Genomic DNA, 56,366 nt, shown 5'->3' with positions numbered 1-56,366 from the left:
GGCCCGTGCTTTGGCTTGCGCGAATTGCTCGCGCAGCGCTTGTTCATGGCGTTCGTTCTGTTGGAACTGTGACCATTCGCTATAGTCGTCTTTGCTCACGGCAACATCAGCGGCATCCGGGTCATCGGTGCGGCGTGTATAGACGGTCGAAACGTTTCGTTTGGAACGCCGATCCATGATTATCCACACAACCGCGCCGACCGCGAGCCCAGCGATCGCAAAGATTGCCGCGAAGAAAGACAGCGTCTGGACCAGTGTATATTCGGGTGCCGCACCACGAATGCCGACCCAAAAGAATGCGACAATGACGCCCAACAGGCCGCCACTGACTAAAAAGGGGGTGACTTTCGGGGCGCTGCGATACACCATCTGTTGGGGTGCAGGGGCGTTGGGGTTGCTGTCAGCCATAGTGTCCTCAGTCTAGCGCGTCTATCGGTGCCTGCTTACAGTTTCACCAACGGTAAGAGTTCAGACAAATCTGTTCGCTGCCCGGAAGCAACGACCTCGCCGGCCGTCACCGCATCGTCCCAGCTAAGCAGGCCGGTGACCAGTGCTAACCATGTTGCGGCGTTGGTTTCGACGACGGCCGGGGGAGTGCCCCTGGTATGCGTGGTTCCTTGGATGATTTGGGTGACCCCAAACGGCGGGACCCGCACTTCCACCGAACGTCCCGGTGCTAGCACAGCTAACTCTTCCAGCGAGTACCGCACCGCCGTCGCCCGAACACTGCGAGACGCTGTATCGGGGTCAGCAGCCCATTCGCGCACCGCGGCCACCCCGTCGGTAACCGATATTTTTCGTCGCGCCATGCGTTTCCTGCCCCCTTTCGTACTTCCATCGTGCTCCCCATCAGTTGAGCGGCTCAGTTGAGCAACCGTAATATTGCTGGTGCCAGCTTGATGCCCCCAACCCGTTGATTGCCACCGTAGATGGGTGGCACAATGCGTTCGATCACGTCACTCATGGCATCCAACTCGAGCGCTTCGGGCGCATATTGGGCCAGCAAGACCAGGGCCACAAGATGGGCAGCCCGGTGGGTGGAATCAATCATGGACACCGCGACCGAGGTGCCATCGGGAGCGGCCAGCGCTAGAATCCCATCGGCTCCGGTCTTGGAGATCAGCTCAAGGGATTCCAGTACTACGGTGTCGCTGCGGTTTTTGCCTTGCACAGCTTCCGGGTAGTCCAACATCGCCCGGGCCACCATCGCGGCGGGTAATTCTGCGTTGCGATCGTGTACCGCGAGACCAAGTTTGCTGAAACCGCGGGCTAACGCGGCCAGGGACATCACCGGGGTCGGCGCCCCACAGCCGTCGATGCCCCAATGGGTAATCGAGGTTTCACAGTACTGTTCCAACACATCCAGCACCTTGGTTTGCACCGGGGCATCGGGGCTAAGGTACGTGGCGGGGTCAGCTCCTACAGCAACCGTCGCCGCTAAGAAGCCGGCGTGTTTACCCGAGCAGTTATGCGCCAGCCGGGTACGTTCCAACGGGAGAGGCGCCATGGCTAATGCGGCATCGGCCACCTGTGATGCCGATGAGGCAAAGACCGCGGCGCACTGTACATCGTCGGCAGATAATCCCACCTGGGCCAACACGTGTGCTGCCGTTTCTTGGTGCCATGGTGAACCACTATGCGACCCAGCAGCCAGCGCCAACCCAGCACCAGACAGATCAGCACCGCAGCGTAACGACGCGATCGCCTGCAATGGTTTCAACGCAGACCGGGCATACACCCCGGCGCTTGGGTCACCGGCTGATCCAAGTATCGCACCCTGTGCATCGACGACAACGGCCGACCCAAAATACCGGTTCTCGACGAATCCGTTACGGGTCGCGGTGGCCAGCTGTTCGACGTCACCGGCTCGGATTGGTCCCGACATTGCTGTCTCCTATCGCTTTGACTTTCGCGCATAGATGGCCCAGGTCGTGACGGCTCCGGCAACCGCGCCGATCCCCAATGAGATCAGTGCCGGGACAAGGTCGCCACGGGTCGCATCGGCGAACGCGCGAAACCCAAGCCAGGCAACAAAGGATGCACCGAGCGAGACCATCAACCATAAATATCCGACGCGCAGCCACCGCGGCACCGAGGGCCCTTGACCGTAGGGGAGGTGGTTTCGGTTGTATGACATGGTTTCGATTCTACTGGACCTGCACCACCGCTCCCGGGGTTGGTCTTGTCCACAAAGTTCAGACACACCGACCAACACCGATGCCGAACCGACTACGCTAAGAGATGTGAAAACTTTAGTCTTGGGCCCCGGTGGCCGTGAACACGCAATAGTGCAAGCCCTCCGCGCCGATCCGCTGGTATCTGAGGTGCGCTGTGCACCAGGAAACGCTGGCATCGCCAAGGAAGTTCCCGTCTACCCGATCGACGTTTCCTCCCCGCAATTAGTGGTGGAACTGTGCCAGCAACTGCAACCGGATCTCGTGGTGGTTGGTCCAGAGGCACTCTTAGCCTCGGGTGTTGCTAATGCGCTCCACGCTGCCGGCTTCTCGGTGTTCGGTCCAACGCATCAGGCGGCCAAACTTGAGTCGTCGAAGGCCTTTGCCAAAGATGTCATGGGCGCCGCCGGTGTGCCAACCGGTGCTGCGCACACCGCAGTCAATGCGACCCAACTTGCGGCAGCACTCGATGATTTCGGTGCTCCGTATGTGGTCAAGGACGACGGACTGGCAGCGGGCAAGGGCGTCATCGTCACATCGGATCGGGATGCTGCGATCGCGCACGGTGAGGCCATTTTTGCCGACGGCGACCCGGTGTTAGTAGAAGAGTTCTTGGATGGCCCCGAGGTCTCGGTCTTCGTGATTGCCGACGGCAAAGACGGGGTTGCGATGTCGCCGGCGCAAGACTTCAAACGTGTCTATAACGATGACGAAGGGCCCAACACCGGCGGTATGGGCGCGTACACACCGCTGGAGTGGTTGCCCGAAAACTTTACCGATGATGTCATGGAACAGGTTGCCCGGCCCGTCCTGCAGGAAATGGCCGACCGCGGTACCCCATTTACCGGGGTGCTCTACTGCGGCCTCGCCGTCACCAAGAAAGGCATCCAGGTCATCGAATTCAACGCACGCTTCGGCGATCCAGAAACCCAGCCGGTGCTGGCACGGCTGCAGACCCCGCTTGGCCAACTCCTCAAAGCCGCGGCCGATGGCAAACTGCGCGCCACGTTCCCAACCATCAAGTTCGATCCGCAGGCCGCCGTTGGCGTGGTCATGGCCGCTGCAGGCTACCCCGACGCGCCACAGACCGGTGCCCAAATAACAGGTGTTGCCCAAGCCGCCCGGACCAAGGACATCTCCATCCTGCACGCCGGCACCACCGCAGGTACGACGGGTGAGTACACGGCATCCGGCGGACGGCTCTTGACCGTCGTGGCCACCGGTGACGACCTGGCAAGCGCACGCGATCACGCCTATGACGCGGTTGAACAGATCTCGATTCCCGACGGTCATTTCCGCACCGACATTGCCGCCAAAGCCATCGACGGCCAGATCACCATTCCGGAGGCCTAGCGCCATGACCGACACTGCAGTTCACGTCCCCGGCTGGCGTCACATCTATTCGGGCAAAGTCCGCAACCTCTATGAGCCCGAGTCCACTGCGCCGGGCGAGTCCGACACGCTGTTAGTGGTCGCCACAGATCGGATCTCGGCCTTTGACCATATTTTGTCTCCGGGCATCCCCGAAAAAGGCAAGATCCTGACGCAGCTGTCACTGTGGTGGTTTGATCGACTCTCTGATGAACTCGACGTCGCCAATCACGTGGTGTCCACGAACGTGCCGCCGGCGGTGGCTCAGCGGGCCATGATCGTCAAACGCTTGGATATGTTCCCCATTGAGGCCATCGCACGCGGTTATCTGACCGGATCCGGATTAGCCGAGTATCGTCAAAGCGGCCAGGTGACCGGCATTGACCTCCCCGGCGGGCTCGTTGACGGTTCCAAGCTTGAGCCGGCGATCTTTACCCCGTCTGCGAAGGCAGAAGTGGGCGAACATGATGAGAACATTTCGTATGCCGAGATGGTCCATCGGATTGGTCAGTTGGCCGCTGACGACATCCGCGAGAAAACGCTGCAACTGTATGCGACGGCCGAGCGTATCGCTCGTGACGCGGGCATTATTCTGGCCGACACCAAGGTTGAATATGGCGTTGATGAACACGGGACCATCACGCTGGGCGATGAGGTCTTAACCCCGGATTCTTCTCGGTTTTGGGATGCGGCGACGTATCAACCGGGGCGTGGACAGGATTCGTTTGATAAACAGTTTGTCCGTGACTGGTTGGCTTCGGACGCCTCGGGCTGGGAGCGGGCGGCAGATACCCCGCCGCCAGAGCTTGCCGATGACGTCGTCGAGAAAACCGCTGCACGGTACCGTGAGGCCTATCGTCGTTTGACGGGTCGCGCCTTCAATTAGTTGGCGGCCACCAGATCAACGACCACGGCTTCGGGCGGGCAAAATGTACGCAGTGGAACCGTGGGTGACGTGCCGATGCCGGCGGTGACATTGACCAGACCGGTTCTGCCGCCGGCACGCCAGGGAAATAGTGACGAGGCGAGTCCGGTCGGCAGATCACAGTTGGACACGATTGCACCATAGCGTGGCAGGGCGATTTGTCCGCCGTGCGTGTGCCCGGCAAATACGCAATCAGCACCATCGGCGATGGCAGTGTCCAGTACACGTCGATACGGAGCATGCGTGACGGCGATATTGAGTTGTGCTGGCGGATCAGTGTGGTCGAATCCCGGCCAGGCGTCAGCTTGCATGTGGGCATCGTGGGTACCGGAAAAATTGATTTTCAGGTCCTCACGGATCTGCAGTGTATGTGTTTGGTTTCCCACGCGGTGCCAATTACCGGTCTCCGTGAAGGTTCGAAACATCGTGGCCACGTCGATGGTTTCCCGAAGCTCCTCGGCGCTGTCCATGGCCGAGGGGGCGCGTAAATATCGCAGTGGGTTCATCGGGCGTGGACCATAGAAATCATTCGAACCGGGAACGAAGACCCCGGGGATGTGGAGCAGTGGCTCGAGGGCTTCAAGTACGGAATCGACGGCGTCGATCCCACCGGGGTTGTCGCCGGTATTGATGACCAGATCGGGTTCAAGTGCTGCGAGGCCGCGGACGAATTCGATTTTCTGACGATCATGGGCGACCAAGTGCATATCGCCCAGGTGCACAATGCGAAGCGGGGCGTGTCCGGCAGGAAGCAGCGACATGGTTTCGTATCGGATGCCGAACCGTCGGGCACTGATGGCTCCGAAAGCAATGGCTGCAGAGCCCGCCAAGATGGTGGTAGTGAAAAGGGTGGCCGCGCCGGATGCGATCCGACGCGGCCACCCTGAGGTTTCAGACACTAGTCATCGTCCCCAGATGAGTCGTCATCCTCGGAGTCCTCGTTGGAATCTGAGTCGTTGGAGTTGGAATCGTCATCGTTGTTATTTGACGAGTCGTTTCCACCATTGTTGTTCGATGAGCCCTGGCTGAGGCCCTCTGCGGCGGGATCACCGGTCGGGCCATCGAATGCTGGGAATTCTGCGGTCTCGTATTGTGGTCCGGCTTCTTGCATATAGTCCACCCACATTGGGCCAGCAATCCGGGCGCCCCACACGTCATTGTAGTAGCGTCCGTTGATGGTGGAGCCCGCAAGTGAGTCCAGGGAGGAGTACCGCCCTGCCCACGATGCGGTGGTGAGCTCGGAAGTGTATCCAATGAACCAGAGTGATGAAGAGGCGTTATTGGTACCCGTTTTGCCAGCGATAGGGAAGTCAATGTTGCCTTCGGCGATGCGTTCATCGGCAATGCCGGTCAGCGTATTATTGAGCTCTTTAATGTTCTCTGGGTTGAGGGCACCGGGATCACATTGCACCGGTGGCACAGTGTATTCTTCGCCTTCTGAATCAACGATGGATTCGAAAGCACGCGGCTCACAGTAGGTGCCGCCGGAACCAAGTGTCGAGTATCCTGCCGCCATGGTCAGTGGAGAAACTTGCGGCGACCCCAGGACCAGCGCGGGGTGTGCAGGGTTCAGAGGCTCGTTAGCGGCCGCAGTGGTGATACCTGCTGCCGTGGTGATATCGGTGATTGAACACAGATCGGTTTCGTAGGCGGCAGCAACGGTTGCGGAGTTGATCGACCAGTACAGGCCATAATCCATCCGCATGGGCTTGTACATATTGTCAAGCGCGTTACCTACTGGCCAGTCTTCACCAATGCTGGCCTTTCCGTCCTCAAGGCAATAGGCAGGGAAAGTCACGTCGCTGTTATATTGTCGGCGTGAGGCATCGATAGGGTCACGCATCGATTTGCCCTCGGCCATCCAGGCCATGGCGACGAACGGTTTGAGCGTCGAACCTGCCTGGAACCCATTGCCCCCGCCCCATTGGGAGTCCACGCTGAAGTTCATGGCTAAATCGCCCGGTTCTTCTTCGCCCACGGCATAGTGCGTGTTCTGGGCCATGGCCTTGATATTTCCGGTGTCCTGCTGAACGGTCACCAGTGCTGCACCGATACCTTCGTTTTCGTCAGCAGGAACGTGCTCTCTGGCGGTTTCAACTGCCGCGCGCTGCAGATCGGAATCTAGGGTGGTCGTAATTTCGAGGCCACCGCGATCCAGCATGCGTTGACGGGAGTCGCGATCTGGACCAAACGCTGGGTCAGCAAGTATCTGCTGCTGAGTGTAGTCGCAGAAATACTCGAAGCCTTCTTCGGCATTGAGACATCCGGTAGGCTCCGGACTCACATTGAGCTGGATCTCCGATTCGACGGCTTCGTTGTATTCCTCTTCGGTAATAAAGCCTTGATCGTACATATTGCCCAGTACAAAGTTGCGGCGGTTCGTCGCGCCCTCAGGGTTGTTTTCTGGGTTCAGTGCGTTTGGTGACTGCACTAGGCCGGCCAACATTGCCGACTCTCCAATATTGAGATCAGCTGCCGTCTTATCAAAGAAGTAGCCGGCTGCCGCTTCGACTCCGTAGGTACGGCCGGTGAATAAAACAATATTGAGGTAGCCCTCAAGGATTTCGTCTTTCGACATTTCCTTTTCAACGGCGACCGCAATCTTCATTTCGCGAAGTTTGTCTGGAATCTCTTTGGTGCCCGAAACAGTGGTGCGCAGGCCGTTGAGATTCTGATAGTTGACCAAAACGTTGTTGACGTACTGCTGCGTCAGCGTTGACGCACCTTGCTGAGTATCGGACGTCACGTTGTGCACCATCGCGCGCGCCAGACCCTCGCCATCGACTCCAGAGTGATCATAAAAACGCTCATCTTCAATTGCGATGACCGCGTTTTGCATGTGCTCTGAGATGTTCTCGAGCTCTACCGGGGTACGGTTTTCAGCATAGAACGTGGCGATCTCATTGCCGTCCTGATCCATGATTTTGGAAGGCGTGGATAGGGGTTCTTCGTTTAATTCTGCCGGCAGCTGATCTAGCATCTCTGTGCCGACCTGCGACGCTGCGCCGGTAAGCATACCTGCGGGTAGCATCATGCCCGCCCCGAGGGCGCCCAAGAGAGCGGATATCCCAAAAAAGGCGAGCAGTTTCGACAGTAGCGAGTTGCCTTTGAGCACACCAGTACCTGAGGAAGTCGTTTTGGCCATGCGGGGAGTCTACCGGATATAGCACAACCAGATCTGTTCGAAAGCTCTCGGCGCAAGATACGGTTAAGCCTATGAGCGATATACAAAAGTGGGAATACGCCACGATTCCATTGTTGATCCATGCGACCAAGCAGATTCTTGACCAGTGGGGTGACGACGGGTGGGAATTGATCACCGTCATTCCCGGACCGGACGGCAACGCACCGGTTGCTTATCTCAAGCGTCCAAAAGCTTAGCGAAGGAGCAACATGTCTGCTATTGAACAACGACTCGAAGAGGCAGGCTATACGCTGCCGGAAGTAGTCAAGCCCCTGGCTGCTTACGTGCCGACCATGCGTGATGGCGATAACGTCTATACCTCCGGTCAGCTGCCAGTTATCGAAGGCGCTCTTGCCGGTACCGGAAAAGTGGGCGACGAGGTCAGTGTGGCCGATGCCGCTGGTTACGCACGCATCTGTGTTTTGAATGGGCTGGCTGCGATCAAGGCTGAAATTGGTGATCTCGATAAGATCGCCCAAATTACCAAGGTCGTCGGTTTCGTTGCTTCTGGAGCCGACTTTGCCGAGCAGCACCTGGTGATCAACGGAGCCTCAGAATTCCTCGGCGAAGTGTTTGGTGACAAAGGCATTCATGCGCGCTCCGCTGTCGGCGTGGCGATGCTGCCAATGAATGCGCCTGTTGAAGTTGAAATGATGGTCAAGGTTCACGACTGACCCGCCTACGCATATGTGTAGGGGTTAAACGCATCGCGGGCTGAAGAACAATTCTTCAGCCCGCGATGCATTTCAGTCGTGGATGTGCCTAGCGTGCGCGCTGACGCAGACGCTGTAGATCCATTACGATGACGGCACGGTTTTCGAGTCGCAACCAGTCGCGTTGGACGAACTCGGCCAGTGCCTTGTTGACCGTTTCACGGGAGGCGCCAACCAGTTGGGCAAGCTCTTCCTGTGTGAGGTCGTGGGCGACGAGCAGGCCATCGGCGGTTGGACGGCCGAAACGGTCAGCCAGATCCAACAGGGCCTTCGCGACGCGACCTGGCACATCGGAAAATACAAGGTCAGCAAGCGATTCGTTCGTGCGTGACAGGCGGCGAGCCAAAGCGCCAAGTAGCTGCATCGAGACTTCTGGTGAAGAATAAATGACCTTGCGGAGGTTCTCGTGGCGCAGGCCGGCCAGGCTGGTAGCTGACACCGCGGTGGCAGAGGCTGAACGGGGTGCTGGGTTGAACAGAGCCATCTCGCCGAAGACCTCGCCGGGGCCGAGGATGGCCAGCAAGTTTTCGCGACCGTCTGGGGCTGTGCGGCCAAGCTTTATCTTTCCGGACAAAATGACGTAGAGCTGATCTCCGTCATCGCCTTCATGGAAAACCGAGGCGCCGCGAGAAAGCTCAACTTCGGTGAGCTCCGCGGTCAGGGCGCTGAACACCTCTTCGTCGAGGTGCGTGAAGAGCGGTGCATTGCGCAATACGTCTAGATCCATTGTGGTGAAGGTTTCCTTACTGGCCTTGTGGGCCGAACTCAAACTTTTGCCGGAACTTGGTCACTGGTTGTGGAGTGCCGATTGATTCAGGCACGTTCATGGTAGTGCGTTTCGACATGGGCTTCCAAGTGATTCTATCGAACGTAGAAGGGAATGTGGAAATCGTCACAACCAGCAGCGAAATCTCCCTCTACGATAGACCAAAACCTTGTGAAATTACTACGCTATCGGCACGGTGAATCATCGATCGTAGAAAAACCGGCTACGCTTGAACGACTGTAGCCACCCCAGGAGTCACGGTGAGGGGGACGGTGGATGATCATAGGGCTTTCCTTGCTTGATTGGGCCCTGGTGCTCGTACTGATCATCGTGATCATTATCGGCTTTCGCCGTGGGTTTTGGATCTCGATGGGTACTATTGCGGGCGCAATCTTGGGTGCCCTCGGTGGCCTTTTTCTCATGCCGCTTATTGTTCAACTCGTGGCGGCTGGCGTCATGCGCATCATCACGATGGTTGCGACCACCGCTGTCATGATCTGGTTCGGTATGTGGTTGGGACGGAAGATTGGCGGCCGCCTCCGTCTCCACATCAGTCACCCAGCCCTGCGTCTCGTTGACCGCTTTCTTGGCGCCATTGGCAACACCGTCATTGCGGGACTACTGATCTCGTTGATTGCTTTTTCAATTTCCTCGGTGGGTGTGCCCGGTATTACCAGTGCACTGAAGAATTCCAGCGTCGTGTCATTGGCGACCCAATGGACCCCGGAAGGTGCGCGGACGTGGATTGCGCAGGTGCGGGCGGACGTGTTGGATTCCTCGGAGCTACCCGAGCTGGATCTTGCGGCTGACGAGACGCCTCCTGAAGTTGAGGATGCACGCGTTGAGCCAACGGCCGCGGTAGAAGATGCCACAGTGTCTTCTGTTCGTATTACTGGCAGCGCTTACGAATGCGGTCAAAGCCAGACGGGCTCAGGCTTTGCAGTGGCTGGCGATCGGATCATCACCAATGCACACGTGGTGGCCGGGGTCGAATCGCCGCAAGTAGAAAGTCTCGACGGCCAACTGTTCACTGGCCAAGTGGTGGCATTTGACCCAGATGCCGACATCGCAGTGATAGCGTTACCCGATGCAGAATTGCCGACGGTAGAGTTTGGCGACGGTATGGAACCGGGAGAGCCTGCGTTTGTCCTCGGTTATCCATCGGGCGGTCCCCATCAGATCACCACAGCAGAGGTGCAAGCTCAAGGGCCTGCGACCGTTGCCAATATCTATGATGAAGCCCCCGAACAACGCGATGTGTATCAGATTTCAGCTGACGTTCGTCAAGGCAACTCGGGCGGGGCGCTCGTGGATGATGAAGGTGCGGTAGCAGGCGTGATTTTTGCCAGGGCGTCAGGGGCTGAAGTTGGGTACGCACTCACGCTGGATGAGATCTCTGGTGTCGTTGATGACGCCCCGCATTTGTCTGAGCCAGTATCAACCGGTCAGTGTCTCCGATAAATAGTAATTCCAGGTCAATGCTGCCTTCGCCCTGCGAGGTTATTGTTCTACCGCCCCGTAAGGCGTAATCTTAGTGTCATAAGTCACGCTGACTTGTATTCACATCACACGTAAAAGGGGTAAACATGTCCTCTCAAATGACGTCGGCGCCAGCCGCGTCCACGCGTCGTGAAGCGTTTGGTGGTCGTTGGATTTTCATCCTGGCTGCCATGGGCTCTGCGGTCGGGTTGGGCAACATTTGGCGCATTCCGTATATCGCCTACGAAAACGGCGGTGGAGCATTCATCATCCCGTATCTGGTCGCGTTGTTATCGGCGGGTATTCCGCTGCTGTTCTTCGACTACGCGCTCGGGCACCGCTTCAAAGGCTCGCCCCCATTAGCGTTTCGGCGGCTCGCCAAATGGACCGAAACCATTGGTTGGTGGAAGGCTATGATCTGTGTGGTCATCGGCCTGTACTACGCGGCCATCCTTGGCTGGGCGGCAAGCTATATTTTCTTCTCGGCGACTGAAGCCTGGGGCGACGACCCCGACGCATTCTTCTTCGAAAACTACCTGCAAATGTCTGAAACACCGGGCGTAGAGTTGACGATTGTCCCAGGAGTGTTTTGGCCAATGCTCGCCATCTGGGTGGCAGTGTTGGTCGTGCTTGCACTCGGGGTTCGACGTGGTATCGGTATGGCCTCAGCCATTGGTATACCAATCCTGGTCCTGATGTTTCTGGTCTTAGTCGGTATCGCACTGACGCTACCGGGCGCTATCAGCGGTCTGGATTCTCTGTTCACACCAAACTGGGCGGCACTGCTGGATCCCGGTGTATGGATCGCCGCCTACGGACAAATCTTCTTCTCCTTGTCCGTTGGCTTCGGCATCATGATCACCTATTCGTCCTACCTGAAAAAACGCACCAACCTCACCGGCTCCGGCCTGGTGGTTGGTTTCTCCAACTCCGGTTTTGAAATCTTGGCCGGTATCGGTGTGTTCTCGGCACTGGGCTTCATGGCGCAGGCCGCAGGAGTAGAGATCGCTGAGGTTGTCACATCCGGCATCGGACTCGCCTTCGTGGCCTTCCCAGAAATTATCTCGCAGGCACCACTGGGGCTGGGTCCGATCATCGGCGTATTGTTCTTTGGTTCGCTCTTGTTCGCTGGCTTTACCTCGATGATCTCGATCTTGGAAGTCACACTGTCGGCGGTCAAAGACAAAACCGGCTGGTCGCGCACCACCGTAGTATTCACCTTCGGGGTGGCGCTGGCGCTGCTGTCACTGCTCGGTTTCGGCACCACCTCGGGCCTCCACCTGCTGGATGTCTCCGACTACTTCGTCAACCAATTCGGTATCGTGGCCGCCGCACTGGTTGCAGTTGTCTGCGTCTCGTGGCTGCTACGTCGCCTCGATCGAATGGTCAAACACCTCAATATGGTGTCCTCCTTCCGACTGGGCAGCATCTACAAGTTCCTGATCGCCGTAGTGCTACCGATTGTGCTCGTCTACACCCTGGTGGCCGAAATGATCTCAGAACTCGGTGGCGAGGAGGCCTACGGCGGAATGCCAGACTGGTACGTCAATACCTTCGGTTGGGGCATGGCTATCAGCCTGATCGTCATCGGCTTCCTGCTATCGCTGATCCCATGGTCGAAAAATTCGGCACTGTACAACGAACGCTCCGAAAATGAATACGGTCTGGATGCTACCGATCTGGCCGACGGTAAACACGCAGCTGAGCCAGATACAGAACAGGAGGTCAGGTCATGACCGGCATCTCCATCACCATGATGATCATCGCATTGGTCACCGTCTGGGGCGGCATCATTGTTTCAATGATCCACCTGCAACGGAACCCCGATGAACTTTCCGGCGAACTCGCCGACGAAGAATAACCTGTCTCACGAAACATGCTGCGGCCCCAACCAAAACGGTTGGGGCCGCAGCATTGAGCAGTAAAACTGCAGCAAGCTAGCGCTGCTGCATACCAGACAAGATTTCTTCCATCACCGCAGGATCAGCCAAGGTAGCCAGTGCCGTCGGATCGGCCTCCGTCTGACCTTCAGCAGCATCCTTCAACAAGCGACGCATGATTTTGCCGGAGCGAGTCTTCGGTAGGTCAGTCGTCACCAGAATCCGCTTGGGTTTGGCAATGGGGCCAATGTGCGACCCAACATGAGCGCGCAAGGCGGCCTCAGCCTCATCTTGGTCGGCGCCTTCGGAATCCTCGGTCAAAATCACGAACGCATAGATGGCTTGTCCCGTCGTGTCATCGGCTGCCCCGACGACGGCCGCCTCGGCAACCAGATCATGGGCGACCAGTGCAGACTCGACTTCCGTGGTGGACAGCCGGTGCCCGGACACATTCATCACATCATCGACACGCCCCAGCAGCCAGATGTCGCCGTCCTCGTCAAAGCGGGCACCGTCACCGGCAAAATACATGCCATCAAACCGGGACCAGTAGGTATCGACGAAACGCTCGTCATTGCCCCAAATAGTGCGGGCCATCGCCGGCCAGGGATCCCGGATCACCAGGAAGCCCTGTGAGGTGTCCTGCATCGAATTGCCCTGGTCATCCACGACATCGACAGACACGCCGGGAACAGCACGCTGTGCCGAGCCGGGCTTCAGCTCATCGGCATGCAGTGCGGGCAGTGGCGTGAGAATATGGGCGCCGGTTTCGGTCTGCCACCACGTATCAGCAATCGGTACAAGCTCGGTCTTGCGCGGCCCCGGTGTCACCGTGTCGTCCGCGTTGACCGTGCCTGCTCCGGCGTTTTGACCGATGACTTCACGGTACCAATCCCACGCTTCAGGGTTGATTGCCTCACCAACCGAACCCAGCAGCCGAAGCGATGACAGATCATATCGGTCGGCGACGTCGCGTCCCCATTTCATCGCGCTACGGATCGCAGTCGGTGCCGTGTAGAGAATGGTGACACCGTATTTTTCCACCATTTCCCACCAGCGGCCCCGGTGTGGGGTATCTGGAGTGCCCTCGTAGAGGACCTGGGTGGCGCCATTGGCCATTGGGCCGTAGACAATATAGGAGTGGCCGGTCACCCAGCCGACGTCAGCTGTACACCAGAAGACATCGGTTTCGGGCTGCAGATCAAATGTATCGCGCATCGTAGCGGTGACCTGGGTGAGGTAGCCGCCGGTCGTGTGCATAAGACCCTTGGGCTGACCGGTGGTGCCCGAGGTATACAGAATAAAGAGCGGATGCTCTGCTTCGTGCCACGTGACCTGGTGCGTGGTGGGCTGTTCGTTCACGAGTTCGTGGAACCAGATGTCGCGATCCTCAACCCAGTGCACGTCTTCTTTATTACGGGCAACCACCAGCACATGTTCGACGGTGTGGCCCGGCTTCGCCAGCGAGTCATCCACGATGGGCTTGAGCATATTGGGTTTACCGCGGCGGAACGAACCATCCGCGGTGATGACGACCTTGGCTTGCGCGTCATCGATACGCGAGCGCAACGCTTCAGCCGAGAACCCACCAAATACTACCGAATGCACGGCGCCAATGCGGGCGCACGCTAAGATCGCGACCACGGATTCCACCAGCATCGGAAGATAAATTGCGACGCGGTCGCCCTTCGTGACGCCCAACGATTCCAGTGCGTTAGCGGCCTGGGAGACCCGGACCTGCATATCGGCATAGGTCACAGTATCGGTGTCGCCTGGTTCGCCCTCGAAATGGATAGCCACGCGGTCGCCATGGCCGGCTTCGACGTGCCGGTCCACCGCGTTATAGCAGGCATTCGTCGTCCCGTCGGCAAACCACTTGGCAAACGGTGGATTCGACCAGTCCAAGACTTCGGTAAACGGGGTATCCCAGTACAGTTCATTGCGAGCTCGATCAGCCCAGTAGTCCATCTGACTTTGGGCGGCCTGTTCGTAGAGCTGACCGGCTCGTTGGGTGGTTTGTTGTTCGTGCGTGGTGACCATGAGGCTCCTTCGTTCGTGATCGCTGTCACATCTAGTGTTATGCTAAGGCGTTTTGGTAGGTCGATCAAACCCGTGATGCGCTGAACGGTTCCATCCAGTACGGTGAACGGTTGTGCCGTCGCGACAGTCAACGGTGTGAAAACCGCGATGTCGGGGGCCTAGTATGAGTCAGGTAGCCGTGCAACATAGGGGGACACTGTGAGTAACGAGACGCCATTGGCCACAAAGCGCCGGGCGCGCAAAATCTACCGGGTGCTCGGGGAGACCTTCCCATATGCTCATGCAGAACTGGATTTCACCAACCCCTTTGAACTGCTGGTGGCCACCGTACTGAGCGCCCAAACCACCGATATCCGCGTCAATTCGGTTACCCCGGCGCTGTTTGCTCGGTATCCTGATGCCGCAACGATGGCCGATGCGCAAGAACTGGAACTGCAGGAGCTCATTCGTCCCACCGGGTTTTACAAAAATAAGACACGCGCGTTGCTGGGCCTATCGCAGGCACTCGTGGACGACCACGACGGCAACGTGCCCGATACGCTCGAGGATCTGGTGAAACTGCCCGGCGTGGGTCGCAAAACCGCATTCGTGGTGTTAGGTAACGTCTTCGGGGTGCCGGGTATTACGACCGATACCCACGTCATCCGGCTGGCGAATCGTCTCGGCTGGACCGATTCCACCAATGCCACCGTGGTCGAACGCGATCTCGCCGCACTGTTTGAGCCCAAAGACCATACCGACCTGTCACATCGCCTGATTTTTCTCGGACGGCGCATCTGCCATGCCAAACGACCCGCCTGTGGTGCGTGTCCGGTGGCCACATGGTGTCCGTCGGCTGGCATCGGCGAAATCAACCCGCAGGCCGCCCAAGAGTTGCTGGCCTATGAACTCGCCCCGGGACGGGAACACATTCATCAGGCACTGCTTGCTGGCGCCACCCGTGCGGAACTTCGTGCCGCCGGTTATCAGTGGGAGGCCTAATGCAGCTCGATGGTGCACTGGCCGATCTTCTGGCGTTAGTCCATACCTATGGCGTGGTGGACCCAGACATCGCACACCGGGTGACCGTCTCGCCGGCAGCGGCACTGCCCGAACATGACGAAACATGGCCTTATGATCTAGGCGCCCTCCAGAATCCGCGGGACGCCTCGGTGCTGTTGTTGTTTGGTTCCATGGATGATCGGCCGGCCACCTTTGACCGAACCATCGTGCCCAAAGAGCTCGACATATTGTTGACGCAGCGTTCTCTGGCGCTGCGCAACCATCCCGGCCAGGTCTCATTTCCCGGCGGTGGCCAAGAACCCGCCGACGACGATGCCACCGTATGTGCGGTCCGTGAAACCCAGGAAGAAACAGGCGTTGATCCCACCGGCATCGTCCCCATCGGCCAATTACCGACGCTCCCGCTGCCGATCTCCAATTTTCGGGTGACCCCGGTGGTGGGCTGGTGGCAGCACCCCAACGAAATGATCACCACCGAAGAGGCCACCCGCGTGTTTCGGGTCCCGGTGGGCGATCTTGTCGACCCCAAGCTCCGCGTTACCGCGGTGGCAACCGACCGCAGCCACAAACAACGCTACGGCACCCCGGCCTTTACGGTTGGCGGCACATTGGTGTGGGGTTTTACCGCCATGATCTTAGACCGCGTCCTCGAGTTGCTCGGCTGGGCAGAACCCTGGGATCCGCGCTACATCATCGATATCACCAACTGGGACGCGACCAAACCCGTACCCGCCGCCATCTTCGACCACGAGCACAACGCAAGAGACTTTACCGGCCGCAGATAGTCTCCGCAGGCATTCGTCCACAACCGCTCCACCCAGTATCGGTTATCCACAATTGGGTTCTGCCGGTACCCGGCGATGCGGCCGCTGGTTGATGCTTGAGGCATGACAACCACGCAACGCAAACTCACACGGAGTGCAAAACCACCACCGGAGACGCACTTCACCGTCCTGGTAGACACTCAAGACGCCACCGAAGACGCCGCCGGATTCGTCTACGCCGTGATCGCAGCCTTGGGCCTGGAGAGTGTCGAACTCGCAGACGCCGATGACGCACCAAAAGCGGCCAGTATTCAGGTATCGGGCAACACCCTGTTTGCCGGCAACCGACAGTGGCACTACCCGGACCACCGGGCCACCTTTGAACACTGGCTGGTATCGCAATGTTTCCCACGCACCGAAACCTCCACCGCGTGGGCCGTCGTACAAACGTCAGCGGACGCGTATCCCATGCTGTCGGCAGCCATGGCCTATGCTCACGCCGATGACGGGGCGCTGCTGATCGACGCAGATGCTTCCGGAGCGCTGACCGATGCGATACTGCAGGCCACCGACCACGGTGTCGATGCCCTGGACTTTGACTTCGACTTGCCTTCGCCCCACATCTATCTGCTCAACGCGCCCACGTGGGCCCAGGTGACGATGATGTTGCAGGTTAACAGAGCCAACCCGTTAAACTCGGTGCTGCTCGTCGACACCTTGCACGCAGCACAGCACCACTTCTCCCACACCGTCATCAATTGCGGGGCTGACCTCTTTATGGCGCAGCGCTTAGCAGCCGAAGGTGTGCACGTCATCCACGTGGATGATTTTTCTCGGCCACTCCACGTCAAATTCACACCGTATAAAACCCTGGATTACTTTTCTCATCGAATTCCCGAATACGGGACCCGTCGAGACTTCGAATTCATCACCACCAACCGCCGACGTCGCAAGGGGATGCGCCGATGGATGCAACGAGGTGATGCGACATGACACGCGGATGGGTACCCAAACGACCACAGAAAACCGGTGGTCTCGCCGCTGCCAAACAGTGGCTGGCTGCTCGGCTACACGCCACCGATGAGCCCCACGCAGCCGAACCCGCCGTGGTGGCTCAGGCGGTCGCTCAACACGTGCCGGTCGCCTCCGTAGCCCAGGCGAAGTCCAGCATGGAGCACCTCGTCGATGATCTTTTGGGACTCGGGCCACTGGCAGCCTTTGCATGCGACCCAGAAACCACCGACATCATCGTTGATGGCCACGGCAACATCTGGACCGACACCGGTGTGGGACTCACACAGACCACCTCCACCCTGGATGCCGAAACGACCAGGGCGCTCGCAGTCCGGCTGCTTGGACAAGGCGGCAAGCGTTTGGATGAGGGGATGCCGTTTGGGGACGTGCAAATCGGCAGCGCCCGAATTCACGCGGTGCTGCCACCAATTGCCACCGCTGGCCCACAGCTGTCAATCCGACTGCCGTCGCGAAGTCAGCCCACGCTCGAGGCGCTGACCGACGACTGGCCGGGTGCGACAAAGTGGTTGGATGTGATCGGCCACCTGATGCACAATCGCACCAACATGCTCATCTCGGGTGCAACTGGCTCGGGCAAAACCACGTTGTTAGCTGCGTTGCTGGCAACGGTGGACCCGGCGCAGCGGATCCTCACCATTGAGGACACCCCGGAATTAGACATTCAGCATCCCCATGTTGTGGGTCTGGCCACGCGTGACGCCAATACCGAAGGACAGGGCGGAATCGGCTTACCGGTGCTGATCCGCCAAGCACTGCGCATGCGTCCGGATCGAGTCATCGTTGGTGAATGTCGCGGGGCAGAGGTCGCCGACTTTCTGACCGCTATGAACACCGGCCACCGCGGCGCCATCGGCACGGTGCACGCGAACTCTGCTTCCGATGTCCCGGCACGTCTGCATGCCATGGCAGCACTGGCCGGACTGGCCCTGACGACGGCAGCGCTACAGATCCGATCGGCCATCGACGTCGTCATCCACCTCGAACGCAATGCAGCAGGGCTGCGCTATCCGGCTGAAGTGGCACTGTTATCCAAAACCGGTGACGATGCGCAACTGAACCTCACCCCGGTGTTGACCACCGTGGGCAACCAGGTGATGGAGGGGCCGGGGCTGGCACTGTTGGACACCATGGCACCGGGAGAGACCAGGGCAGCATGAACCCGATGAAAGCCGTCATCAACCTCGTCACAGCAAAACGGCGTGCGGCACAACAGCACGCCCAGTTCATCACGGTCATACGTCAGGCGGCAGCACTGCTATCGGCCGGTCGGCCACTGACCACACTGTGGCCAGAAGTCGCCCAAGCCCATACCCCCTGCACGAATGCGCCAGCACCAGAAACACCGGATCCACAATGCTGTATGCATCACGTGCTGGCCGCCCAGCAGGCCGCAGGGTTGCTGAACACACCGTATTTCGCCAAGGTCACCGCACCGGGCCAAGCGACCTGGTGGCAGCAACTGTCGGCCACCCTGACCTTGGCACAACACACCGGTATGTCCCTGTCTCAGATCCTCTACCGATTGGCCGATGCGCTCGAAGCCGGTGAAGATGCCCAGCAAGCTCGCGAAGCCGCCTCGGCAGGGCCAAAGACAACCGCAAGCCTACTGGCCTGGCTGCCGGTGGCCGGGCTGGGGCTCGCGCACATGCTGGGAGCTTCTATCCCACAGCTGCTCACCACACTCACCGGTTGGATCTTGTTACTCGCCGGGGTGGCGCTAGCGGTAATCGGGCGCAGGTGGACGGCTCGCATGATCAGAACGGCACAACAACCATGAAACCATCCGCACCCTCCACCGACCCCGCCCTGGTGCTCGACGTCATGGCACAACTCTTTGCCTCCGGTAGTTCACTTGCCACCGGGCTCGCCGCCGTCGGAAGGCATCTGCCCGGCTGCCAGCAGCTGCAACAGGTCGCGAACTTGCTGCTGATGGGGATCGACTGGGACACCGCCTGGGAGCACACGCTAGACGACCCACACCTGACCCAACTGGCCCATGAACTGCGATTCGTGCATGCCTCGGCGGTGCCATCGGCACACATGCTGACCACCGCGGCCACCGCACTGCGCGCCAACCGGAAACGGCTGGCCGAACAACTTGCCGAAGAACTCGCCATCCGCCTGGTGCTACCCACCGGCATCTGCATGCTGCCCAGTTTCATCCTGCTGGGCATCGTCCCCATGGTGCTCGCCCTTTTGCCCGGCTGAGCCACGCTGACTCATAACTAAATATCGCCACCCACCCCTGAAACAAATAGGAGCACATTATGAAAGACCATCAACCGTTTCACCTCGAACTCAGCGATGACAGCGGTGCCAACACTGCAGAGTATTCCATCGTGACACTGGCAGCAGTTGCATTTGCTGGCGTCCTCGCGGCCGTCATCTCCTCGGGTACCGTCCAGGGCCTGCTGGAAGGGCTCATCGAAAGCGCACTGAGTTTCTAAACACCAACGACGAGAGGCCGGGGCCAACGCCCCGGCCTCTCGGGAGGTCATCATGCGCACACGTAACTCATCCTCTGCGGGGTCAGTGACCGCAGAATTTGCCGTCATCCTGCCCGTTGTGGTCTTGATCATCGCGATGCTCGTCAATGTTGTCGTGATGGGCATGCATCAATCGAAATTGCACCAGGCCGCCTCCGTGGCAGCCCGACAACTGGCCCGGGGCGAAGAACAGGGATCCATCGACACCTCCGTGTCTCACATGACATCAACGCAGACCCAGGTATCCACGTCCGTATCAGGACAGTGGGCCACCGTTGAGCTCTCCAGCCCGGTGCCCGGACCACTCGGACTGATCCCATCTATCGAATTGACCGCTGAAGCGAAAGCCCCAAACCAATGGACCGTAGAACCCTAACCGATGACGCCGGAGCATCGACCGCCATGATGCTCACGGTGTTTGCTGCACTGATGCTGCTACTTGCCGCAACACTGGCGCTGGTGCAGGTGCACGTTGCAGCTTCGCGAGCGGCGGTCGCAGCCGATTTGGCAGCACTCTCGGCAGCCGATGCCGCCCGTGGACTCATGATTGGAGAACCGTGCGCGCTGGCAGACGACACGGTTTCTGCACACGGTGCCACCATGACGGCGTGCAACATTGCCGAACCCGGTGTGGCCCACATCCAGGTCGAGTTGGCCGTGCCCATCGGCCTGGATGCTACAGCGCAGTCTCGGGCGGGACCGAAGCAGCCCTAGTCAACGCCGACTCCACGTAGCGCAGTACGATGACCGCCCCGGCCTTATCCAGCGGCGAGTTCCGATTGCCACATTTCGGAGACTGCACGCACGAGGGGCAACCGTCGGGGCAGCTGCAGTTTTCAATCGCCTCCATCGTGGCCGTAATCCAGGTGCTGGCTTGCAGAAACCCACGGGTGGCAAAACCGACGCCACCCGGGTGGCCGTCATAGACAAAGACCGTTGGTGCTTCGGTATCCGGATGGAGCACGAGTGAGACACCTCCGATATCCCACCGGTCATTGGACGCCACCAGCGGCATCATCCCGATCATCGCGTGTTCGGCCGCGTGCAAAGCCCCGGGGAGTCGATCGGTGGTCAAACCGGCAGCCACAAAATCCTCAGACGGTGCGGTAAACCAGACGGCTTGGGTAAATAATTCACGAGCGCTGAGGTCAAGGGGTTGCTCATCAATGACGCGACCGCTGGAGATCTCCTTGCGCTGATACGACACCACCTGATTGGTGACCTTCACGGGGCCGTGTACCCAAGCGAGCCGGTCTTCAGCAGAGAAGATGCGGGCGTCTTCGGCCAGTATGTCGACATCGGTGACATCTCGGGCCTGCGTGAAATATTCGGGTTCGGCACGCACGACGACCACGGTGGCATTGTCCTCGTCCAAATCCTCGACAACCCAGGTGCGCCCCTGGTGCACATAGACGGCACCGGGATGCGTTTGACCATGCGCTTGTTCTCCACCAATGGAACCCAGCACCGCACCTGTTTCACCATCGATAATTTGCATCGGCCCGGAGCCGGAATCTCGCAGACTCACCATGCCGGCCGCATGCTGCTCGTGTGTCCAATACCAGCCAGCCGGTCGTCGCCGGAGGTATCCGGTGGCCGTGAGTTCCTCAACGATGTGGCGAATATGGTCGGAGTCGCCAAAGGCACTCAGGTCTTCGGGTTTGAGCGGAATTTCGGCGGCTGCGGCGCACAGGTGTGCCGACAGGATATGCGGGTTGTGGGCATCGATGACGTGATCTTCGACCGCGAGATCAAAGACCGCCTGTGGGTGGTGCACCAAGTACGTGTCCATCGGATCATCACCAGCAACATAGAGTGCAACAGATCGTTGTCCAGAACGGCCCGCCCGGCCTAACTGTTGAAAAAACGAGGCCCGAGTACCGGGCCAACCAGCCACGACGACACCATCGAGCCCGGCAATATCGATACCGAGTTCCAACGCCGGGGTCGTGGAAACCGCCAAAAGTTTGCCGCTATTGAGCTGTTCTTCGACATCGCGACGTTCTTCGGGTAACAGCCCGGCACGGTAGGCCGCCGCTCGCCCGGGCAACGCCGGATCGATTTCTGACAGATTGCGTTTCACCATTTGTGCCATGGCTTCGGCTCCACGACGCGAACGGATAAACGCGACCGATCGAACGGAACGCACGGCTAAATCCGAGAGCATATCTGCGCCGGTGACGACGAGCGAGCGACGAAGTGGCGCATCGTGTTCCCCGGTCGCTCCCGAAAATTCTGATTCCCAGAATCCCACGACCACTTCGCCATGTCCCGAGGTATCCTCGTCGATGCCGATGGCGGGTGCGCCGATGAGCTGGGAAAAACTTTGAGCCGGAGTCGAAGAGGTCGCAGAGGCCCCGAAAAACACGGGGTCATGGTTGCCAAAGCTGGCACAAATCCTGCGTAACCGGGTCAGGACGACGGCGACGTGGGATCCGAAGACACCCCGGTAGGTGTGCGCTTCGTCGACGATGATGTACTTGAGGTTGCGAAAAAATGTTGCCCAGGCACCATGGTTGGGCAAAATCCCGACGTGTAACATGTCCGGGTTGGTGACCAACACATTGGCGTGATCGCGTGCCCAGCGACGGGATTGGGGATCAGTGTCGCCGTCATAGGCACTGGGTCGCAGCCACGAGACGCCTTGTCGTGACAGATACTGCCAGGAAGCAAGCTGATCTGCCCCCAGCGCTTTCGTCGGGGCGAGATACAGTGCCGTTGATGCCCCGTCGGCCAGGGTAGTCGCCACGGGCATCTGATAGGCCAAAGATTTCCCAGAAGCCGTACCGGTTGCCAGGACCACGTGTTGCCCCTCGAAAGCGGCCTGAGCCGCGGCGATTTGATGTTCGAAGGGCGCTTGGACGCCCGTTGAGCCCACCGCGTCAATAAATGCCGTGGGCAGTGTTTCTGGCCAGACAGAAAACCTGGCGGTGCGTTCCGGTAGTACGCGGGTGTGGACCAATTGGTCTGGTACACGGGCGTATCCGAGAAGCTCCGCCAGGTAGGCTGCAGCGTCGTCGTGGATGCTTATGGCTCGAACGTCTGGGTTGCCCACTGATCTTTCGGATCAACATCGGGGTGGCCCAGCACAACCACATCACCGATGGCCGTCCAACCCAGGTAGGTGTAGAGCGCTTGGCCTTCCAGACCGGCAATCAACAGGCCGGTTTCGACATCTTGTTCGAGCGCAAGAGAACTCAGGTAGCGCATGGTTAGTGAGCCCAGACCCTGACGGCGGAAGTCAGGGGAAGTCCAAATTTGGTCGAACACCGCATAGGTGCCATCGACGACGGCCACACGTCCGCGAGCCGCGAGTTTACCGGCACCTGCTTCGGACTCATCGGTGGTTTTGAAAGCTACCAGATACCAGCCATCGTTGCGTACCACTTCGGCGGTAAACTGCTCCGGCACGATGGGCTCTTCAACGTCCTGCTGTTCCATGTCGGTGACCATCACCAATTCGTCCACGCCGATGGGGCGCAGGCCGGTTTTCTCCGCGTATCTTTTGGCGGTCGTACCCGATGGCGTGGCTGTCTGGGGCAGATCAGCGGCCACAATCAACTGACGCGATGGGTGTTTGATAATCTCATCGGTGACAGCCTTCAATACATCATCCGAGGTATTGGTGACGACGTATTCCCACAGATCTTCGCCGGCTTCAGCCGATTCTGGAGTGCGCAAGGCGGCATGGATATTTCCCTGCGTGGTCAGGTGATAATTTCGAATCCGCGCACGCCCCGTCAACCAGGCCGTGGCCAGTTCATCTGTCAGTGAAGTATTGATAGCCATAGCCCTAGAATAGCTTTAGTCACGCTCTAAGCCCAGCCAAGGGTCTCCACATTGCACAAGAGTCACCAACTTGTAACCCTTAAGACACCCGTCACAAGCGATACCGTTAGTTTTGAAACCAGAGATGCCATCGATGAACCCACAGACCAAAATTGCCCTGTACTATCACTTCGCGCCGATCACAGACCCGCAAGCCATCAAGCTGTGGCAACAAGAGCTGTGTAAACGGCTCGAACTTACCGGGCGGATTATCATCTCCGAACACGGCATCAACGGGACCGTAGGCGGCACTATTCAAGCCGTCAAAGAATACGTCAAAATTACTCGGAGCCACGACGCATTCACCGACCTCGAAGTGAAGTGGTCCGAGGGCTCTGCCGCCGATTTTCCACGCCTCAGTGTCAAGGTCAAACCCGAGTTGGTAGCCTTTGACCGTCCCGAAGAAATTCAAGTCGCCCCGGGAAACCAGGTGGTGGGCACCGCCACGCATTTGTCTCCGCAACAGGTCAATGAACTGGTGGCCCAACGTGAAGCCGAGGGCAATCCGGTGACATTCTTTGACGGTCGGAACGCATTCGAAGCCCAAATCGGCAAATTCAAAGACGCCGTCGTCCCCGACACCACGACAACCCGGGACTTCATCGATGAGCTGGAATCTGGGAAATATGACCACCTGAAAGACCAACCGGTCATCACCTATTGCACCGGCGGTATTCGCTGCGAAGTCCTCACCGTCTTGATGGCCAACCGCGGCTTCCAAGAGCTCTACCAAATTGATGGCGGCATTGTCCGCTATGGTGAAGCATTTGGTGATGAAGGTCTCTGGGAAGGCTCACTCTATGTGTTCGATGAGCGCATGCAGATGAACTTCTCCGACGACACTAAGGTCATCGGCTCATGTCAGCTGTGTAATACCCCCAGCGCGCAGCTGCGCAACTGCGCGGATCCGGGCTGTAAAACCCTGGCCGTCATTTGCGACGGCTGCCAGGCAGAGGATCCCAAACGTATTTGTACCACCTGTGCGACGCGCACCGCGTCGGTAAGGACATAATGTACCCGGCACCCGTTGGACAGCCTGCAACCATTGGCGCACTGCACCAAGATCTCACCTCGGCTGGTTACACCACCGACAACGTAGCTGCGTTACTGGGCCCTACCGCGACCGCAGCCTTGGACCGGGAACAGCACATTCCCGCTCGTCGAGCACTGCGTGACGCGCTTGCAAAGGGCGACCGGTTAGCCGGTATGATCAGTTGCTTTATGCTAGCTGACCCGATTCATCCCGAGCTCGCCGAGGCCATGTTTCCCACCCTGACGCTGCCAGGCGCCGTGGAACTAAACCTTGTCACCACCACCGATGACGGCAGGGTTATCGCCACGGTCGATCTTTCGGCATATGCGACCGATTCCGGACATGACATGTGGGTGGCCTCAGACCAGACGGCGCTGCAACTGGGCGCCCCCTTGCCCGCCGAACACATCTTGGGCGTGGGCAAAGCTTCCATGACGCTTGCAGAAATCACACCCCGTCACAAAGTGGACACCGCCCTGGACATCGGAACCGGCTGCGGCATCCAGGCCCTGTATTTACTCACCCACGTCCAACACGTCACCATTACCGATATTTCACAGCGTGCATTGGATTTTGCCGTCTTCAATATCTTGCTCAATGCCGTAGCCGTGGACGTCGACCCGGCTCACCTGACAGACCGTGTCAGCGTGGTGGCGGGCAACATGTTGGAACCCGTTGACGGGCAAACCTTCGACCTGGTGGTCACCAACCCGCCCTTTGTGATCGCTCCATCGCAAGCGACCACCACCCACACGTATCGTGAAACCGGCCAAACCGGTGACCACGTTGTCAAGGAACTGATCTCCACGCTCGATACGGTCTTGGCCCCGGGTGCCCAAGCGGTCATGTTGGCCAATTGGGAGATGTTCGGGAAAGGTACCTGGCATGACCGATTAGCCACTTGGCCTGCAGAGTCCATGGACATCTGGGCTATTCAACGCTCCAGTTCTGATCCTGCGCAATACGCCGAAATCTGGCTGCAGGACTCCTCCGAGAACCTGAATCCAGCGGCATATCACGACGCCTATGCGAGGTATCTGGCAGATTTTGAGGCACGTGGGGTCACCCAGATTGGGTTTGGTTGGGTGTGGCTGCGCAAGCGCGATGAGACTGCTCCGCTGCGAAAATTCGAGTATCTGACGTCGGCCGTACACCAGCCGGTGGCTGCAGCATGGGCGTCATCGGTGAGTAAATATGACAGTATGTACACTGCCCAAACTCGAGACTGGGCCCTAGCCAATGTGCACCTGGTGGCCCCACAATGGGTAACCTATGAGCAATATCAACGCTTCGGGGCCCAACACCCAGAGGTCCTGATGGCCCGTAGCGGTGCTGGTTTTGGCCGCCATGTTCGCCTGGATACCGCCACCGCTGCGGTGCTCGGTGCGGCCGACGGCGAACTGTCGACCGGACAAATTGTTGCGGCCGTGGCAGGATTATTAGAACTAAACGACCAACAGACCAGTGCACTCCAAGACGAAATCACGGCGTTATACGTCGATGGATTCTTGGACGTGTTCGAGCCTGCAGCAACGACCAGTTAGATTAGTGTGGAAGCTGCTTCAACGAAAAGGAGCCACGTGAGCGCGAAAAGTTCTGCACCCACCGATGGTGATACCACCAAATTGGTGATCGTGGAATCCCCGGCCAAGAGCCGTTCCATCGCCAAATTTTTGGGGGACGGCTGGATTGTGGATTCCTCAGTAGGCCACATTCGAGACCTACCTCGGCCCTCTGATTTGCCGACCGACATGAAAAAAGGTCCCTACGGCAAATTCGCGGTGGATACCGATGACGGGTTCGAACCGTACTACGTGGTCGCAGACGACAAGAAAAAGAAAGTCACCGAGCTCCGTAAAGCGCTCAAATCGGCCGACGAACTCTACCTGGCAACAGATGCTGACCGGGAAGGCGAGGCGATTGCCTGGCACCTGCTCGAGGTGCTGAAACCCAAGGTCCCGGTCTACCGCATGACGTTTACCGAAATTACCGAAGAAGGTATTGAGCGCGCGCTCGAAAATATTCGCGAAATCGACACCGACCTCGTCGACGCCCAGGAAACCCGCCGTATTCTGGATCGGCTCTACGGCTATGAGATCTCACCGGTGCTGTGGCGCAAGGTCGGCCCCGGCCTGTCGGCCGGCCGAGTACAATCCGTGGCAACCCGCCTGGTGGTAGAGCGTGAACGTGAACGCATGGCGTTTGTGCCGGCATCGTACTGGGATATCACCGCGAACTTTTTCACCGACGCCGAAGAGTCGTTCGCCGCAAAACTCTCTGCCATCGACGACACACGGGTCGCGACCGGTCGAGACTTTAACGACGACGGTCAGCTCAAACCCAAAGCAGACGTCACCCACATCGACGCGGCATCGGCGCAGTCCTTGGCTGCCGGTTTGGAGAGCGCCGAATTCAAGATCACCTCGCTGGAAGATAAGCCGTACCGCCGTCGACCAGCAGCCCCGTTCACGACATCAACGTTGCAACAGGAAGCATCACGCCGACTGCGCTTTACCTCTCGTGTGACCATGCAGGTCGCCCAGCGGCTGTACGAAAACGGTTACATCACCTATATGCGTACCGACTCGGTGATCCTGTCATCACAGGCCATTTCGGCGGCCCGAAACCAGGCCACCGAACTCTATGGTGGCGACATGGTGCCGGATAAACCGCGCTACTATGCGTCCCGCAACGCCGCCGCACAAGAAGCCCACGAGGCCATCCGTCCATCGGGCGACTACTTTCGGACCCCGTCGAAGGTCAAAAATGCGCTGACCGCCGATGAATTCCGCCTCTACGAACTCATTTGGAAGCGCACCGTCGCCTCCCAAATGATTGACGCCACCGGGTATACCGCGACCGTCAAAGTGGCCGGCACATCGGCCGAAGAAACCCCGCGGGTTGCTGAATTCTCCGCATCGGGGACCGTCATCACGGTGCCGGGGTTTATGAAGGCTTATGAATCGGATCAGAAGTCGGTGCCGGGCGAAAAGAACACTCGCGATGACGCGCGCCTGCCCGATATGGCCGAAGCCCAAATCTTAGAAGCTCGGGATGTTGAAGCTGAGGGGCACGAAACGACCCCGCCGGCACGCTATACCGAAGCCTCGATTGTGGCCGAACTCGAAAAACGCGAAATCGGTCGCCCATCCACCTATGCGCCGACCATCTCTACGATTGTCGACCGTGGTTACGTACGCAAACGCGGCTCAGCACTCGTGCCGTCGTGGACGGCGTTCTCGGTGATCCGACTGCTCGAAGAACACTTCAGCCGGTACGTGGACTACACCTTCACCGCCCGTATGGAAGATGACCTTGACCAGATTGCGGCGGGCCAAATGGACCGTCAAGATTGGTTGTCGGGTTTTTACTTCGGCAGTGAAGAATCGGCTGCGGGGCTCAAGCATACCGTCGAAAACCTCGGCGATATTGATGCGCGAGCCATCAACTCTATTCCGGTGGCTGAAGGTATCACCCTGCGTGTGGGACGATACGGCCCCTATTTGGAACAAGCACTACCTGCCGACGCGCAAGAGGGCACCGACCCGCAGCGCGCCAATGTGCCAGAGGAAATGGCCCCGGATGAACTGACCAGTTCCGTGGCCACCGAAATGATTGAGACCGCCGGGCCTTCAGAACGTTCCTTGGGCACGGATCCAGATACCGGCTACGAGCTGGTGGCCAAAGACGGACGCTATGGCCCATACGTCACCCAAATCATTCCGGAGCTCACCGAAGAACAAATCCAGGCGCATAAGGACGCGCAGCCTGACGAGTACTACAAAAACGGGCGGAAGAAACCGAAGAAGGCCCCGAAGAAGCCGAAGCCCAAAACGGGTTCATTGTTGCAGGGGATGGATATCGCCACGATGACGCTGGACGATGCCCGCAAGATCCTGTCGCTGCCACGCAGTTTAGGCACCGCAGCAGATGGCGAAGAGATCACCGCCCAAAACGGCCGGTTTGGCCCGTATTTGCGCAAGGGATCGGATTCTCGTTCACTGGAATCTGAAGAGCAACTATTCAACATCACCCTGGCACAAGCCGAAGAGATCTACTCGCAACCCAAACAGCGACGCGGTCGCGGCCAAGCGAAGCCGCCGATGGCAGAGTTCGGTAACGACCCGTCCTCGGGCAAAAAGGTGGTCATCAAAGACGGCCGGTTTGGCCCCTATATTACCGACGGCACCACGAACGTGACCGTACCGCGCGGGACTGCGCCCGAACAGGTCACCGAGGGGCACGCCTTCGAATTATTGGCAGAAAAACGGGCCAAAGGTCCAGCTCGGAAAGCGAAGAAGTAACGCATGCGTCTGGGAGTGCTGGACATCGGCTCAAATAGCATCCACCTGCTGTTGGTGGATGCGTTTCCCGGAGCGCGTCCAAACGCGTACGCCGATCACAAACGTCCCATGTCGTTGATCAAGCACCTCGATAATCACGGGGCGATCACCGAAACAGGACAGCGCAACCTGGTCGAGTTCATCGATGGAGCCGTCGCATTTGCCAAAGCGAACGGTGCCGTGGACATGATCAGTTTTTGCACCTCGGCCATCCGTGATGCGACCAACGGCAAACAGGTCCTGGAACGGATTTGGCAAGAAACCGGCGTCCACCTCACCGTCCTCTCGGGCGACCAGGAAGCCGCAATGACCTATTTCGCGGTGCGACGCTGGCACGGCTGGCACGTCGAAAACTTGCTGAACTTTGACATCGGGGGCGGCTCGTTCGAAATGTCATTTGGTACCGACGAATTGCCGAGCAAAGCCGTCTCGGTACCGCTGGGTGCCCAACGGCTAACCAAAGATTTCTTCGATCACCCCGACCCACCAACGAAGAAACAGATCGCTGCACTGTACGACTACATTCATTCGGTGCTCAAAGACTATCGGCAACTGTTCCCCAAAGACCTGCCAGAGAACACCGTGGTCACCGGGACGTCGAAAACATTCCGTTCCCTGGCACGGGTGGCGGGCGCTGCCCCATCCACCGATGGTCTCTTTGTGCCACGCAAACTGCGTCGCAAAGACTTGACCAGATGGAATAAGACGCTAGCCGGCATGTCAGCAAAACAGCGTGCCGAGCTACCGGGCATCTCCGACATTCGGGCTCGTCAGGTGTTAGCCGGCGGCATGGTCGCCCACGCCGCGATGGAACGGTTCAAAGTCAAAAAACTCAAGATTTGCCCCTGGGCGCTACGCGAAGGCCTCATTCTTGGGCGGCTGGATGCCCTGCGCCTCCAAGGCCATGTTGATGAATACGCCGAGAGCCGCTGGGTCGAAGGCGTCGATCTGGCCACCGACGACCAGCGTCCCGGATTTTCACTAGGAGTAGCCGGTGGTTAAGCCAGAGATACCGGTGACGTTATCGTCGTCGTCGATCTTCTCCCTGTCGCCCCAACACGTGTTTCCGATGGCCGAAGACCTCGGCTATGACGGGGTCGAAATCATGGTGACCCAGAACCGGTGGACACATCATCCGTCCAAACTCGATGAACTTTCGCAACGTCACTCGATGCCCATTCATGCCATCCATGCACCCACCCTGCTGTTTACCCAGCAAGTCTGGGGCTCCGCATGGTCCAAGGTGGCACGCAGCGCAGACCTCGCCCGCGAGCTGGGCGCCGAGGTGGTTGTCGTCCATCCACCGTTTCGTTGGCAGGGCTCCTACGCGCGAGACTTTGCCACCGGCATCCGCGACATCATGGAAGCCACCGGCGTCACCATTGCGGTGGAAAACATGTACCCGTGGCGGGTGCGCGGCCAGGAAATCGTGATGTATTTGCCACACCATGACCCCATCCCACAAGATTACGACCACATCACCTGGGACTTCTCCCACGCGGCCACCTCAAAAATCGATTCGTTGGCCGCCATCAAATTGCTGGGTTCACGGCTGAAACACGTCCACCTGACCGACGGGTCGGGTTCGGGTGCTGATGAACACCGGTTACCCGGCCACGGGCACCAACGCGTCGTCGAATCGTTACACCACATCGCAGCCAGCGATTATGACGGTGCAGTCTGCGTCGAAGTGTCGACGCGCGGTAAACAGTACCCGGGACATCGTGAAGAAATGCTCGCCGAATCCCTGGAATTTGCCCGCCGCCACCTCAGCCGCGACCCCGAACATCAAGGAGCGTAATGCACATCAGTTTTATCGGTTTAGGACACCTGAACTCCGCGATTCTGGCGGGCCTATTGGCCGGCGGATACGATCGCGAGCACATCACGGCCACCACGCATTCGGTTGCTTCTGCTGCCGCCCGTCGTGCTGAATTTGGGATCGATGTGATCGCGACCGAGCAGGATCCGCAAGCCAATAATGCTGCCGTAGCCAATGCAGAGATCGTCGTGTTGGGGGTCAAGCCGCCCCAGATGGTCGAAACTGCCCGCGGGCTTGCCGCGGCGTTGCGACCCGATGCCACCGTCGTCTCGGTTGCTGCTGGTACCACGCTGGCCTCCTTGACCGCAGCACTGCCCAAGGGCCAACCGGTGGTCCGCACCATGCCCAACGTAGCGCTGACCGTGGGCAAGGGCGTAGTGGGGATGGCACGCGGCGCCACGGTCACCGATGCACAAGTGTCCCAGGTCGACTCGGTCTTCGCGGGCTCCGGCACCGTATTTCACGTCGAAGAAGACCAGCTCAACGCGCTGGCAGCCATGGCCGGGTCTGGCCCCGGCTATGTGTTCCGGTTTGTGAACTCCTTGGCCAATGCCGGCACCGACCTGGGCCTCGATGCAGCCACGGCGCAAGAACTTGCCCGGCTCACCGTCGTGGGCGCGGGCACTATGTTGGAACTGCCGGATGCTGATCCGAGCGCACTCGAAAACTCTATTGCCACCCCCGGCGGCACAACCGAAGCAGCCCTGAAATCCTTGGATGCCGGTGGTTTCAACCAGATCATGGTCGAGGCACTGCAAGCCAATGTGGCCCGCTCCGAAGCACTGGGCGCCTAACGCTGCAGCTCGGCTAAGGCAGCTTGCGCCGCATTGTAGCCGGCCATGCCGTGCGCCCCGGCGCCCGGGGGAGTAGCCGCCGAACACAGATAGGCCCCGGGCACACCCAACGAATACGGATTGATCGCCGGACGGGGCCGAAATAGCAACTGGTCGAAGGCATTCGCACCGGTGACGATATCTCCGCCAACAAAATTCGGGTTCTGCGCTTCGAGTTCCAGCGTCGTTCGGGAGCTGTGTGCGACGATGCGGTCGCGCACACCGGGTGCGAATCGTTCAAGCTGTTGCACGATCACCTCGGTGGCATCGTGTGGATACCCTGCCGGCACGTGAGCATAGGCATCCACCGGATGGATGCCGTTGTTGACACGTGACTCATCCGCAACCGATTGTTGCCCCACCAGTACAAACGGGTTGCGGGGCATGATGCCTGTGGTGATCTGGCGCTCCACAAAGGCGACCTCGGAAGACGATCCGCCGACATGGACGGTGCCTGCGCGTCGAGCGGGCTTATACGTCCACGGAATGCCGCCCTCAACTGCCAGACTGACCGTTGCAGCACCTGGGCCGTGACGAAACGAACGCAAACGATGCTCGATAGCCCCGGGGATCACTGGCGCCATGAGCTGTGCTGCAGCCTTCGGCGCGGTATTGAGCATGACGATATCGGCCTCGGGCAGCTCTTGCACAGACTTGATATGGGTGTTGGTGACGATTTTGCCCCCGTGCGCGTGCAGTGCGTCCACCATGGCGTTGATGATTGCGGCCGAACCGCCTTTGGCCACCGGCCAACCATACGCGTGCCCTGCGGTTGTCAGCGCTACACCGATCGCGGCGGAACCAAACGAGTCCAGCGGTCGAAACGCGTGTGCGGCCACACCCGCAAAAAGTGCCTTTGCCCGATCCGTTCGCATCAGCCCGGCCAACAAGTTTGCGGGCAGGCCCGCTCGGAACCCGAAATTTGCAAAGGCCAGCGGTGCACTAGGGATACGCAGCATGGGTTGTAGAAAATCCCGAGTGATTTTCGGAAACTGGTTGGTGAGCGACCCAAAAATACGCTGCCACGAGGCATCGTCTACGCCCCGGGTGGTCTCGTCCACGCTCCGATAGGCAGCTGCTCCGTCACCATTGTCTAACGGGTGTGCGTATTGCACCTCGGGCCAAGCCCATTCCAACCCGTAGTCGGACAACTGGGCAAAAGTGGCAAACGCATTGTCGACCGCGAGGGGATGGAATCCGGAGCAGTGATCGTGGAGTAACCCCGGCACCGTCGATTCGCCAGAGCGAGCCCCGCCACCCGGAGTGTCGCAGGATTCATAAACCGTCACGGTTACCCCGGCCTTGGCCAGAGTCAGTGCGGCCGCTAAACCATTGGGCCCGGAGCCCACCACCACGGCGTTTACCATGTCAGACCAGCTTTTCTGTCGGAGTACTCGTCGCCATTATATGCGCTTGGCAAATTCATCGACCTGGTCGGTTGGTCCCGCGACAATCATGTTTTGTCCCTCGACCAGCTGTGTGGCGGGAAAGACATTTTGAAACTCATTGTCACGTTCCACAGCGACCACGGTGACGCCGAAGCGATCTTTCAGACGCAGATCGCGCAGCGGTTTTCCCGCCAGTGCTGCCGGTGACGAGATATTGGCCAGCGCATATCCGGGTGAGAATTCGGTGAAGTTTCGCATCGTGCCCGCCAGCAGATGCGCGGTCCGCTCTCCAGCGTCCTGTTCCGGAAAGATCACCTGACTGGCACCAATACGCGTCAAAATAGTGCCGTGCGCTCGAGTGATCGCTTTGGCCCAAATGGTTTGCACTCCCAAATCGACCAGATTGGCCACCGTGAGCACCGAATTTTCAATTGAGGTGCCAATACCGACCACGGCAACCTCGAATTGACCGGCACCCAACTGTTCCAGGGCTGCAATATCGGTGGCATCGGCTTGCACCACGGAGGTGAATTCGCCGGAGTAGCGTTGTACTATCGCACGGTCTTGTTCAACGGCCATCAAGTCCTGACCTGATTCGGTGAGCTCTTGCGCCAGGGCGGTGCCAAACCGTCCCAGTCCAATAACTAATACTGGGGAATCCGAATGTTTAACCAATGATGGGCCTTTCCGTTGCGTGACGATACAGAGTGGGTTTGTGACGTGCCGCGAGGCCTGCAGCAAACGTGATGGGACCAACGCGACCAATGAACATCAGCACAATGAGAATCCACTGCCCAGCCGGCGGGGCATCGTGCGTGAGCCCATTGGTCAAGCCTACGGTGCCGAACGCCGAAAGGGCCTCAAATACGGTGGACTCCAAGTCCTCACCGGTCACTGCGATCAAGGCAATGACTGCGGTGAGCACGACAAATGCACCCCCGGCGACCACCGCAACGGCCACGCGAACTGTGCTATTTGGGATCTCTCGACGGTGGACGCGAATGTGCTCGTCACCTCGAACCTCGGCCACAATAGCCAAGACGAGGACCGCCAGCGTGGTGACTTTGATGCCGCCAGCGGTTGACCCGGACCCGCCCCCAATAAACATCAGGACATTGGTCACCAACAGTGACTGCTCAGTCTGGTCCGTGATGTCGAACGTGCTGAACCCACCCGAGCGAGTCATCGATGAGGCAAAGAGTGCGTTGTGGAGTTTGTCTCCGGTATGCATTGGCCCCAGGGTGTCGGGGTTGTTCCATTCGAAGATCACCATCAGGATCATGCCGAGCAGTAGCAAAAAGATCGTGACTTCCAGGGTAAGCCGGGTGTGAAGATTCATGCGGCTTTTGTGAAATACCATCCGGTAGAGCATGTACACCACAGGAAAACCTAGGGCGCCAGCAAATGCCCCGACGTGGATGGTGGACATGATCAGCGGGTGGCCCAGCATCTCAGGAGAGAGGCTGAACCCGGCGTTGGAAAATGCCGAGATCGCGTAAAAAATCGCGTGAAAACTGCCCTCGCCCCACCCCAAGGCAGCGCTGAGTACCGGCAACATAACCGCAGCCAGAACGACTTCGATGGTGAGGGTGAAGACCACCACGGTGATCAGCAGTGACGGGACTTCGCCCATTCCTGACACGCCCATCGACTCGGTCGATAGCATCTTGGAACGCAGCGCCAAGCGTCGGGACAGCAACATGGTCAACCATGCACCGAGTGTCACAATCCCCAGTCCGCCCAGCTGGATCGCGATCAGAATGATGAGCTGGCCGGTGAATGAAAAATAGTCGAGCGGCAGCGATGTTAAACCGGTGACGGTGACCGCCGACGTGGCCGTGACCGCCGCATCAACCAGGGGCGTCATCGTGCGTTCTGCCGACGAAAAGGGGAGGGAGAGCAGTACGGTAAATACCGCGATGGCCAGGACGAACATGGATGCGGCGGAACGGGCCGGTCTGGCAATGAGTGCCCTTGATATTTTGCGCATCATCGGGACTCCACCACCATGGTGGAGTCGAGCTCCTGCGCTAGACCGTTGCCGTTTCATTGCTCCCATCTTCCTCCTTTCACGTGAACATCACCAGTATTGTTGGGTCGTGGCGTCGCGTGAATGCGTCATAAACGTCGCGTTGGGCCACTTTTGGGGCGCAACGTCCTACGCTAGTCGGTGATGGAAAACACAGCTGAACTTCGTACTGCACTGGTGTGGGATGAGGCGTTTCTGAACTATCGCTTCTCAGATACCCACCCCATGAATCCGGTGCGTCTGAAACTGACGCATCGGTTAGCGAAATCGCTGGGTGTGTTGGACCCACAGGTGCTGGCGCGCATTGCTCCACCGGTGGCCACCGACGCAGAATTAGCGACCATTCACTCCATTGAGTACATTGCTCAAGTCAAAGCAGCATCATCGGATGCCTCTTCGCAGGACGCTGCCACGCTGGCCAACATTGCTGACGTCTATGAGGCTGTCGGACTGGGCACCGAAGATTGTCCCGTATTCGCCGACCTGCACGACTCCTCGGCCCGTATTGCTGGGGGATCGCTTGCAGCAGCCAAAGCCATCTGGGCTGGCGAAGTGGACCGGGCCGTCAATTTTGCCGGTGGTATGCATCATGCACAGCGGTCTGCGGCATCCGGGTTCTGTATTTACAACGATGCTGCAATAGCTATCCAATACATGCTGGATCAGGGTGCAGAACGGGTCGCCTATGTGGATGTTGATGCCCACCATGGTGACGGGGTCGAACAAGCGTTCTACAACGACCCGCGGGTGTTGACCATTTCGATCCATGAAACCGGGCTCCTGCTGTTTCCGGGCACCGGATTTGCCAAAGACATTGGCGGCCCTCAGGCCGAAGGGTATGCGGTCAACGTCGCCGTGCCAGCTTCCGTCGGTGATGCGGGCTTTCTGCGCGCCGTACACGCCGTGGTCCCACAACTCCTGCGAGCCTATGCACCAGAAGTGTTGGTAACTCAACACGGGGCCGACGGCCACCGTCACGACCCGCTGGCCGACCTGAACCTCTCGGTCGATGGCCAACGCCAGCTGATGCTCGACGCCTCGGATTGGTCACACGATTTCGCTGGTGGAAAATGGCTAGCCCTCGGGGGAGGCGGATACAGCCCGATGAAAGTCGTGCCCCGTGCTTGGGCACACCTCATCGCTATCGCGGCCGACACGCCCATCCCGTTAAAAACTGAGATCCCTGAAGAATGGCGCCAACTGGCCGCAACAGAACTCGGCCTGCCCGACGCGAGCGACGTCGTGAAGACGATGTCCGACGGCGCAGACGTCTGGTGGCGCTCGTGGGAAGTCGGGTATGATCCGGCAGATTCCACCGACCAGTCGATCATGGCAACCCGCAAGGCGGTGTTCCCATTTCACGGATTAGATCCGTGGTTCGACTAGCTAAGCCTTGAAATCTCTTGCGTAAGCTATTATTAATGTAATGGTGGTTGCCGCCTACTTTCTGAACTTCCCCTCAGGCGTAGAAACACCGACCTAAGAGGGAACGTTAAAGGAGTATTAAACGTGGCGGAGAATTTCGCAAATGCCAAATTCATGACGGTCACCGAAGTTGCCGGCATGATGCGTGTATCGCGTATGACCGTATACCGGATGATCCACGCTGGCGACTTACCCGCTGTGCGATTTGGGCGCTCCTATCGTGTCCCGTTGGAGGCAGTAGAAGCCATCGTCACTGACACCGACGTCGCGACTGGCACCGACGAATAGCCGAAACTTTTTTCACCGCACAAACCGCCTTTTCTTGAGGCGGTTTTGTCTTTGGGTAGGACGAGAAGAGACAACATGGATATCAAACTGCTCACCAAGCCCGAGTGCCACCTTTGCGCTGCCGCCAAAGCAACCATGGACGAAGTCACCAGCGAATACGGTGTCGACTGGCAAGAAATTTCGACGACACAGCATCCACAACTGGCCGAACAGTTCGCCGAAGAGATCCCGGTGTTGTTTATCGACGACCGGCAACGCGATTTCTGGGTCATCGATGCCAGCCGGTTACGTCGCATGATTGAAACCGGCTTGGAGACATGACCCAACAACCCGCGAGCAAGAAACTCTCCGGACGCACACTGTCCCGGCTGCCCCAATACCTGCACTACTTAGAGACACTGCACGCCCAAGGCCTCGGCTACGTCACCTCTGCACAGCTGGCCACCGCCCTGGGATGTTCGGATGCGCTGACGCGCAAAGATGTTGCTGCCCTTGGACACAGCGGCCGCTCGGGCCAGGGCTACTCGGTCGAAGCCCTGCGCTATACCATCGCTCGCATATTGGGTGTGACCAGCGGTCGACGCGTCCTACTGGTCGGCGCCGGAAACCTTGGGGCCGCACTGATGTCCTACGAGGGATTTGCAGAGCGCGGCATGAACATCACCGCCGTAGCGGATAACGATCCCACCAAGATCGGTCAGCGTTACGGCGGGTATACGATTTTGGATATACACGACATCGGCACCGACCACGATATGGAACTGGCCATCGTGACGGTGCCGGGTGAGGTCGCCCAAGACGTAACCGATCTACTGGTCAACGCCGGGATTACCGGGATATTAAATTTTGCGCCCCGGCGACTGCACGTGCCGGAACATGTCCATGTGCAAACCGTCGATCTATCCGCCGAGCTGCAGATTTTAGCGTTTCAGCGTGACGGTGCTTGAGGGTACATTTTCTTGGCGGCCTTCTGCCAAGCTTTCTGACGGTAGTACTCGGTGGAAGCCGGCAGCCATGCGTAGACGATTCCCACAATGCCAAGGATGATGGCCAGCCCCGAGAAGACGCCGGCCAATGCGCTGACGAATGTGATGTTCAGTAGGGACAGGACCGCAAAGATCGTGCCCAAAATACGCATCGAACGCCAGCCGTTGCGAATCCCCAGAGCTACGAGGACGTAAGCAACCAAGAAAATCACGGCTTGGCCGATCATCGCGGCAGTCATCATGGGCGAGTTGAGATAGCCCTCGATGCTGTCGAATGGCATTGTGTCCATCATGGGGCCCAGCATGGACTCCATCATGTCGATATCCTGAGGGCCCATCCCGCGGTTCGGTAGGGCAGCGACGATCAACTGCGCAATGAGATACGAAATCCCTGCGGCAATGATCGACCAGAACGAAATGTCGACGACCTTTGGCCGGGACGGTTCCTTCGCCATTTCCGGTTGCAACTGTGGCCCACCGAATGGCTGACCAGGCTGACCCGGCTGCCCATATGGTGCACCGTATGGTTGCTGGGGGCCGGGCTGCTGTTGGAAACCAGGTTGATAGCCGGGCTGCTGTTGACTTGGTGGCGGTGGATAGGCCCCGCCCTGTGGCCCGTATTCAGACGCGGCCTGTGCTCCTTGGGGACCATATTCGGATGCAGACTGTCTTGGCTGGAACCTTTCCTGGTGTGCGGCCAGCTCATCGCCGGTCAGGCGCACGCCATAGTGCGGATTCTCAGGTGGCTTCTTTTCGTCCATGACAAGCCTTTCGGTAGATGCTTTCTTCTATCCTAACGAGTCCACCGGCACGGGTTTGTCATCGGTGACGACAAAAATTCTTGTCCGGTAGCTTAAGCACTCGGCAGGGCCTCATCTTCAGTCATGGTGTGAGTGAACTTTGTGCAAAAATACAGTGTATGACAGTTAGCGTTCACTTGGTTCGCCACGGCGAAGTATTCAACCCCGACAAGGTGCTCTACGGCAGGCTGCCCGGTTTCGGTCTGTCCTCGCTGGGCCTCCAAATGGCTCAAGAGCTCGCCGACGGATGGCAAGAGACCCCGACGATGTTGGTGACCTCGCCCCTGCAACGTGCCCAGGAAACCATCACGCCGCTGGCCAAAAAATTTCAGCTCCCGGTGCGCACAGACAAACGCGTGCTTGAGGCCGGCAATAGCTTCGAAGGCCTGTCGAATATGCGACGCCAACTGCGCAACCCGAAATATTGGCCACGCGTGCTCAACCCGTGGCGTCCGTCCTGGGGCGAGCCCTATGTCCACCAGGCAGCCCGGATGGCCGCCGCAATCCAAGACCTGCGCGATGACCTGATGCGAAACTATGGATCCGGTGCATCGGCCGTCGTCGTGTCGCACCAACTACCCATCTGGGTGACCAGACTGTCAGCAGAAGACAAACCCTTGGCACACGATCCACGCCGTCGACAATGCTCGCTGGCCTCGGTCACGAGCTTCGAATTCGCCCCTGGCCATCGCAAACCAACCGTGCACTACAGCGAACCGGTCAAACACCTGAGCAACCAAGCGGCAGCCCTTCCGGGCGCGTAAACACTCAGGATCTACTCAGTTACCGGAATTAGACTCTAGCGCGGTATTTGAAAGGGAACATTCGTGAGGAACAAGACTACACGCGCACTGATTGGCCTAGCCATTGCGGGGGCCGGGCTGCTGACAGCGTGTTCAGGTGACGACCCACTGGCTGCCCAAGCCGGCAACTCTGGCGGCAAAAATTACATCGCCGGTGACGGATCGGTCATGGAAGTTGCCGAGAGCGAACGGGGTGCAGCCGTCGAATTTTCTGGTGACACCTTCGAAGGCGAAACCATTTCCGGTGAAACCCTCGATGGACCCGCGCTGGTGAATTTTTGGTACGCAGCCTGCGCACCCTGTCGCGTGGAAGCCCCCCACCTGGTCGACCTGAGTCAGGAATTTGATGACGAGGTCGATTTTTTTGGCGTCAACGTCCGCGATGGCGCTGACACAGCAGCAGCCTTCGAGCGCAACTTCGGGATCGAGTACCCCTCCATTGAAGGTCGGGACGGCCAGGTCTTGTTGCAATTCGCAGACTACGTGCCACCCCAGGCGGTCCCAACCACCCTGATTCTCGATGATGAAGGCCGAGTAGCTGCCCGCGTGCTGGGCGCCGTCGAACACTCGACGTTACAGTCCTTGCTCAACGGTGTGGTGGATGAATGAATAATCCCTTCGCCGAGATCGCCCTCGACGGGTCCATGTGGCTAGCAATGCCGATCGCAGCGCTAGCCGGACTCGTCTCCTTTTTGTCACCGTGCGTTCTCCCGCTCGCGCCGGGATACCTCGGCTATGTCTCAGGGCTGTCCGGCGCCAGCGTCGAAGACACTAAGCGCGGCCGCATGCTCGCCGGCACCTCATTGTTCGTGCTGGGTTTCACTATCGTCTTTGTCACCGCGGGCCTGTTACTGTCCCGCGTTTTCATCTGGTTAAAAGGTGACGGCCAATGGCTCACCCAGGTCTTGGGTCTCATCGTCATCGTGATGGGGATCGTGTTTATGGGCGGTCTGTCGTTTTTCCAACGCGACAGAAAAATTGAATACAAACCCAATGCGGGACTGTGGGGAGCGCCGCTGCTCGGCATGATCTTCGGGCTCGGTTGGGCGCCATGCATCGGCCCGACGATGGCAGCCGTGATCGCCATGTCGACCGCCGGTTCGGACAACATGTGGCGCGGCGGCATTTTGGCCGTGGTCTACTCGCTGGGCCTCGGTGTGCCATTCATCCTGCTGGCACTCGGCTTCTCTAGCGGCATGAAACGACTCGCATTTTTCCGTACCCACCGCCTGTTCATCATGCGTGCCGGGGGTATCCTGCTGATCCTGCTCGGACTGGCTATGGCCACCGGGCTGTGGACTGACTGGACCAACCAGCTACAAGGCTGGTTTGCCAATGAGGTGACACTTCCAATTTGAGTACCAAACAACCTACCCTGCCAAAGCTCGGCTTTGTCGGCACCATGCGGTTCATCTGGACACAACTGACCAGTATGCGCACCGCGTTGATGCTGCTGTTGCTGTTGGCAGTTGCCGCAGTACCTGGCTCCCTGTTCCCACAGCGCCGCGCCGGGGCCGATATCGTCGAAACCTGGATCGACGATAACCCCACCATTGGGCCCATCCTGGACTTTTTGGGGATGTTCGACGTCTACTCATCGGTATGGTTCTCCGCCATTTACTTGATGCTATTCGTCTCCCTGGTGGGTTGTTTGTGGCCGCGCGGCCGTCAGCACCTCAAAACACTGCGCCAGCCACCGGCACGGACGCCCCGAAACCTCAAACGGCTGCCAGAGTATGGCCAACTCGTGCTGGAAAGCGACGGGCCAACACCCAAAGAGGCCCTGGTCGATGCCGAAAAAATCCTCAAGAAATCGGGATACCGCACCGAACTGCGTGACGGCTCTGTTGGTGCTGAGCGCGGGTACTTCCGCGAAGTCGGCAATATTCTCTTCCACTTCGGTCTTTTGGGCGTGATCGTCTTTATGGGGATCGGCGGCCTCTTTAAATACGAGGGCCAAAAGATCATCGTCGAAGGTGACGGCTTCGCCAACAACCTCGTCTCCTATGACTCGTTTACTCCCGGGACCGCATTCTCCGAAGACCGGCTGTCCCCGTTTTCGATTCAACTCGACGACTTCGACGTCGTCTACGACCGCGAATCCGAAACCCATTACGGCCAAGCCCTGGACTACACCGCAGCCATGCAGGTCACCCCTGGACCCGGTGAAGAAACCTACCAGGACGCCATCAAGGTCAACGACCCGCTGACTATCGACGGAGTCCGCATCTTTCTAGTTGGTAACGGGTACGCTCCAAATATCACCGTGCGCGACGGGAACGATGACATCGCCTACTCGGGTCCCGTCATCGCCCAAATCCAAGATCCCAACACCAACAGCTCACTCGTCGTCCTCAAGGCTCCTGACGCCAAGCCCGAACAACTTGGTTTTGTGGGCATGTTCCTGCCGACCTCCTATACCGGTGACGACGGTGTCGCCGTCTCGATCGATCCCGATGCGTTTAACCCCGAGCTGATTCTGAACTCCTATTACGGCGACCTTGGTCTTGACGACGGGACACCACAAAACGTCTACGTGCTTGATACCGACCGGATGACTGAGCTGAACTCACGGAACAACGACGCCGGCGGCATCACCCTGGGCGTCGGCGACACCCATGAGCTACCCGACGACATGGGTTCCATCACGTTTGACTCCTGGGACCGTTATGTCGGACTCGACATACACTATGACCCATCCAAATGGGGCGTCGGGTTCTTCTCGGCACTCGCCCTGGTCGCACTGGTGATGTCGCTCTACATTCGTCGTCGCCGTGCCTGGGTCAAAGCCACGGAGCAAGATGGCCGTACCGTGATCGAATACGGTCTCCTTGCCCGCGGCGAGGCCTTTGGTCTGCGCGATGAAAACATCAAACTTCGTCAATCGTTTGACACCACTTGGCCGGTCATCCCGCCAAACACTTCGGAGGATACATGACACCCGTTAATGAAACGCTGGCCCAGTACAGCGAACTGTTCATGCTCATTGCAGCACTGATCTATCTGGTTGCCTTCTTCTTTTTCTCCTGGGATATGGCAACCGCATCCCGGTCGATTCGAAACCTGGAAGCCGAACTCGAAACCGAAAAGTCCAAAGAACTGGTCGGGGCTTCCGGACCGCCCGTTGAAGAACGCGTTGAGGCCCCACACCTGGTCTCTGATGACATGGAATATACGGGTGGCATCAAACGCCCGGCCGCGAACATCGGCGTGGCCATCTTCGTGCTCGCCATGCTGGCTCACGCCTTTGCTGTCGTTGCCCGTGCCGTCGCCGCATCCCGCGCACCGTGGGGCAACCTGTATGAGTTCATGACCTCCGGCGCGCTCGTCATCTCGCTGGTATACCTGGTGTTCTTGCTGCGCAAAGACCTGCGGTTCGTAGGTACCTTCATCTCCGGCGTGGTGCTGTTGATGATGATCGGTGCGACCATTGGTTTCCCAACGCCGGTGGGTAACGTCCAACCGGCACTACAGTCTTGGTGGTTGATTACCCACGTCTCCGTGGCCGTCGTCGCCTCGGGCATCTTCGCGCTGACCTTCTCGATGTCCGTGTTGCAGCTATTCAAACAGCGTGCTGAAAAACGCGGTGCGCCGACCGGCTTTATGCGCCTGGTGCCGTCAGCATCTGCCTTGGAAAACTGGTCCTATCGCCTCAATGCCATTGGCTTCGTGATGTGGACCTTCACCCTGATTGCGGGCGCTATTTGGGCAGAACAAGCCTGGGGACGCTACTGGAACTGGGATGCGAAAGAAGTCTGGACCTTCGTCATCTGGGTGATCTATGCGGGCTATCTGCACGCACGGGCCACCCGCGGTTGGACAGGCACCCGCTCGGCCTGGTTGAACATCATTGGGTTCCTCGCCCTAGTGTTCAACTACACGATCGTGAACTTGTACTTCCCCTCGCTGCACTCTTACGCCGGGTTCTGATCCTCGTCAGAGTTGTCCGAGTTTGAGTCGGAATCGGAATCCTCATCGAGGTCTTGTTCGCGACGACGAAGTTCCTCCTCACGTTTTCTCAGTTCTTCAGCTTTACGACGCTGAGCGCGTTGAATATCGAGTGAACGGAGGAACTCGTCGTCATCGTCAGGAGTTGCCGGTCGTTGCGGGCCGGATGCCTTTTTGAAACCCTGGACCGTCGAAGCCAGATACGCATTCTCGTTACCAAACAACAGCCACAGCACACCACCGATAAGCGGGACAAGAATAATGACCACGATCCACACGCCCTTGGGCATGATGCGAATCCGATCCGATGATGTGGAGATCGTCTCAATCAGCGCATAGATCATGACGCCGAGAGCAACGATAATGAGTGGAATTAACAAACGTGGCATAGGCCCATCTTACGAACTCGCCAGCCTTAACGCACACCTAGCCAGAACGGAGACTTCATGAAATTTTGGCTGTACACCGCGCTGCGGTTTCTGCTCTTTGGAGTCGGATTCCTGATAACGCTCTTCTTTACCAACTCGCTCATCTTTGCCGTCGTCGTGGGACTGGTGACGGGCTTCGCGCTCACGTACCTCTTTACCCCAAAACTGCGCAAAGACGCGTCAGAAGACCTTATGAAAGCCCTGGATTCGCGGAAGCGGAGCAAGACGGCGACCGACGATGCCGAGGCAGAGGACGCCTTTACCCACGGTCGGTTTGCTGACCCCGAAGACCTAGAGAATAATGCCGAGGGTAAACAAGACGGCGTAGAGGATTCCAAATAATCCGGTCATTTTCAACACCGGAATCAGCTCACCGCGTTCTTTAGCTTCCAGCATGATCATCGACGGTCGGATCGAAACGAGCAAGAGTAACAGCATCAACCACATCCACTCGTGCTGTGCCACGAAGATCAGCGGTGCCGCAACTGCGGCGGCCAGCATGGTCGGGTATGACCAGCGTGCCGCGGTATCGCCGAGCAACACAGCCAGGGTCTTTTTACCTGCTGCAATATCGGTGGGGATATCGCGCACATTATTGGCCATCAACAGTGCGGTCGAGACCAGCCCGGTGCCGACGGCACCGGCCACGGCGAGTCCGGATATTTCGTCGGCCTGGGTATAGGTTGTTCCCAGCACGGCGACGAGCCCAAAGAACACGAAGACGAAGAGTTCGCCCAACCCCATATACCCGTAGGGGCGTTTGCCACCGGTATAAAACCAGGCCGCGACGATGGCTGCCACTCCGATAAGTATCAGCCACCAGTGTTGCGACCAGATGGTCAGTGCTAGTCCTGCGAGGCCTGCTAGGCCGTAGAAGGTGAACGCCATGGTGCGCACGGTGGCCGGTGTGGACGCACCTGAGCCAGTCATCCGAAATGGGCCCACGCGGTTATCGTCGGTGCCACGGATCCCATCAGAATAATCATTGGAGTAGTTCACTCCGATTTGCAGTGCCAGCGCGACCACGAGCGCCAAGACCGCTTTGCCCGCATGGAAACTGTGCAGATCGGCGGCTGCTGCGCTCCCCACCACCACGGGTGCGATGGCCATGGGGAGGGTACGTAGGCGGGCGGCTGACACCCACTGTGAAAACGAAGCCAATGTTATTCCTTTGCTAACCATGTGGTGAGTGTGACCCGGTCGGGTTTCCCATTGTCTAACATGGGCAACGTGTCGAGTCGCAACCACATTTTGGGTACCGCCGGGGCGCCAAGCGTTGTGCGCACCGCATTCTCCAGGACATCTTGTGGCGTATCACCGGTGATCACAGCGCTGATACGTTGGCCCCATTCGGCATCGGGCACCCCGGTGACAAACGCCGTCGGCACGTGCTGCTGAAGCACACCTTGTACTTGTGCCGCGGAGACCTTGATCCCGCCGGTATTGATGACATCATCCAACCTGCCAGCAACTCGGACCACCTCGTCGACCGAACCGTAGTCATCGGTGAGAAATGAGCCATCAATAAAATGTGCGGCGGTGAGGTCTGGATCGTCAAAGTAGCCTGCCGCCACCATCGGGCCGGTAATGCGAAGACGATCGACCCCGTTGTGCGCCACGGTGTCGACGGTGACCCCGGGCAGGGGAGTGCCGTTGTACACGCACCCGCCGCAGGTTTCTGACATCCCGTAGGTTTTGAACAGCTTGAGATCATAGTTGGCTGCCGCTTTGGTAATGTGTTCGGGGATTGCGGAGCCGCCAACCAGTATTGCCGAATAGGACTGCAGCGCTGCTATGGCATCATCGTCGGTCAAGAGTCGGGTGAGCTGGGTCGGGACAAAAGACACCGCAGTGAACTCGTGATCCAGGCGACCCGTTGCTGCAATAAATTCTGCGGCGCTGAAACCGGGATCAATGACTTCCGGCGTGGTACCGGCGTGGACCGATCGGGAGACCACGGCAAGACCTGCGACGTATTGGGTGTCGACGGCGAGCAACCATTGGCCTTGGCCACCGATGCGCTGGGCGGTGGCCTCAGCTGATGCTCTGAGCGCGGTAGCGGTGAGCAGGGTCTGTTTTGGTGTGCCAGTCGAGCCGGAGGTTCGTACCACTGCGACGGCGTCGGGGTGGCCGCCACGATGGGGATCGGTGAGCTCGGGGCGGTGGATGATGCCCTGTGCCGTTGCTTCAAACGGTGTGCCGGTGGCGAGTGCTTGGGAAACGTCCATCAGAAGTAGTACGGGAAGTCTGCCCAGTCTGGGTCGCGCCTTTCGAGGAATGCGTCGCGACCTTCGACGGCTTCATCAGTCATATAGCCCATCCGGGTGGCTTCACCGGCAAAGACTTGCTGGCCCGCCATGCCATCATCGGCGAGGTTGAATGCATATTTGAGCATCCGGATGGCCTGTGGTGATTGGCCGTTAATATCTGCCGCGTATTCCAAAGCCACGTTTTCGAGGGTTTCGTGGTCGACCGATTCGTTGATCGCCCCCATCTCCAACATGTCATCGGCCGAGTATTCACGGGCAGTGAAGAATATTTCGCGGGCCCGCTTCTGTCCGACGTGACGCGCCAACAATGCAGAGCCATAGCCGGCGTCGAAGGAACCAACGGTGGCGTCGGTTTGTTTGAACTTCCCATGTTGTTTGGAGGCCAGCGTCAGGTCTGCGACGACGTGCAGTGAGTGGCCGCCGCCCGCTGCCCAGCCGTTGACCACGGCGATGACAACTTTGGGGAGGGTTCGCATGAGGCGCTGGACTTCCAGAATGTGGAGACGGCCTGCGCGTGCCGGGTCGACAGATTCTGCGGTGTCACCTTCGGCGTACCGGTAACCGTCACGGCCACGAATGCGTTGGTCGCCGCCGGAACAAAACGAGTGGCCTCCGTCTTTGGGCGATGGGCCATTGCCGGTAAGTAACACGGTTCCGACATCTGAGGTCATGCGCGCGTGATCGATCGCGCGGTACAGCTCGTCGACGGTTGACGGGCGGAAAGCATTGCGCACTTCGGGCCGGTCAAAGGCGATGCGCACGGTGCCGAGGTCGCGGACCCAGTTACCATCGCTGTCACGCTCGACATGGCGGTGATAGGTAATGTCTTGAAAATCGAAGCCTTGGACCTCTCGCCACGTGGGTGCATCGAAGATATCGGAAACTTTTTCTGGAACAGGATAGTTACTCACATCGCCTAGTCTATACAACATGGTCTCTTCTACAGTTCAGTATCTTCATCCTGCAGATTGGTCCGGGGCACGTAATGCGTGGCAGGTCAGAGAAGGCTTGTGGCGTATGGGTCGTGCCGAGTGGGTTGACTCCACTGGATGGCGTCAAATGGTCAATGACGGTGTGAGTACAGTGATCGATGTCCGTACCCCGCCGGAGATCAAACGCCGCGAGCTAGATCCCGAAGCTGAGGTGCCCGACGAGGTTCGTCAGATTCATGTTCCGGTGGAAGATGTCGATCACGAGCCGTTCTGGGAACGCAACGCACCATATCCTATGCACCCGGATGCCTATCACGACACCCTAGCGACCTTCGGTGACCGGGTTGCCGCCGCGGTCTCGACCCTTGTGGACTCTTGGGAAGCCGGAGGAACAGTACTGCACTGTACTGCCGGCCGTGATCGCACGAGCCTGATCATGGGACTGGCTTTGCAACTGCCAAATATTCCGGGTGGTGCTGCAGACTGGGAAGAACACAAACGCGTCTACGCATCGGGTGCCTACGGGATTAATGAGCACCACCGGACATCGCCAATCCCACATCCGTACGAGTCGTATCTGGAACCCGAAGCTTTTGACCGCGAACTGGCAGACCGTCTCGCCAGCTATCGAACATTCCTCAAAGAGTGGCCCGGAGAGCGCGTCCAAGAGCTCTTGGAATGTAGAGCTCAGACGGAAAAGGCATAGTGGCGTCCGGTGATGCCATCGACAGTCACTTCAGTCGACCCGCTGGCCTCCCGGTTGGTGACCCACCAGTTGGGTTTACCGACACGGATTGGTGACTCCACCAACTCGAGGTCATCGATGGGAGTCATTCTGCGGCGGCGTAGTACGACCCCGGCCAGCAGTGCGTGAGCGGCGCGCACTGCAGCCGCTTCTGTCACATGCGGCTCGGGATCTGTAATCGTGCTCGTCTCATCGCGGTGTCCGATGGAAACAAACTCGTGTGGATCCCACGCATCGCTGAGATACGCTCTGCCGCCGACGAGGTCAACCAGCACATGCGCTCGGACGAGCACTGTTGGTTGGAGTCTTGTACCCGCGCGAGGAAAGAAGCTCGGCCGCTGACTTTGGCCTTGGAACACCAACCCGAGAAAGGGATGGTGATACAACGTGGCCGTGAGATCAGCAGGTTCTTTCAGCCGGCGATTGACCAACGCTCGCGCTTCGTGATCCGAGAACTTCACCGGCCAGGCGAACTCGGGCTGAAGTTGTACTAGTTCAGCTGTCACTCTTCTTCCTTTTCACGAGGGCGCTGGGTGGCTAATGTCGTATCCTCACCGGCGACCATGCGAGCGGGGACTGGAGCCACCCTTGCGGTCTCTTCCACCGCTTGTCGAACATGTTCGGGCACGGGGTTGGAGCGCTGTGTGAGCAGCGAGGCTACGATCATGGTGATCGTGGAACACGTGATGCCAATGACCATCGGGTCAAATCCAATCCCATCGCTTGAGCCGGACAACTCTGAGATGACGGAGGCTAACGTCCCGACGATCATCGAGCTAATGGCGCCCACCGTATTGGCTTTCTTCCACCAGACTGCGCAAATATACGCTGGAACGAAAGCGGAGCCGAGCACTGATGTAGCAAAGACCACGATGTCGAAGACACCCGGGGGCTCTGCGATCGCGAGCACCACGGCGATCACCGCCAGCAGCAGAATCGTCAGACGCGAGACATTCACTGAGGTGCGTTCACTCATTGAACGCCCAAAAAATCGCGCCCACAGGTCCTGAGATGCAATCGTGCCGGCTTGCAACAGCAACGCATCGGCGGTCGACATGATCGCACCCATAATCGCTGCCATCACGATACCAACGGCAAATGTAGGCAGCACCGTGTCAGCAACTTCAAAAATTGCCAGTTCGGGATTGTCGAGGCCCGGGACAATGAGTATGCCCATCATTCCGACGATATAGGCGCCAGGAATAAAGAGCAGATTAAAGATGGTCGCATACAGTCCTGCCTGGCGAGCCACCGATGGGCGGCGCATCGCCATGTGGCTGACGTTGACGTGCGGCCAACCGATGTAGCCAATCGAAAAGACTAACAACGCCCCGATGATGATGCCCCACTGACCAAAGTACTGGCCTTCGGAACCCCACATCGTCAGCAGGTTCTCATTGACGGTGGCTAATGTTTGGTTTGCCTGAGTGAGGCCGCCCACGTACTGCAGGCTGGCGATCAAGATCCAGAGCATGCCGATAACCATGATGATGGCTTGGAAGAAATCTGTATAGGCAACGGCCAAGTAGCCGCCAAGGAACGTATAGCCGACGATGATACCGACGGCGACAATCAGGGCCACGTTCACCGAGAGCCCCGTCACCATGGCTAGTCCCTGACCCCCGGCCAAAAACTGTGCCAACACGTAAAAGAACATACAGAACAGCGCGATGGGGGCTGCGACCAACCGAGTCCACCGGGACGGATACCGGTTTTCGAGATAGCCAATCGAGGTAATCGAGCCAAGCATTTGCGACAGCTTGCGCATGCGGCGGCCGATAATAGACAGGTTTAATACGCCACCACCGACGTCGCCCAAGGCGTACCACATGCTGTAGTACCCCTGCGTATAAGCCAGGGAACCAGCGCCGAGAAACATATAACCGGACATCGAAGAGCTTTGTAGGCGCAAGGCCGTCACGGCTGGACCGAGGCTGCGATCGGCAAGCAGGAAGCCCTCTGAAGATTTTGTGCTACGGCGCATGGCCCAGACACCGATACCGAGCATCCCCACGAAGTAAATGATGAGCAAGATGAGGTCGATACTCATTGTGAGTCCTCCCTCTTGTGGTAGTCGACGTCCTCGACCGCCCAATTTCGAGAGATCACGTAGAACACGCCCGTGTACACGACCCAGAACCCTAGAACGCCTAGGATAACGATCCACGTTGTTGCCGGAAGCGCAAACATATTCATCACTCAACTTTCCACATGAGAAGTTCTTGCCCAAGGATCAGAAAGATACCAAAGTGGAGCTTATAGTCCTAAGTGTTGCACATCACATCTCGAGGTGGCTAGGTTATGACGGCGTCCTTGATGCTTGTGATCGGGTGGCACAGCTGGGGATGACAGACGTGACCGTAAAACGCTGGATCCACGGCTGGGGCTTGCACTTCGGTGAAGGCGCTGAGGCTCGCACAGCACAATAGATTCGAGACGTCGTCCACGTCTGATGAGAAAGTAAGACAACCTTCCGGTATGCCAAAACCACCTCCGCATAGAATCACTATTGGTTGAGGTATTGGGCGCTTATCCTGTCCTACCCCCTGGCTAGGCTGGTGGTATGACGTATGAAGCAGGTTCAGCAGTAGCAGACATCACGCATGCTCGTGATGCGCTTGGGATGCTTGAGCTTGCCGAAACTGATGCGGAATCGATTGATCGGTTGCAGGCGCTAGAAGAACTCAAGGCTGCCTGTGCTGCTGCGCAAGCTCGTGAAACCGCTGCGTTGCAGGCCCGCCGACGCCAAGCCGAAGCCGATCGGGGTGTGCCCGCTGCGCGCCGGTGCAATGGTCTAGGTGCTGAGGTTGGATTGGCTCGTGGTGATTCACCCGCCAGGGGCGCGCGACATCTGCGTGTGGCCTGCGCCCTGGTGGAGGGCCTGCCCAACACGATGCAAGCGTTGCAATCAGGTGGAATCCATGAGGAACATGCTCAGATTGTGGTCAAAGAAACCAGCTGGCTTGCCGCTGACCACCGTCGGCAGGTCGACGCTCTGATTGCTGATCGGTTAGGCACGCTTGGCCCACGCAAGCTGGCAACGGCGGTGCAAGGTTATGCCCAGGAGCTCGACCAGCTCACGGCAGTGGAGCAGCGTGAACGAGCCGAATCCGAGCGTCGAGTGTCCATGCGCCCGGCACCGGGCGGGATGGCGTATCTGTCGGCGCTGGTGCCCATGCAGCAAGCTGTCGGCATTTATGCTGGGTTGCGTCGTGATGCCACGAATATGGTGGGCACCGGTGAGACTGCTGATCCGGCTGACCCCTCCGGGCAGCCTCGTACTCGGGACCAGATTATGGCTGATCTGCTGGTTCAGCGTCTGACGGGACAGGCCACTGCACGGGCTGTCCCGGCCGAGGTGCACGTGGTGATGACTGATGAGGCGTTATTTGGCGATGGGGACACGCCGGCATGGCTGATTGGCCAGGGTCCGATTCCAGCTAGCACTGCGCTGCAATGGATTGCGGATCCTGAAGCAGAGATGTTCCTTCGTAGAGTGTTTACCCGGCCCAAAGAGCGCCAGCTGGTGGGTTTGGAATCGCGCTCTCGAAGCTTTCCTCCGGGACTACGGCGTATGGTGGCGCTTCGAGATGACACATGCAGGACGCCGTATTGCGATGCTGCTATCCAAGATATCGATCACATTCTCGCGGTCAAAGACGGTGGTACCACCAGCTGGTCGAATGCTCAGGGGCTTTGCGGTGCTTGTAACCAGATCAAAGAAAATACCGGATGGCGACACGAGGCCACCGCCGACCAACTGACCGTCACCACTCCTACGGGTCATCGATATACGACGAACACAGCACCGATACGTACGGCCAAAGACCCACCTGACCCGGGCTCACGACCAGATGCCAGGCCACCGGAAAACAACCCGCCGCCAATCACCTTGTCGAGCTGCGCCATGATGCGCAACACGATCCAATACTCCATACGCGTTGCCGCCTAAGGCACGCGACCCTGTTTGCTTCAGTCTCAATGGAGTGGCTGCGCCGCAGAGGGTTAGTTTCACCGCCTACGTCTTTGTGGATGTAACCGGAGGCGCTGACGCAAAAAGCCCCGCTCCAGAGCAAAGCTCCAAAACGGGGCCGAGATGAGGACACGAAGCCGTTCAATCCATTTAGACGAGCCCGGTTTCCATCATCTCTTGGTGAGATTGTTGGCTGAGTAAATACGGTGGCACTTCCAGCACCGTATAGGCGCCGGAGTTGCCCTGTTGTTGCAAGCGTGCCGCGGCACGTCCGAATGCGACCATGGCAGCAGCGGTGAAGTTCGGGTTGGACTCGAGTTTCAAACTGAACTCTACGCTGGCGTTATGGCCTTGCAGTTCGCTGGTCGTAATGACATAGCCACCGTGTGGGGCGCCTTGGTGGTTGCGCTCAAACTCTTCGTCAGAGACAAAGTGCACCGTGGTGTCATATGGCTCGAAGTAGTCGGGCATCGTGACGATCTCGTCGCGAATCCGATCCTGCTCAGACTCGTCGGCCACGATGTACACGATGCGTTCGTGCGAAGCCGTTTTCGATAAGCCCTGACCATTTCCAGCGCGGGCCTGATCGATCGCAGACTGTGCAGGGATCGTGTACTGCACACCGCGCTGTACACCCGAAACTTGCCGGACGGCGTCGGAATGACCTTGTGACAAGCCTTTACCCCAAAAGGTGTTCTGTACGGGGTCAGGGAACAAGGATAAGCCCAGCACACGGTTCATGGAGAACAGGCCCGGGTCCCAACCGGTTGAAATGACCGAAACGTTGTCATTGGCCCGAGCGACCTCGTCCATTTCGGCATAGTGGGTAGCAACTTTGGAATGGTTGTCGTAGGTATCGACCGTCGTGAAGTGCTCGGCGAAACCGGCGGCCTGTTCGGGGATGTCGGTGGCCGACCCGACGCACAAGAACAACACATCGATCTCATCCTTATACCTCGCGGCATCGGCGACCGGATAAATAGCCGCATCGGTGTCGAGTGTGTCCCGGCGTGAAAAAATACCGAAAAGTTCAAAGTCATCGAAGGCGTTAATGAGGTGTTCCACGGCCTGCCCGAGGTTACCGTAGCCTACAATTGCCGCTTTTATGGTCATACGTTCTCCTATTGGTATATGGGGTCTTGGGCGTTGAGTGCGGTCAGGATGAAGGCGTAGTCCCAAGCACGGTCCTCCCATGCGCGGTACCGACCGGATGCGCCCCCATGGCCGCCCTCCATCTCGGTTTTCAACACGACCGGTGAGCCGCCTTCAGCAAGCGGAGTGCTCTGGTCCGACGTGACGGTTGCCCGCAGTTCTTGTACCCATTTTGCCGGTTCGACGTAGAGCACACGGGTATCGTGTAGCGACGTGACGGCCGCGACTGCCGGATAGTCTGTGGTCGCCACGTTGTGGTACGGGGTGTACTCCAGCATGTAGTCGAAGACGGATTTCTCCTCGATGGGGTTGCCCCATTCTTCCCACTCCAGTGCGGTTAACGGCAGATCAGGATCCAGAATAGAGGTCAGTGCATCGACAAAGGGCACCTGGGCAAGGCACACACGGTACAGTTCGGGCGCTACATTCAGCACACCGCCCATGAGCAGTCCTCCGGCGGAGCCGCCCATGGCTGCGATGCGATCGGGATGTACCCAACCGGAGGCCGCGACGAACCGGGTGGCGTCCACAAAATCGGTGAAGGAATTCTTTTTGGCGAGTTTCTTGCCATCCTCGTACCAAGCGCGGCCGAGTTCACCGCCACCGCGCACATGAGCGACGACGAACACCACCCCTCGATCCAGCAGTGATAATCGTGACGGACCGAAACCTGGATCCATCGACGCTTCATAGGAGCCGTAACCGTGGATCAGTGCCGGGTTGTTGCCGTCCCATTCGATATCTTTATGCCGGATGACGGTCAGCGGGATGGCCACGCGTCGGTCGGTGGATTCGGCGGGCGCCCACCAGCGCTCCACCAGATACTGCTCGGGATCATAACCGGGCACTTCGGTGGCGCGGCGCAGGGTCGATGCGTTGGACACCGGATCGTAGTCCAGGATCTGTGCGGGCGTGATCCAGGAGGTGTAGGCCAAGCGGATGTAGGGGGAGTCGTAGTGTTGCCCCACCGGAAAGGCCGAGTACAGTTCTTCGGCGAACCCGGGTTCCACAGCGTCAGCTTGTGCCGCGGTGCCGAGCCCTTCTAACGGCACAACCCACATGCGCGGGGTTGATTCAGCCCGGACCGCGGCGAACAGGTATTGACGCGTGACCCCCACGCCATCAAGTTTGACGGTCGGCGAGTGGGCGAACACGGTCTGCCAGGCTGCTCGGTTTCCGATGTCTCCAGCATCGACGATGGCGACTTCGTTATTAGGCAGCGCAGTGCCGTCGGCTGCACGATTATGCGTGATGAGGTATCGGTCGCCCACGGGCAGCACATCGTGCAGGGAACGCTCATCGCGGCTGATCAGCAGTTGCAGGGATGCTGCGGGGTCGGTGAGGTCCATGATGTGGGTTTCGGTGACTTCTGAGTTGCCCAGCTCGAACAACAGCTTGGTTTTGTCGGGGCTCAGTCCGAAACCGCTCCACATCTGCGGGTCGGCTTCCCCGTGCAGCAGGACATCATCGCTCACCGGTGTGCCGATCCGGTGCGATTTGAGCTTATACGGCCGCCAGGATGCATCGGGTTCCATATAGAACACGCGCTCACCCGCCGGGTCGAAGGCTACCCCGTAGGACAGTCCCGGAATTTCATCTGGCAGTTGTTCCCCGGTGGTCAGGTCACGCAATCGCAGGGTGAAGCGCTCGTCGCCGGTCTCATCAACCAGATAGGCCAGCAGGGTGCCGTCGGGGGAGACGGTCATTGCACCCAGCGAGAAAAACGCGACTTTTTCGGCTTCGACGTTGCCATCCAACAGGACTTGTTCGCCTGCCAGCACGACGCCGGGTTGAATCTGGGGTGGCTCCCAGGAATCACCCTCGACGGGTACGCGGCAGTGCACTCCGTATTGGGCACCCTCGGACGTGCGGGTGAAATACCACCAGTCATTGATGCGTGACGGTACCGACATGTCGGTTTCGACGGTGTGGGATTTGATTTCGGCAAAGATCGCATCGCGCAGTAGCTGCTGGTCGGCGGTCACCGTCTCGGTGTAGGCGTTTTCGGCCTCCAGGTGCGCAATGGTGTTGGGATCTTGTGGGTCTTTGAGCCAGTCCCAGGAATCGACGAGGTCAACGCCGTGGTAGGTGGCGGTGACGGGTTTTCGGGTGGCTTGTGGAGGGGTAGAAGTCATGGACTCCACTATAGGGATGAGATGCCGAGCATGTCTTGGAATACGCCCATCCCGAAATACAACACGAACGACGCGGCGACAACCCACAGTAGCGGGTGGACTTCACGTGCTCGTCCCTGGCCGGTTCTAATGAGTGCGTAGGCGATCATGCCCGCACCAATACCGTTGGCAATTGAATAGGTGAATGGCATCAGGGCGAAGGTCAAAAACGCCGGCAGGGCGGCACCCATATCGGTCCAGTCAATTTGCCCGACCTGGGAAACCATCATGAACCCGACGACGACGAGCGCCGGAGCGACCGCTTCGAAGGGCACCAGGTAAATGAGCGGGGTCAAGAACATCGCGGCCAAGAACAGGATACCGGTGACGATGGACGCGAAACCGGTGCGGGCGCCTTCGCCGATACCGGTGCCGGATTCCACGAAAATTTGTGTTGACGACGCTGAACCGGCACCACCAGCGCTGACGCCGATGGCATCGACGAGCAGAACGCGGTTAAGGTTCGGGATGGCGCCGGACTTCTGATCGACGTTGCCGGCCTCGCGGGCCAGCCCTACCGAGGTGCCCATCGCGTCGAAGAAAACCGACAGCAGGATGACGAAGACCAACAGTGAGGCAGCAACGGACCCGATCGAGGTGAAGGCACCAAATGAGAAATTGCCCAGCAGGCTCAGATCCGGAACCGACCACTCGGGCATCGACGGGGCGACGAGGCTCCAGCCTTCTGGATTTACGTTGCCCGCGTCATCGACCGAGGGGCCGATGTTGAACACGGCTTCCAACACATTCGCCAGGATGGTGGCTCCGACGATGCCGATGAGGATTGCGCCCGGCACATTGCGAGCAACCAGGATCGCGGTCAGGAAGAACCCGATAACAAAGACCAGGGTGGGCCAGCCGGAGAGCTCCCCGTTGATACCCAGACCCACAGGCACGGTGGTGTCGGCTGAATCGGGGAGGCGACGGACGAATCCGGCGTTGACCAGTCCGATCAGGGTGATGAACAGGCCGATGCCCACGACGATTCCGGTTTTGATGCTGTCGGGGACTGCCCGGAAGACCGCCTCACGGAAGCCAGTGAGCACCAGCACGACCATCACCAAACCAGCGATGACCACCAGCCCCATGGCTTCGGGCCAGGTGAGGTCAGGCGTGGTGGCAATCGTGATGGCTAACAGAGCATTGACGCCCAAGCCCGCGGCTAGTCCGAAGGGGTGGTTGGCCCACAGGCCCATCAAAAAGGTGATGACGGCACCCAGGAGTGCGGTCGATGCTGCCACCGCGGAGATACCCAGGGTGTTCCCTGCGGCATCGGGACCAGACAGCACTAGCGGGTTGAGCACGATGATGTAGCTCATGGCCAAGAAGGTGGCGATGCCACCACGA

The 56,366-nt window shown here is 58.7% G+C and carries 57 protein-coding genes (2 of these 57 running past the window's edge); 34 read left to right on the top strand and 23 right to left on the bottom strand.

What is annotated here, in order from left to right; translation table 11 throughout:
- The 4 genes in view from ACYVJT_RS02540 to ACYVJT_RS02525 are tightly spaced (at most 53 nt apart) and all read right to left on the bottom strand, a layout consistent with a single transcriptional unit that may run on beyond the window.
- A protein-coding gene (locus ACYVJT_RS02540; protein ID WP_343958162.1) for a hypothetical protein crosses the window boundary here: on the bottom strand, window positions 1–408 show its 5' portion. The gene continues 30 nt to the left of window position 1, outside the view; 408 of the gene's 438 nt are visible here — the first part of the coding sequence; it begins with the start codon at window positions 406–408; its stop codon lies off the left edge, out of view.
- A gap of 35 nt (window positions 409–443) precedes the next feature.
- Window positions 444–809 (bottom strand): sterol carrier family protein, encoded by a 366-nt coding sequence (locus ACYVJT_RS02535; protein WP_343958160.1) that lies wholly within the window; start codon window positions 807–809, stop codon window positions 444–446.
- Between the two features lie 53 nt (window positions 810–862).
- Window positions 863–1,885 carry an asparaginase gene (locus ACYVJT_RS02530; protein ID WP_343958158.1) on the bottom strand — a complete coding sequence of 341 codons (1,023 nt, stop codon included), beginning with the start codon at window positions 1,883–1,885 and terminating at the stop codon, window positions 863–865.
- Between the two features lie 9 nt (window positions 1,886–1,894).
- Window positions 1,895–2,137, bottom strand: a complete 243-nt coding sequence (locus ACYVJT_RS02525; protein ID WP_343958156.1) for a hypothetical protein — start codon at window positions 2,135–2,137, stop codon at window positions 1,895–1,897.
- 106 nt (window positions 2,138–2,243) lie between these two features.
- Here ACYVJT_RS02525 and purD point away from each other — a divergent pair, with 106 nt between their 5' ends.
- Both purD and ACYVJT_RS02515 read left to right on the top strand, forming a co-directional pair.
- Window positions 2,244–3,527, top strand: coding sequence for a phosphoribosylamine--glycine ligase (gene purD, locus ACYVJT_RS02520; protein ID WP_343958154.1), 1,284 nt, complete (start codon window positions 2,244–2,246; stop codon window positions 3,525–3,527).
- Window positions 3,528–3,531: 4 nt separating this feature from the next.
- Window positions 3,532–4,431, top strand: coding sequence for a phosphoribosylaminoimidazolesuccinocarboxamide synthase (locus ACYVJT_RS02515; protein WP_343958152.1), 900 nt, complete (start codon window positions 3,532–3,534; stop codon window positions 4,429–4,431).
- Here the strand turns inward: ACYVJT_RS02515 and ACYVJT_RS02510 are convergent.
- On the bottom strand, window positions 4,428–5,369 hold the full coding sequence (locus tag ACYVJT_RS02510) for a metallophosphoesterase (protein WP_343958150.1): 942 nt from the start codon (window positions 5,367–5,369) through the stop codon (window positions 4,428–4,430). The genes ACYVJT_RS02515 and ACYVJT_RS02510 overlap by 4 nt on opposite strands.
- Window positions 5,369–7,615: a transglycosylase domain-containing protein gene (locus ACYVJT_RS02505; RefSeq protein ID WP_343958148.1), complete on the bottom strand. Its 2,247-nt coding sequence runs from the start codon at window positions 7,613–7,615 to the stop codon at window positions 5,369–5,371. Before ACYVJT_RS02505 ends, ACYVJT_RS02510 begins: the two co-directional genes overlap by 1 nt.
- A gap of 71 nt (window positions 7,616–7,686) precedes the next feature.
- Between ACYVJT_RS02505 and sp36 the strand changes: the two genes are divergently transcribed.
- Entirely contained in the window at window positions 7,687–7,851 is a 165-nt protein-coding gene (gene sp36, locus ACYVJT_RS02500; protein ID WP_343958146.1) for a Sp36 family protein, read from the top strand.
- 12 nt (window positions 7,852–7,863) lie between these two features.
- Window positions 7,864–8,328, top strand: coding sequence for a RidA family protein (locus ACYVJT_RS02495; RefSeq protein WP_343958144.1), 465 nt, complete (start codon window positions 7,864–7,866; stop codon window positions 8,326–8,328).
- Window positions 8,329–8,416: 88 nt separating this feature from the next.
- Here the strand turns inward: ACYVJT_RS02495 and ACYVJT_RS02490 are convergent, their stop codons facing one another.
- Entirely contained in the window at window positions 8,417–9,094 is a 678-nt protein-coding gene (locus ACYVJT_RS02490) for a Crp/Fnr family transcriptional regulator (RefSeq protein ID WP_343958142.1), read from the bottom strand.
- Between the two features lie 315 nt (window positions 9,095–9,409).
- Between ACYVJT_RS02490 and ACYVJT_RS02485 the strand changes: the two genes are divergently transcribed.
- The 3 genes from ACYVJT_RS02485 (at window position 9,410) to ACYVJT_RS02475 (ending at window position 12,473) form a co-directional block, all read left to right on the top strand.
- The gene (locus ACYVJT_RS02485) at window positions 9,410–10,594 is read left to right on the top strand and encodes a MarP family serine protease (protein WP_343958140.1); all 1,185 of its coding nucleotides are present in this window, start codon (window positions 9,410–9,412) and stop codon (window positions 10,592–10,594) included.
- 125 nt (window positions 10,595–10,719) lie between these two features.
- Window positions 10,720–12,348 (top strand): sodium-dependent transporter, encoded by a 1,629-nt coding sequence (locus tag ACYVJT_RS02480; RefSeq protein ID WP_343958138.1) that lies wholly within the window; start codon window positions 10,720–10,722, stop codon window positions 12,346–12,348.
- Window positions 12,345–12,473, top strand: coding sequence for a methionine/alanine import family NSS transporter small subunit (locus ACYVJT_RS02475; RefSeq protein WP_343958136.1), 129 nt, complete (start codon window positions 12,345–12,347; stop codon window positions 12,471–12,473). The genes ACYVJT_RS02480 and ACYVJT_RS02475 overlap by 4 nt, the downstream gene beginning before the upstream one ends.
- 76 nt (window positions 12,474–12,549) lie before the next feature.
- Here the strand turns inward: ACYVJT_RS02475 and acs are convergent, their stop codons facing one another.
- Window positions 12,550–14,532 carry an acetate--CoA ligase gene (gene acs, locus ACYVJT_RS02470; protein ID WP_343958134.1) on the bottom strand — a complete coding sequence of 661 codons (1,983 nt, stop codon included), beginning with the start codon at window positions 14,530–14,532 and terminating at the stop codon, window positions 12,550–12,552.
- Between the two features lie 198 nt (window positions 14,533–14,730).
- Here acs and nth point away from each other — a divergent pair, with 198 nt between their 5' ends.
- The 9 genes from nth (at window position 14,731) to ACYVJT_RS02425 (ending at window position 20,533) form a co-directional block, all read left to right on the top strand.
- Window positions 14,731–15,513, top strand: coding sequence for an endonuclease III (gene nth, locus ACYVJT_RS02465; RefSeq protein ID WP_343958133.1), 783 nt, complete (start codon window positions 14,731–14,733; stop codon window positions 15,511–15,513).
- Window positions 15,513–16,319, top strand: coding sequence for an NUDIX hydrolase (locus ACYVJT_RS02460; protein WP_343958131.1), 807 nt, complete (start codon window positions 15,513–15,515; stop codon window positions 16,317–16,319). The genes nth and ACYVJT_RS02460 overlap by 1 nt, the downstream gene beginning before the upstream one ends.
- A 102-nt stretch (window positions 16,320–16,421) precedes the next feature.
- A complete protein-coding gene (locus ACYVJT_RS02455) occupies window positions 16,422–17,291 on the top strand; it encodes a hypothetical protein (RefSeq protein ID WP_343958129.1) in 870 nt (289 codons plus the stop codon).
- Complete coding sequence (locus ACYVJT_RS02450) at window positions 17,288–18,490, top strand: TadA family conjugal transfer-associated ATPase (protein ID WP_343958127.1); 1,203 nt, start codon at window positions 17,288–17,290, stop codon at window positions 18,488–18,490. Before ACYVJT_RS02455 ends, ACYVJT_RS02450 begins: the two co-directional genes overlap by 4 nt.
- Window positions 18,487–19,110: a type II secretion system F family protein gene (locus ACYVJT_RS02445; RefSeq protein ID WP_343958125.1), complete on the top strand. Its 624-nt coding sequence runs from the start codon at window positions 18,487–18,489 to the stop codon at window positions 19,108–19,110. The genes ACYVJT_RS02450 and ACYVJT_RS02445 overlap by 4 nt, the downstream gene beginning before the upstream one ends.
- On the top strand, window positions 19,107–19,541 hold the full coding sequence (locus tag ACYVJT_RS02440; RefSeq protein WP_343958123.1) for a type II secretion system F family protein: 435 nt from the start codon (window positions 19,107–19,109) through the stop codon (window positions 19,539–19,541). Before ACYVJT_RS02445 ends, ACYVJT_RS02440 begins: the two co-directional genes overlap by 4 nt.
- Window positions 19,542–19,600: 59 nt before the next feature.
- Entirely contained in the window at window positions 19,601–19,780 is a 180-nt protein-coding gene (locus tag ACYVJT_RS02435; RefSeq protein ID WP_343958121.1) for a DUF4244 domain-containing protein, read from the top strand.
- A gap of 52 nt (window positions 19,781–19,832) precedes the next feature.
- Window positions 19,833–20,195, top strand: coding sequence for a TadE/TadG family type IV pilus assembly protein (locus tag ACYVJT_RS02430; protein WP_343958119.1), 363 nt, complete (start codon window positions 19,833–19,835; stop codon window positions 20,193–20,195).
- Window positions 20,177–20,533 carry an Rv3654c family TadE-like protein gene (locus ACYVJT_RS02425; protein ID WP_343958117.1) on the top strand — a complete coding sequence of 119 codons (357 nt, stop codon included), beginning with the start codon at window positions 20,177–20,179 and terminating at the stop codon, window positions 20,531–20,533. Before ACYVJT_RS02430 ends, ACYVJT_RS02425 begins: the two co-directional genes overlap by 19 nt.
- Here ACYVJT_RS02425 and ACYVJT_RS02420 read toward each other — a convergent pair.
- Window positions 20,496–22,874 (bottom strand): DEAD/DEAH box helicase, encoded by a 2,379-nt coding sequence (locus ACYVJT_RS02420; RefSeq protein ID WP_425579877.1) that lies wholly within the window; start codon window positions 22,872–22,874, stop codon window positions 20,496–20,498. The genes ACYVJT_RS02425 and ACYVJT_RS02420 overlap by 38 nt on opposite strands.
- Window positions 22,847–23,608, bottom strand: coding sequence for a GNAT family N-acetyltransferase (locus ACYVJT_RS02415; protein ID WP_343958115.1), 762 nt, complete (start codon window positions 23,606–23,608; stop codon window positions 22,847–22,849). Before ACYVJT_RS02415 ends, ACYVJT_RS02420 begins: the two co-directional genes overlap by 28 nt.
- Before the next feature lie 133 nt (window positions 23,609–23,741).
- On the opposite strand from ACYVJT_RS02415, the gene trhO reads away from it, so the two are divergent.
- From trhO to proC, 6 genes are read left to right on the top strand one after another with little or no spacing between them, the layout of a single operon-like run.
- Complete coding sequence (gene trhO / locus ACYVJT_RS02410; protein WP_343958113.1) at window positions 23,742–24,659, top strand: oxygen-dependent tRNA uridine(34) hydroxylase TrhO; 918 nt, start codon at window positions 23,742–23,744, stop codon at window positions 24,657–24,659.
- The gene (locus ACYVJT_RS02405) at window positions 24,659–26,224 is read left to right on the top strand and encodes a DUF7059 domain-containing protein (protein ID WP_343958111.1); all 1,566 of its coding nucleotides are present in this window, start codon (window positions 24,659–24,661) and stop codon (window positions 26,222–26,224) included. Before trhO ends, ACYVJT_RS02405 begins: the two co-directional genes overlap by 1 nt.
- Window positions 26,225–26,260: 36 nt before the next feature.
- Window positions 26,261–28,984, top strand: coding sequence for a type I DNA topoisomerase (gene topA / locus ACYVJT_RS02400; RefSeq protein ID WP_343958109.1), 2,724 nt, complete (start codon window positions 26,261–26,263; stop codon window positions 28,982–28,984).
- A gap of 3 nt (window positions 28,985–28,987) precedes the next feature.
- Window positions 28,988–30,025 carry a Ppx/GppA family phosphatase gene (locus ACYVJT_RS02395; RefSeq protein WP_343958107.1) on the top strand — a complete coding sequence of 346 codons (1,038 nt, stop codon included), beginning with the start codon at window positions 28,988–28,990 and terminating at the stop codon, window positions 30,023–30,025.
- Window positions 30,018–30,824, top strand: coding sequence for a sugar phosphate isomerase/epimerase family protein (locus ACYVJT_RS02390; protein ID WP_343958105.1), 807 nt, complete (start codon window positions 30,018–30,020; stop codon window positions 30,822–30,824). Before ACYVJT_RS02395 ends, ACYVJT_RS02390 begins: the two co-directional genes overlap by 8 nt.
- Window positions 30,824–31,639: a pyrroline-5-carboxylate reductase gene (proC, locus tag ACYVJT_RS02385; RefSeq protein WP_343958103.1), complete on the top strand. Its 816-nt coding sequence runs from the start codon at window positions 30,824–30,826 to the stop codon at window positions 31,637–31,639. Before ACYVJT_RS02390 ends, proC begins: the two co-directional genes overlap by 1 nt.
- On the opposite strand, the gene ACYVJT_RS02380 is transcribed toward proC, so the two are convergent.
- The 3 genes from ACYVJT_RS02380 to ACYVJT_RS02370 are packed head-to-tail and all read right to left on the bottom strand — an operon-like array spanning window position 31,636 to window position 35,059.
- On the bottom strand, window positions 31,636–33,045 hold the full coding sequence (locus ACYVJT_RS02380) for a phytoene desaturase family protein (RefSeq protein WP_343958101.1): 1,410 nt from the start codon (window positions 33,043–33,045) through the stop codon (window positions 31,636–31,638). The genes proC and ACYVJT_RS02380 overlap by 4 nt on opposite strands.
- Window positions 33,046–33,081: 36 nt before the next feature.
- Window positions 33,082–33,741 (bottom strand): potassium channel family protein, encoded by a 660-nt coding sequence (locus ACYVJT_RS02375; protein WP_343958099.1) that lies wholly within the window; start codon window positions 33,739–33,741, stop codon window positions 33,082–33,084.
- Complete coding sequence (locus ACYVJT_RS02370; protein ID WP_343958097.1) at window positions 33,734–35,059, bottom strand: TrkH family potassium uptake protein; 1,326 nt, start codon at window positions 35,057–35,059, stop codon at window positions 33,734–33,736. The genes ACYVJT_RS02375 and ACYVJT_RS02370 overlap by 8 nt, the downstream gene beginning before the upstream one ends.
- A gap of 180 nt (window positions 35,060–35,239) precedes the next feature.
- Between ACYVJT_RS02370 and ACYVJT_RS02365 the strand changes: the two genes are divergently transcribed.
- The 4 genes from ACYVJT_RS02365 to ACYVJT_RS02350 all read left to right on the top strand — a co-directional run bounded on the left by ACYVJT_RS02365 (window position 35,240) and on the right by ACYVJT_RS02350 (window position 37,755).
- Entirely contained in the window at window positions 35,240–36,481 is a 1,242-nt protein-coding gene (locus ACYVJT_RS02365; RefSeq protein WP_343958095.1) for an acetoin utilization protein AcuC, read from the top strand.
- A gap of 153 nt (window positions 36,482–36,634) precedes the next feature.
- The gene (locus ACYVJT_RS02360; RefSeq protein WP_343958286.1) at window positions 36,635–36,808 is read left to right on the top strand and encodes a helix-turn-helix domain-containing protein; all 174 of its coding nucleotides are present in this window, start codon (window positions 36,635–36,637) and stop codon (window positions 36,806–36,808) included.
- 75 nt (window positions 36,809–36,883) lie between these two features.
- Window positions 36,884–37,129, top strand: coding sequence for a glutaredoxin family protein (locus tag ACYVJT_RS02355; protein ID WP_343958093.1), 246 nt, complete (start codon window positions 36,884–36,886; stop codon window positions 37,127–37,129).
- Window positions 37,126–37,755: a redox-sensing transcriptional repressor Rex gene (locus tag ACYVJT_RS02350; protein ID WP_343958091.1), complete on the top strand. Its 630-nt coding sequence runs from the start codon at window positions 37,126–37,128 to the stop codon at window positions 37,753–37,755. The genes ACYVJT_RS02355 and ACYVJT_RS02350 overlap by 4 nt, the downstream gene beginning before the upstream one ends.
- On the opposite strand, the gene ACYVJT_RS02345 is transcribed toward ACYVJT_RS02350, so the two are convergent.
- Window positions 37,737–38,555 carry a hypothetical protein gene (locus ACYVJT_RS02345; protein WP_343958089.1) on the bottom strand — a complete coding sequence of 273 codons (819 nt, stop codon included), beginning with the start codon at window positions 38,553–38,555 and terminating at the stop codon, window positions 37,737–37,739. The genes ACYVJT_RS02350 and ACYVJT_RS02345 overlap by 19 nt on opposite strands.
- A 158-nt stretch (window positions 38,556–38,713) precedes the next feature.
- On the opposite strand from ACYVJT_RS02345, the gene ACYVJT_RS02340 reads away from it, so the two are divergent.
- The 5 genes from ACYVJT_RS02340 (at window position 38,714) to ccsB (ending at window position 43,327) form a co-directional block, all read left to right on the top strand.
- A complete protein-coding gene (locus ACYVJT_RS02340; protein ID WP_343958087.1) occupies window positions 38,714–39,358 on the top strand; it encodes a histidine phosphatase family protein in 645 nt (214 codons plus the stop codon).
- A gap of 63 nt (window positions 39,359–39,421) precedes the next feature.
- Window positions 39,422–40,006, top strand: a complete 585-nt coding sequence (locus ACYVJT_RS02335; RefSeq protein WP_343958085.1) for a TlpA family protein disulfide reductase — start codon at window positions 39,422–39,424, stop codon at window positions 40,004–40,006.
- A complete protein-coding gene (locus ACYVJT_RS02330; protein ID WP_343958083.1) occupies window positions 40,003–40,755 on the top strand; it encodes a cytochrome c biogenesis CcdA family protein in 753 nt (250 codons plus the stop codon). Before ACYVJT_RS02335 ends, ACYVJT_RS02330 begins: the two co-directional genes overlap by 4 nt.
- Window positions 40,752–42,335: a cytochrome c biogenesis protein ResB gene (gene resB / locus ACYVJT_RS02325; RefSeq protein WP_343958081.1), complete on the top strand. Its 1,584-nt coding sequence runs from the start codon at window positions 40,752–40,754 to the stop codon at window positions 42,333–42,335. Before ACYVJT_RS02330 ends, resB begins: the two co-directional genes overlap by 4 nt.
- Window positions 42,332–43,327 (top strand): c-type cytochrome biogenesis protein CcsB, encoded by a 996-nt coding sequence (gene ccsB / locus ACYVJT_RS02320; protein ID WP_343958079.1) that lies wholly within the window; start codon window positions 42,332–42,334, stop codon window positions 43,325–43,327. Before resB ends, ccsB begins: the two co-directional genes overlap by 4 nt.
- Here the strand turns inward: ccsB and ACYVJT_RS02315 are convergent.
- Window positions 43,312–43,734: a PLDc N-terminal domain-containing protein gene (locus tag ACYVJT_RS02315; protein ID WP_343958077.1), complete on the bottom strand. Its 423-nt coding sequence runs from the start codon at window positions 43,732–43,734 to the stop codon at window positions 43,312–43,314. The genes ccsB and ACYVJT_RS02315 overlap by 16 nt on opposite strands.
- 57 nt (window positions 43,735–43,791) lie before the next feature.
- On the opposite strand from ACYVJT_RS02315, the gene ACYVJT_RS02310 reads away from it, so the two are divergent.
- A complete protein-coding gene (locus tag ACYVJT_RS02310) occupies window positions 43,792–44,115 on the top strand; it encodes a DUF4229 domain-containing protein (RefSeq protein WP_343958075.1) in 324 nt (107 codons plus the stop codon).
- On the opposite strand, the gene ACYVJT_RS02305 is transcribed toward ACYVJT_RS02310, so the two are convergent.
- From ACYVJT_RS02305 to ACYVJT_RS02295, 3 genes are read right to left on the bottom strand one after another with little or no spacing between them, the layout of a single operon-like run.
- Complete coding sequence (locus ACYVJT_RS02305) at window positions 44,065–44,934, bottom strand: 1,4-dihydroxy-2-naphthoate polyprenyltransferase (RefSeq protein WP_343958073.1); 870 nt, start codon at window positions 44,932–44,934, stop codon at window positions 44,065–44,067. The two genes, ACYVJT_RS02310 and ACYVJT_RS02305, sit on opposite strands and share 51 nt — an antisense overlap.
- 2 nt (window positions 44,935–44,936) lie before the next feature.
- Window positions 44,937–46,001, bottom strand: a complete 1,065-nt coding sequence (locus ACYVJT_RS02300; protein WP_343958071.1) for an AMP-binding protein — start codon at window positions 45,999–46,001, stop codon at window positions 44,937–44,939.
- Window positions 46,001–46,975 (bottom strand): 1,4-dihydroxy-2-naphthoyl-CoA synthase, encoded by a 975-nt coding sequence (locus tag ACYVJT_RS02295; RefSeq protein WP_425579876.1) that lies wholly within the window; start codon window positions 46,973–46,975, stop codon window positions 46,001–46,003. The genes ACYVJT_RS02300 and ACYVJT_RS02295 overlap by 1 nt, the downstream gene beginning before the upstream one ends.
- Between ACYVJT_RS02295 and ACYVJT_RS02290 the strand changes: the two genes are divergently transcribed.
- Window positions 46,974–47,681: a tyrosine-protein phosphatase gene (locus ACYVJT_RS02290; protein WP_343958067.1), complete on the top strand. Its 708-nt coding sequence runs from the start codon at window positions 46,974–46,976 to the stop codon at window positions 47,679–47,681. The genes ACYVJT_RS02295 and ACYVJT_RS02290 overlap by 2 nt on opposite strands.
- On the opposite strand, the gene ACYVJT_RS02285 is transcribed toward ACYVJT_RS02290, so the two are convergent.
- The gene (locus tag ACYVJT_RS02285) at window positions 47,663–48,226 is read right to left on the bottom strand and encodes a hypothetical protein (protein ID WP_343958065.1); all 564 of its coding nucleotides are present in this window, start codon (window positions 48,224–48,226) and stop codon (window positions 47,663–47,665) included. The two genes, ACYVJT_RS02290 and ACYVJT_RS02285, sit on opposite strands and share 19 nt — an antisense overlap.
- The gene (locus tag ACYVJT_RS02280; RefSeq protein ID WP_343958063.1) at window positions 48,223–49,770 is read right to left on the bottom strand and encodes a sodium/proline symporter; all 1,548 of its coding nucleotides are present in this window, start codon (window positions 49,768–49,770) and stop codon (window positions 48,223–48,225) included. The genes ACYVJT_RS02285 and ACYVJT_RS02280 overlap by 4 nt, the downstream gene beginning before the upstream one ends.
- A gap of 513 nt (window positions 49,771–50,283) precedes the next feature.
- Here ACYVJT_RS02280 and ACYVJT_RS02275 point away from each other — a divergent pair.
- Complete coding sequence (locus tag ACYVJT_RS02275) at window positions 50,284–51,672, top strand: HNH endonuclease (protein ID WP_343958061.1); 1,389 nt, start codon at window positions 50,284–50,286, stop codon at window positions 51,670–51,672.
- A gap of 171 nt (window positions 51,673–51,843) precedes the next feature.
- Here ACYVJT_RS02275 and ACYVJT_RS02270 read toward each other — a convergent pair whose 3' ends face one another.
- The 3 genes in view from ACYVJT_RS02270 to ACYVJT_RS02260 are tightly spaced (at most 8 nt apart) and all read right to left on the bottom strand, a layout consistent with a single transcriptional unit that may run on beyond the window.
- Complete coding sequence (locus ACYVJT_RS02270) at window positions 51,844–52,806, bottom strand: diaminopimelate dehydrogenase (RefSeq protein WP_343958059.1); 963 nt, start codon at window positions 52,804–52,806, stop codon at window positions 51,844–51,846.
- 8 nt (window positions 52,807–52,814) lie between these two features.
- Window positions 52,815–54,980 carry a S9 family peptidase gene (locus ACYVJT_RS02265; RefSeq protein ID WP_343958057.1) on the bottom strand — a complete coding sequence of 722 codons (2,166 nt, stop codon included), beginning with the start codon at window positions 54,978–54,980 and terminating at the stop codon, window positions 52,815–52,817.
- An 8-nt stretch (window positions 54,981–54,988) separates the two neighbouring features.
- Window positions 54,989–56,366, bottom strand: the 3' portion of a protein-coding gene (locus ACYVJT_RS02260) for an NCS2 family permease (protein WP_343958055.1). The gene runs 104 nt beyond the window's last position; the window shows 1,378 of its 1,482 coding nt (coding positions 105–1,482); the start codon falls outside the window, past its right edge; the stop codon is at window positions 54,989–54,991.

The sequence above is a fragment of the Yaniella soli genome, from assembly GCF_054782375.1.
Note: the sequence above shows the minus strand (reverse complement) of the source record. Positions and strands in the feature narration are given on the sequence as shown.

What these genes read in the sequence shown, in the direction of transcription:
- ACYVJT_RS02455 (WP_343958129.1), top strand. Translation starts at nt 16,422, where the DNA reads ATGACAACCACGCAACGCAAACTCACACGGAGTGCAAAACCACCACCG.
- ACYVJT_RS02440 (WP_343958123.1), top strand. Translation starts at nt 19,107, where the DNA reads ATGAAACCATCCGCACCCTCCACCGACCCCGCCCTGGTGCTCGACGTC.
- ACYVJT_RS02315 (WP_343958077.1), bottom strand. Translation starts at nt 43,734, where the DNA reads ATGCCACGTTTGTTAATTCCACTCATTATCGTTGCTCTCGGCGTCATG.
- ACYVJT_RS02490 (WP_343958142.1), bottom strand. Translation starts at nt 9,094, where the DNA reads ATGGATCTAGACGTATTGCGCAATGCACCGCTCTTCACGCACCTCGAC.
- ACYVJT_RS02275 (WP_343958061.1), top strand. Translation starts at nt 50,284, where the DNA reads ATGACGTATGAAGCAGGTTCAGCAGTAGCAGACATCACGCATGCTCGT.
- ACYVJT_RS02330 (WP_343958083.1), top strand. Translation starts at nt 40,003, where the DNA reads ATGAATAATCCCTTCGCCGAGATCGCCCTCGACGGGTCCATGTGGCTA.
- ACYVJT_RS02475 (WP_343958136.1), top strand. Translation starts at nt 12,345, where the DNA reads ATGACCGGCATCTCCATCACCATGATGATCATCGCATTGGTCACCGTC.
- ACYVJT_RS02525 (WP_343958156.1), bottom strand. Translation starts at nt 2,137, where the DNA reads ATGTCATACAACCGAAACCACCTCCCCTACGGTCAAGGGCCCTCGGTG.
- trhO (WP_343958113.1), top strand. Translation starts at nt 23,742, where the DNA reads ATGAACCCACAGACCAAAATTGCCCTGTACTATCACTTCGCGCCGATC.
- ACYVJT_RS02515 (WP_343958152.1), top strand. Translation starts at nt 3,532, where the DNA reads ATGACCGACACTGCAGTTCACGTCCCCGGCTGGCGTCACATCTATTCG.
- ACYVJT_RS02350 (WP_343958091.1), top strand. Translation starts at nt 37,126, where the DNA reads ATGACCCAACAACCCGCGAGCAAGAAACTCTCCGGACGCACACTGTCC.
- ACYVJT_RS02365 (WP_343958095.1), top strand. Translation starts at nt 35,240, where the DNA reads ATGGAAAACACAGCTGAACTTCGTACTGCACTGGTGTGGGATGAGGCG.
- ACYVJT_RS02345 (WP_343958089.1), bottom strand. Translation starts at nt 38,555, where the DNA reads ATGGACGAAAAGAAGCCACCTGAGAATCCGCACTATGGCGTGCGCCTG.
- ACYVJT_RS02530 (WP_343958158.1), bottom strand. Translation starts at nt 1,885, where the DNA reads ATGTCGGGACCAATCCGAGCCGGTGACGTCGAACAGCTGGCCACCGCG.
- ACYVJT_RS02380 (WP_343958101.1), bottom strand. Translation starts at nt 33,045, where the DNA reads ATGGTAAACGCCGTGGTGGTGGGCTCCGGGCCCAATGGTTTAGCGGCC.
- ACYVJT_RS02450 (WP_343958127.1), top strand. Translation starts at nt 17,288, where the DNA reads ATGACACGCGGATGGGTACCCAAACGACCACAGAAAACCGGTGGTCTC.
- ACYVJT_RS02290 (WP_343958067.1), top strand. Translation starts at nt 46,974, where the DNA reads ATGGTCTCTTCTACAGTTCAGTATCTTCATCCTGCAGATTGGTCCGGG.
- ACYVJT_RS02370 (WP_343958097.1), bottom strand. Translation starts at nt 35,059, where the DNA reads ATGATGCGCAAAATATCAAGGGCACTCATTGCCAGACCGGCCCGTTCC.
- ACYVJT_RS02485 (WP_343958140.1), top strand. Translation starts at nt 9,410, where the DNA reads ATGATCATAGGGCTTTCCTTGCTTGATTGGGCCCTGGTGCTCGTACTG.
- ACYVJT_RS02495 (WP_343958144.1), top strand. Translation starts at nt 7,864, where the DNA reads ATGTCTGCTATTGAACAACGACTCGAAGAGGCAGGCTATACGCTGCCG.
- ACYVJT_RS02415 (WP_343958115.1), bottom strand. Translation starts at nt 23,608, where the DNA reads ATGGCTATCAATACTTCACTGACAGATGAACTGGCCACGGCCTGGTTG.
- ACYVJT_RS02280 (WP_343958063.1), bottom strand. Translation starts at nt 49,770, where the DNA reads ATGAGTATCGACCTCATCTTGCTCATCATTTACTTCGTGGGGATGCTC.
- ACYVJT_RS02310 (WP_343958075.1), top strand. Translation starts at nt 43,792, where the DNA reads ATGAAATTTTGGCTGTACACCGCGCTGCGGTTTCTGCTCTTTGGAGTC.
- ACYVJT_RS02270 (WP_343958059.1), bottom strand. Translation starts at nt 52,806, where the DNA reads ATGACCATAAAAGCGGCAATTGTAGGCTACGGTAACCTCGGGCAGGCC.
- ACYVJT_RS02355 (WP_343958093.1), top strand. Translation starts at nt 36,884, where the DNA reads ATGGATATCAAACTGCTCACCAAGCCCGAGTGCCACCTTTGCGCTGCC.
- ACYVJT_RS02460 (WP_343958131.1), top strand. Translation starts at nt 15,513, where the DNA reads ATGCAGCTCGATGGTGCACTGGCCGATCTTCTGGCGTTAGTCCATACC.
- ACYVJT_RS02300 (WP_343958071.1), bottom strand. Translation starts at nt 46,001, where the DNA reads ATGGACGTTTCCCAAGCACTCGCCACCGGCACACCGTTTGAAGCAACG.
- ACYVJT_RS02535 (WP_343958160.1), bottom strand. Translation starts at nt 809, where the DNA reads ATGGCGCGACGAAAAATATCGGTTACCGACGGGGTGGCCGCGGTGCGC.
- ACYVJT_RS02360 (WP_343958286.1), top strand. Translation starts at nt 36,635, where the DNA reads ATGACGGTCACCGAAGTTGCCGGCATGATGCGTGTATCGCGTATGACC.
- ACYVJT_RS02505 (WP_343958148.1), bottom strand. Translation starts at nt 7,615, where the DNA reads ATGGCCAAAACGACTTCCTCAGGTACTGGTGTGCTCAAAGGCAACTCG.
- ACYVJT_RS02405 (WP_343958111.1), top strand. Translation starts at nt 24,659, where the DNA reads ATGTACCCGGCACCCGTTGGACAGCCTGCAACCATTGGCGCACTGCAC.
- ACYVJT_RS02425 (WP_343958117.1), top strand. Translation starts at nt 20,177, where the DNA reads ATGGACCGTAGAACCCTAACCGATGACGCCGGAGCATCGACCGCCATG.
- ccsB (WP_343958079.1), top strand. Translation starts at nt 42,332, where the DNA reads ATGACACCCGTTAATGAAACGCTGGCCCAGTACAGCGAACTGTTCATG.
- ACYVJT_RS02265 (WP_343958057.1), bottom strand. Translation starts at nt 54,980, where the DNA reads ATGACTTCTACCCCTCCACAAGCCACCCGAAAACCCGTCACCGCCACC.
- ACYVJT_RS02435 (WP_343958121.1), top strand. Translation starts at nt 19,601, where the DNA reads ATGAAAGACCATCAACCGTTTCACCTCGAACTCAGCGATGACAGCGGT.
- ACYVJT_RS02395 (WP_343958107.1), top strand. Translation starts at nt 28,988, where the DNA reads ATGCGTCTGGGAGTGCTGGACATCGGCTCAAATAGCATCCACCTGCTG.
- ACYVJT_RS02430 (WP_343958119.1), top strand. Translation starts at nt 19,833, where the DNA reads ATGCGCACACGTAACTCATCCTCTGCGGGGTCAGTGACCGCAGAATTT.
- ACYVJT_RS02445 (WP_343958125.1), top strand. Translation starts at nt 18,487, where the DNA reads ATGAACCCGATGAAAGCCGTCATCAACCTCGTCACAGCAAAACGGCGT.
- ACYVJT_RS02295 (WP_425579876.1), bottom strand. Translation starts at nt 46,975, where the DNA reads ATGTTGTATAGACTAGGCGATGTGAGTAACTATCCTGTTCCAGAAAAA.
- proC (WP_343958103.1), top strand. Translation starts at nt 30,824, where the DNA reads ATGCACATCAGTTTTATCGGTTTAGGACACCTGAACTCCGCGATTCTG.
- acs (WP_343958134.1), bottom strand. Translation starts at nt 14,532, where the DNA reads ATGGTCACCACGCACGAACAACAAACCACCCAACGAGCCGGTCAGCTC.
- sp36 (WP_343958146.1), top strand. Translation starts at nt 7,687, where the DNA reads ATGAGCGATATACAAAAGTGGGAATACGCCACGATTCCATTGTTGATC.
- ACYVJT_RS02480 (WP_343958138.1), top strand. Translation starts at nt 10,720, where the DNA reads ATGTCCTCTCAAATGACGTCGGCGCCAGCCGCGTCCACGCGTCGTGAA.
- ACYVJT_RS02340 (WP_343958087.1), top strand. Translation starts at nt 38,714, where the DNA reads ATGACAGTTAGCGTTCACTTGGTTCGCCACGGCGAAGTATTCAACCCC.